The sequence below is a fragment of the Rhodococcus sp. 05-340-2 genome (assembly GCF_002258915.1).
Classification (GTDB): Bacteria; Actinomycetota; Actinomycetes; order Mycobacteriales; family Mycobacteriaceae; genus Rhodococcoides.
Map to the genome: position 1 here is coordinate 228100 of NZ_NOYU01000039.1, position 55109 is coordinate 283208.

Annotated in this window: 63 protein-coding genes (2 of these 63 only partly in view); 33 read left to right on the plus strand and 30 right to left on the minus strand. The window is 64.2% G+C overall.

Going from position 1 to position 55109, the window contains the following annotated elements; all coding sequences use genetic code 11:
* On the plus strand, positions 1-247 hold the end of the coding sequence (locus tag CH271_RS24725) for a LacI family DNA-binding transcriptional regulator (RefSeq protein WP_094635275.1). It extends 779 nt beyond the left edge of the window; only the last 247 of its 1026 coding nucleotides appear in the window; its start codon lies off the left edge, out of view; its stop codon occupies positions 245-247.
* Here CH271_RS24725 and CH271_RS24730 read toward each other — a convergent pair.
* From CH271_RS24730 to CH271_RS24745, 4 genes are read right to left on the minus strand one after another with little or no spacing between them, the layout of a single operon-like run.
* Positions 208-1275 (minus strand): M20 family metallopeptidase, encoded by a 1068-nt coding sequence (locus CH271_RS24730; RefSeq protein WP_252341939.1) that lies wholly within the window; start codon positions 1273-1275, stop codon positions 208-210. The genes CH271_RS24725 and CH271_RS24730 overlap by 40 nt on opposite strands.
* Before the next feature lie 19 nt (positions 1276-1294).
* On the minus strand, positions 1295-2137 hold the full coding sequence (locus tag CH271_RS24735; RefSeq protein ID WP_256986542.1) for an alpha/beta fold hydrolase: 843 nt from the start codon (positions 2135-2137) through the stop codon (positions 1295-1297).
* Positions 2138-2151: 14 nt separating this feature from the next.
* Positions 2152-3378, minus strand: a complete 1227-nt coding sequence (locus CH271_RS24740) for an alpha/beta hydrolase family protein (RefSeq protein WP_094635278.1) — start codon at positions 3376-3378, stop codon at positions 2152-2154.
* A 40-nt stretch (positions 3379-3418) separates the two neighbouring features.
* Positions 3419-4603, minus strand: coding sequence for an oxygenase MpaB family protein (locus CH271_RS24745; protein WP_094635279.1), 1185 nt, complete (start codon positions 4601-4603; stop codon positions 3419-3421).
* Between the two features lie 44 nt (positions 4604-4647).
* Between CH271_RS24745 and CH271_RS24750 the strand changes: the two genes are divergently transcribed.
* Together CH271_RS24750 and CH271_RS24755 are read left to right on the plus strand one after the other, a co-directional pair.
* Entirely contained in the window at positions 4648-5280 is a 633-nt protein-coding gene (locus CH271_RS24750; protein ID WP_306437418.1) for a TetR/AcrR family transcriptional regulator, read from the plus strand.
* A 51-nt stretch (positions 5281-5331) separates the two neighbouring features.
* Complete coding sequence (locus CH271_RS24755) at positions 5332-6087, plus strand: TspO/MBR family protein (protein WP_094635281.1); 756 nt, start codon at positions 5332-5334, stop codon at positions 6085-6087.
* Positions 6088-6100: 13 nt separating this feature from the next.
* On the opposite strand, the gene CH271_RS24760 is transcribed toward CH271_RS24755, so the two are convergent.
* Entirely contained in the window at positions 6101-6766 is a 666-nt protein-coding gene (locus CH271_RS24760) for a TetR/AcrR family transcriptional regulator (RefSeq protein ID WP_179274711.1), read from the minus strand.
* Positions 6767-6836: 70 nt separating this feature from the next.
* The gene (locus CH271_RS24765; RefSeq protein ID WP_094635283.1) at positions 6837-8039 is read right to left on the minus strand and encodes an oxidoreductase; all 1203 of its coding nucleotides are present in this window, start codon (positions 8037-8039) and stop codon (positions 6837-6839) included.
* 139 nt (positions 8040-8178) lie between these two features.
* On the opposite strand from CH271_RS24765, the gene CH271_RS24770 reads away from it, so the two are divergent.
* Complete coding sequence (locus tag CH271_RS24770) at positions 8179-8610, plus strand: type II toxin-antitoxin system Rv0910 family toxin (RefSeq protein ID WP_179274710.1); 432 nt, start codon at positions 8179-8181, stop codon at positions 8608-8610.
* 51 nt (positions 8611-8661) lie between these two features.
* Here the strand turns inward: CH271_RS24770 and CH271_RS24775 are convergent, their stop codons facing one another.
* The 3 genes from CH271_RS24775 to CH271_RS24785 form a co-directional block, all read right to left on the minus strand.
* The gene (locus CH271_RS24775) at positions 8662-9732 is read right to left on the minus strand and encodes a dihydrolipoamide acetyltransferase family protein (RefSeq protein WP_094635285.1); all 1071 of its coding nucleotides are present in this window, start codon (positions 9730-9732) and stop codon (positions 8662-8664) included.
* 28 nt (positions 9733-9760) lie between these two features.
* Complete coding sequence (locus CH271_RS24780) at positions 9761-12115, minus strand: transketolase-like TK C-terminal-containing protein (protein WP_094635286.1); 2355 nt, start codon at positions 12113-12115, stop codon at positions 9761-9763.
* A gap of 249 nt (positions 12116-12364) precedes the next feature.
* Entirely contained in the window at positions 12365-12994 is a 630-nt protein-coding gene (locus CH271_RS24785; RefSeq protein ID WP_094635287.1) for a TetR/AcrR family transcriptional regulator, read from the minus strand.
* A 118-nt stretch (positions 12995-13112) separates the two neighbouring features.
* On the opposite strand from CH271_RS24785, the gene CH271_RS24790 reads away from it, so the two are divergent.
* From CH271_RS24790 to CH271_RS24800, 3 genes are read left to right on the plus strand one after another with little or no spacing between them, the layout of a single operon-like run.
* Positions 13113-13748, plus strand: a complete 636-nt coding sequence (locus tag CH271_RS24790; RefSeq protein WP_094635288.1) for a VOC family protein — start codon at positions 13113-13115, stop codon at positions 13746-13748.
* Positions 13749-13788: 40 nt separating this feature from the next.
* On the plus strand, positions 13789-14715 hold the full coding sequence (locus CH271_RS24795; protein WP_094635289.1) for a fumarylacetoacetate hydrolase family protein: 927 nt from the start codon (positions 13789-13791) through the stop codon (positions 14713-14715).
* A complete protein-coding gene (locus CH271_RS24800) occupies positions 14712-16502 on the plus strand; it encodes an FAD-dependent monooxygenase (RefSeq protein ID WP_094635290.1) in 1791 nt (596 codons plus the stop codon). The genes CH271_RS24795 and CH271_RS24800 overlap by 4 nt, the downstream gene beginning before the upstream one ends.
* Positions 16503-16568: 66 nt before the next feature.
* Here the strand turns inward: CH271_RS24800 and CH271_RS24805 are convergent, their stop codons facing one another.
* Positions 16569-17483: an alpha/beta fold hydrolase gene (locus tag CH271_RS24805; protein WP_094635291.1), complete on the minus strand. Its 915-nt coding sequence runs from the start codon at positions 17481-17483 to the stop codon at positions 16569-16571.
* Positions 17484-17663: 180 nt separating this feature from the next.
* On the opposite strand from CH271_RS24805, the gene CH271_RS24810 reads away from it, so the two are divergent.
* The 4 genes from CH271_RS24810 (at position 17664) to CH271_RS24820 (ending at position 20295) form a co-directional block, all read left to right on the plus strand.
* Positions 17664-18644 carry an SDR family oxidoreductase gene (locus CH271_RS24810; protein WP_094635292.1) on the plus strand — a complete coding sequence of 327 codons (981 nt, stop codon included), beginning with the start codon at positions 17664-17666 and terminating at the stop codon, positions 18642-18644.
* Between the two features lie 9 nt (positions 18645-18653).
* Entirely contained in the window at positions 18654-19415 is a 762-nt protein-coding gene (locus CH271_RS24815; RefSeq protein ID WP_094635293.1) for a lysophospholipid acyltransferase family protein, read from the plus strand.
* Between the two features lie 519 nt (positions 19416-19934).
* The gene (locus CH271_RS29025; protein WP_170945782.1) at positions 19935-20078 is read left to right on the plus strand and encodes a hypothetical protein; all 144 of its coding nucleotides are present in this window, start codon (positions 19935-19937) and stop codon (positions 20076-20078) included.
* Between the two features lie 4 nt (positions 20079-20082).
* Positions 20083-20295, plus strand: a complete 213-nt coding sequence (locus CH271_RS24820; protein WP_094613040.1) for a hypothetical protein — start codon at positions 20083-20085, stop codon at positions 20293-20295.
* A gap of 10 nt (positions 20296-20305) precedes the next feature.
* On the opposite strand, the gene CH271_RS24825 is transcribed toward CH271_RS24820, so the two are convergent.
* Positions 20306-20974 (minus strand): TetR/AcrR family transcriptional regulator, encoded by a 669-nt coding sequence (locus CH271_RS24825; protein ID WP_256986543.1) that lies wholly within the window; start codon positions 20972-20974, stop codon positions 20306-20308.
* 154 nt (positions 20975-21128) lie between these two features.
* On the opposite strand from CH271_RS24825, the gene CH271_RS24830 reads away from it, so the two are divergent.
* The 5 genes from CH271_RS24830 to CH271_RS24850 all read left to right on the plus strand — a co-directional run bounded on the left by CH271_RS24830 (position 21129) and on the right by CH271_RS24850 (position 25436).
* Positions 21129-22331, plus strand: a complete 1203-nt coding sequence (locus CH271_RS24830; RefSeq protein WP_094635295.1) for a cytochrome P450 — start codon at positions 21129-21131, stop codon at positions 22329-22331.
* The gene (locus CH271_RS24835; RefSeq protein ID WP_094635296.1) at positions 22328-22525 is read left to right on the plus strand and encodes a ferredoxin; all 198 of its coding nucleotides are present in this window, start codon (positions 22328-22330) and stop codon (positions 22523-22525) included. The genes CH271_RS24830 and CH271_RS24835 overlap by 4 nt, the downstream gene beginning before the upstream one ends.
* The gene (locus CH271_RS24840; protein WP_094635297.1) at positions 22522-23664 is read left to right on the plus strand and encodes an NAD(P)/FAD-dependent oxidoreductase; all 1143 of its coding nucleotides are present in this window, start codon (positions 22522-22524) and stop codon (positions 23662-23664) included. Before CH271_RS24835 ends, CH271_RS24840 begins: the two co-directional genes overlap by 4 nt.
* Positions 23665-23675: 11 nt before the next feature.
* Positions 23676-24062 (plus strand): hypothetical protein, encoded by a 387-nt coding sequence (locus CH271_RS24845; protein ID WP_094635298.1) that lies wholly within the window; start codon positions 23676-23678, stop codon positions 24060-24062.
* Between the two features lie 69 nt (positions 24063-24131).
* Positions 24132-25436, plus strand: coding sequence for a cytochrome P450 (locus tag CH271_RS24850; protein ID WP_306437419.1), 1305 nt, complete (start codon positions 24132-24134; stop codon positions 25434-25436).
* Positions 25437-25478: 42 nt separating this feature from the next.
* On the opposite strand, the gene CH271_RS24855 is transcribed toward CH271_RS24850, so the two are convergent.
* Positions 25479-26783 carry a carboxylesterase family protein gene (locus CH271_RS24855; protein ID WP_256986544.1) on the minus strand — a complete coding sequence of 435 codons (1305 nt, stop codon included), beginning with the start codon at positions 26781-26783 and terminating at the stop codon, positions 25479-25481.
* A 77-nt stretch (positions 26784-26860) separates the two neighbouring features.
* Here CH271_RS24855 and CH271_RS24860 point away from each other — a divergent pair, with 77 nt between their 5' ends.
* The 5 genes from CH271_RS24860 to CH271_RS24880 all read left to right on the plus strand — a co-directional run bounded on the left by CH271_RS24860 (position 26861) and on the right by CH271_RS24880 (position 31425).
* Positions 26861-27412 carry a TetR/AcrR family transcriptional regulator gene (locus tag CH271_RS24860; protein WP_094635299.1) on the plus strand — a complete coding sequence of 184 codons (552 nt, stop codon included), beginning with the start codon at positions 26861-26863 and terminating at the stop codon, positions 27410-27412.
* A 102-nt stretch (positions 27413-27514) separates the two neighbouring features.
* On the plus strand, positions 27515-29104 hold the full coding sequence (locus tag CH271_RS24865) for a GMC oxidoreductase (protein WP_094635300.1): 1590 nt from the start codon (positions 27515-27517) through the stop codon (positions 29102-29104).
* A 38-nt stretch (positions 29105-29142) separates the two neighbouring features.
* Positions 29143-30420 (plus strand): lipase family protein, encoded by a 1278-nt coding sequence (locus CH271_RS24870; RefSeq protein WP_094635371.1) that lies wholly within the window; start codon positions 29143-29145, stop codon positions 30418-30420.
* A gap of 83 nt (positions 30421-30503) precedes the next feature.
* Positions 30504-30692, plus strand: a complete 189-nt coding sequence (locus CH271_RS24875) for a hypothetical protein (RefSeq protein WP_143546110.1) — start codon at positions 30504-30506, stop codon at positions 30690-30692.
* Positions 30679-31425: an EAL domain-containing protein gene (locus CH271_RS24880; protein ID WP_094635302.1), complete on the plus strand. Its 747-nt coding sequence runs from the start codon at positions 30679-30681 to the stop codon at positions 31423-31425. The genes CH271_RS24875 and CH271_RS24880 overlap by 14 nt, the downstream gene beginning before the upstream one ends.
* 23 nt (positions 31426-31448) lie before the next feature.
* Here CH271_RS24880 and CH271_RS24885 read toward each other — a convergent pair whose 3' ends face one another.
* Positions 31449-32138 (minus strand): winged helix-turn-helix transcriptional regulator, encoded by a 690-nt coding sequence (locus tag CH271_RS24885; RefSeq protein ID WP_094635303.1) that lies wholly within the window; start codon positions 32136-32138, stop codon positions 31449-31451.
* A 160-nt stretch (positions 32139-32298) separates the two neighbouring features.
* Between CH271_RS24885 and CH271_RS24890 the strand changes: the two genes are divergently transcribed.
* Positions 32299-32949 (plus strand): peroxiredoxin, encoded by a 651-nt coding sequence (locus CH271_RS24890; RefSeq protein ID WP_094635372.1) that lies wholly within the window; start codon positions 32299-32301, stop codon positions 32947-32949.
* 45 nt (positions 32950-32994) lie between these two features.
* Complete coding sequence (locus CH271_RS24895; RefSeq protein ID WP_094635304.1) at positions 32995-33810, plus strand: MBL fold metallo-hydrolase; 816 nt, start codon at positions 32995-32997, stop codon at positions 33808-33810.
* A gap of 133 nt (positions 33811-33943) precedes the next feature.
* Here the strand turns inward: CH271_RS24895 and CH271_RS24900 are convergent, their stop codons facing one another.
* The 5 genes from CH271_RS24900 to CH271_RS24920 form a co-directional block, all read right to left on the minus strand.
* The gene (locus CH271_RS24900) at positions 33944-34378 is read right to left on the minus strand and encodes a GNAT family N-acetyltransferase (protein ID WP_094635305.1); all 435 of its coding nucleotides are present in this window, start codon (positions 34376-34378) and stop codon (positions 33944-33946) included.
* A gap of 114 nt (positions 34379-34492) precedes the next feature.
* Complete coding sequence (locus CH271_RS24905) at positions 34493-35209, minus strand: TetR family transcriptional regulator (protein WP_094635306.1); 717 nt, start codon at positions 35207-35209, stop codon at positions 34493-34495.
* Positions 35210-35255: 46 nt separating this feature from the next.
* Positions 35256-36041 carry an SDR family NAD(P)-dependent oxidoreductase gene (locus CH271_RS24910; RefSeq protein WP_094635307.1) on the minus strand — a complete coding sequence of 262 codons (786 nt, stop codon included), beginning with the start codon at positions 36039-36041 and terminating at the stop codon, positions 35256-35258.
* Positions 36038-37018 carry an SDR family oxidoreductase gene (locus CH271_RS24915; RefSeq protein WP_094635308.1) on the minus strand — a complete coding sequence of 327 codons (981 nt, stop codon included), beginning with the start codon at positions 37016-37018 and terminating at the stop codon, positions 36038-36040. The genes CH271_RS24910 and CH271_RS24915 overlap by 4 nt, the downstream gene beginning before the upstream one ends.
* A gap of 169 nt (positions 37019-37187) precedes the next feature.
* The gene (locus CH271_RS24920; RefSeq protein ID WP_094635309.1) at positions 37188-38159 is read right to left on the minus strand and encodes a bile acid:sodium symporter family protein; all 972 of its coding nucleotides are present in this window, start codon (positions 38157-38159) and stop codon (positions 37188-37190) included.
* A 200-nt stretch (positions 38160-38359) separates the two neighbouring features.
* Between CH271_RS24920 and CH271_RS24925 the strand changes: the two genes are divergently transcribed.
* The gene (locus CH271_RS24925) at positions 38360-38767 is read left to right on the plus strand and encodes a hypothetical protein (protein ID WP_094635310.1); all 408 of its coding nucleotides are present in this window, start codon (positions 38360-38362) and stop codon (positions 38765-38767) included.
* 2 nt (positions 38768-38769) lie between these two features.
* Here the strand turns inward: CH271_RS24925 and CH271_RS24930 are convergent, their stop codons facing one another.
* Positions 38770-39567 carry a hypothetical protein gene (locus CH271_RS24930; RefSeq protein ID WP_143546111.1) on the minus strand — a complete coding sequence of 266 codons (798 nt, stop codon included), beginning with the start codon at positions 39565-39567 and terminating at the stop codon, positions 38770-38772.
* 74 nt (positions 39568-39641) lie between these two features.
* A complete protein-coding gene (locus CH271_RS24935; RefSeq protein ID WP_094635312.1) occupies positions 39642-39926 on the minus strand; it encodes a hypothetical protein in 285 nt (94 codons plus the stop codon).
* Positions 39927-40053: 127 nt separating this feature from the next.
* Between CH271_RS24935 and CH271_RS24940 the strand changes: the two genes are divergently transcribed.
* Both CH271_RS24940 and CH271_RS24945 read left to right on the plus strand, forming a co-directional pair.
* Entirely contained in the window at positions 40054-41070 is a 1017-nt protein-coding gene (locus CH271_RS24940; protein WP_094635313.1) for a redoxin family protein, read from the plus strand.
* The gene (locus CH271_RS24945) at positions 41067-41669 is read left to right on the plus strand and encodes a LysE family translocator (protein WP_094635314.1); all 603 of its coding nucleotides are present in this window, start codon (positions 41067-41069) and stop codon (positions 41667-41669) included. The genes CH271_RS24940 and CH271_RS24945 overlap by 4 nt, the downstream gene beginning before the upstream one ends.
* 34 nt (positions 41670-41703) lie before the next feature.
* Here the strand turns inward: CH271_RS24945 and CH271_RS24950 are convergent, their stop codons facing one another.
* On the minus strand, positions 41704-42456 hold the full coding sequence (locus CH271_RS24950) for a PaaX family transcriptional regulator C-terminal domain-containing protein (protein WP_094635315.1): 753 nt from the start codon (positions 42454-42456) through the stop codon (positions 41704-41706).
* A gap of 56 nt (positions 42457-42512) precedes the next feature.
* Between CH271_RS24950 and CH271_RS28545 the strand changes: the two genes are divergently transcribed.
* The 7 genes from CH271_RS28545 to CH271_RS29670 all read left to right on the plus strand — a co-directional run bounded on the left by CH271_RS28545 (position 42513) and on the right by CH271_RS29670 (position 46995).
* Positions 42513-42788: a hypothetical protein gene (locus CH271_RS28545; protein ID WP_143546112.1), complete on the plus strand. Its 276-nt coding sequence runs from the start codon at positions 42513-42515 to the stop codon at positions 42786-42788.
* Positions 42776-44113 (plus strand): hypothetical protein, encoded by a 1338-nt coding sequence (locus tag CH271_RS24955; protein ID WP_143546113.1) that lies wholly within the window; start codon positions 42776-42778, stop codon positions 44111-44113. The genes CH271_RS28545 and CH271_RS24955 overlap by 13 nt, the downstream gene beginning before the upstream one ends.
* Positions 44114-44421: 308 nt before the next feature.
* Complete coding sequence (locus CH271_RS24960; protein ID WP_094635317.1) at positions 44422-44634, plus strand: hypothetical protein; 213 nt, start codon at positions 44422-44424, stop codon at positions 44632-44634.
* A 171-nt stretch (positions 44635-44805) separates the two neighbouring features.
* Entirely contained in the window at positions 44806-45759 is a 954-nt protein-coding gene (locus tag CH271_RS24965; RefSeq protein WP_094635318.1) for an esterase/lipase family protein, read from the plus strand.
* A 143-nt stretch (positions 45760-45902) separates the two neighbouring features.
* Positions 45903-46229, plus strand: coding sequence for a hypothetical protein (locus tag CH271_RS24970; RefSeq protein WP_143546114.1), 327 nt, complete (start codon positions 45903-45905; stop codon positions 46227-46229).
* A gap of 144 nt (positions 46230-46373) precedes the next feature.
* A complete protein-coding gene (locus tag CH271_RS24975; protein WP_094635320.1) occupies positions 46374-46835 on the plus strand; it encodes a hypothetical protein in 462 nt (153 codons plus the stop codon).
* Between the two features lie 31 nt (positions 46836-46866).
* Positions 46867-46995 (plus strand): CGNR zinc finger domain-containing protein, encoded by a 129-nt coding sequence (locus CH271_RS29670; protein ID WP_179274709.1) that lies wholly within the window; start codon positions 46867-46869, stop codon positions 46993-46995.
* Here the strand turns inward: CH271_RS29670 and CH271_RS24980 are convergent, their stop codons facing one another.
* From CH271_RS24980 to CH271_RS25020, 9 genes are all read right to left on the minus strand, one after another.
* Positions 46996-48129: an FAD-dependent oxidoreductase gene (locus CH271_RS24980; RefSeq protein ID WP_094635321.1), complete on the minus strand. Its 1134-nt coding sequence runs from the start codon at positions 48127-48129 to the stop codon at positions 46996-46998.
* 103 nt (positions 48130-48232) lie between these two features.
* The gene (locus CH271_RS24985; protein ID WP_094635373.1) at positions 48233-48895 is read right to left on the minus strand and encodes a TetR/AcrR family transcriptional regulator; all 663 of its coding nucleotides are present in this window, start codon (positions 48893-48895) and stop codon (positions 48233-48235) included.
* Positions 48896-49027: 132 nt separating this feature from the next.
* Positions 49028-49759, minus strand: coding sequence for a hypothetical protein (locus tag CH271_RS24990; protein WP_256986546.1), 732 nt, complete (start codon positions 49757-49759; stop codon positions 49028-49030).
* A gap of 384 nt (positions 49760-50143) precedes the next feature.
* Positions 50144-51172: a hypothetical protein gene (locus CH271_RS24995; protein ID WP_094635374.1), complete on the minus strand. Its 1029-nt coding sequence runs from the start codon at positions 51170-51172 to the stop codon at positions 50144-50146.
* A 5-nt stretch (positions 51173-51177) separates the two neighbouring features.
* Positions 51178-52293: a glycosyltransferase gene (locus tag CH271_RS25000; RefSeq protein WP_094635323.1), complete on the minus strand. Its 1116-nt coding sequence runs from the start codon at positions 52291-52293 to the stop codon at positions 51178-51180.
* The gene (locus CH271_RS25005; protein WP_094635324.1) at positions 52290-53435 is read right to left on the minus strand and encodes a polysaccharide biosynthesis C-terminal domain-containing protein; all 1146 of its coding nucleotides are present in this window, start codon (positions 53433-53435) and stop codon (positions 52290-52292) included. Before CH271_RS25005 ends, CH271_RS25000 begins: the two co-directional genes overlap by 4 nt.
* Entirely contained in the window at positions 53432-54502 is a 1071-nt protein-coding gene (locus CH271_RS25010; RefSeq protein WP_256986547.1) for a glycosyltransferase, read from the minus strand. Before CH271_RS25010 ends, CH271_RS25005 begins: the two co-directional genes overlap by 4 nt.
* Positions 54502-55107 carry an acyltransferase gene (locus CH271_RS25015; RefSeq protein ID WP_094635325.1) on the minus strand — a complete coding sequence of 202 codons (606 nt, stop codon included), beginning with the start codon at positions 55105-55107 and terminating at the stop codon, positions 54502-54504. The genes CH271_RS25010 and CH271_RS25015 overlap by 1 nt, the downstream gene beginning before the upstream one ends.
* A protein-coding gene (locus CH271_RS25020) for a GDP-mannose 4,6-dehydratase (RefSeq protein ID WP_094635326.1) crosses the window boundary here: on the minus strand, positions 55104-55109 show its 3' portion. 969 nt of this gene lie beyond the right edge of the window; 6 of the gene's 975 nt are visible here — the last part of the coding sequence; the start codon falls outside the window, past its right edge — the gene reads right to left on this strand; it ends in the stop codon at positions 55104-55106. The genes CH271_RS25015 and CH271_RS25020 overlap by 4 nt, the downstream gene beginning before the upstream one ends.

The following is a 55109-nucleotide window of genomic DNA, read 5'->3' on the forward strand; positions in this document are numbered from 1 at the left end:
GGCTCTGGGGTTGTCGGTTCCGGCCGATGTCATGGTGACCGGGTTCGACGATATTCCGTTCTCCGCGTTGAGTAATCCGCCGCTGACGACCGTCCGCCAGCCGCAGGAACGCATCGCTGCGGAGGCCACTCGGTTGTTGGACCAGGCGATGAACAGCGACGAGACCGGAACCGCGCACATTGCGCTGCAGCCGGAGCTGGTGGTCCGTCAGTCGACGGTCGGCCAGGCTCGCGTTACGGCGGTGTAGGCGGCGATCGCCGCGTCGAGTTCGTCGAGCGCGACGGTCTCGTCGGCGGCATGCATCAGTGCAGGCGTGCCGGGTCCCCAGACGACGATCGGTGCGCCGGGAGCCGCAGCGGCGATGATCGAGGCGTCGGTGAAGTACGTGACCGGTTCTGCTGCAACGGAATGCGGGAGCGCATCGACCCAACTGTTGCCACCCGCTGTCCTGACGCCCGGCAGGTCGATGCGCGCGTCGACATGGTCGACCTCGGGTTGATCCCGCCACCACGACAGCAGCCTGGAGCCGTCGTCGACGGTTCGATGATCGACGACGACGCGTGCGGTATCGGGAACGATGTTGGGAGCCGATCCGCCGTCGATCAATCCGACGTTGAACGTCTCGGCACCAAGGAACGCATCGGTCGACAAAGGGAGTTCGTCGCGGGCCCTGGCCAGGACGTCGACGAGCTTCATGATGGCGCTCTCGCCCCGTTGCGGCGTGCTGCCATGTGCAGCAATGCCTTTGGTGGTGACGTCGACCCACAGAGCGCCTCGGTGTCCCAGATGCACCTGGTTCCCCGTTGCCTCTGGCACCACCACGGCACCGACCGGGCACTCGGCGACGGCGTGGCGGGCTGCGAGCGCACCGAGCGAGCCGATCTCCTCGTCGCTGGTGAGCAACAGTGCTGCGGGAACGCCGTTCTCGAAGGCGTCGAGCACGGCGGCCGTTGCGGCCACGAGTCCTGCTTTCATGTCCGACGTACCTCGGCCGCGCAACACGCCGTTCTCGATGTCGGCGGCGAATGGGTCGAACTGCCAGTTCGAAAGATCGCCCGCCGGAACGGTATCGACATGGCAGGCGAACATCAGCCGCGCCGCCGTCGGAGGTGCATCATTGGTGATCAACAGCCATGGGTGCGGACCATCGCGATCTCCTTCGACCGCGATGCCGTTCGTGCGTGCCGAGAGTTCGGATACCACTGCATCCATCGAGGAACGCTGGGGTGCCGGGTCGCCGGACACAGTGCGCTGGGTGACCAGCTCGGTAAGCATGCCTACGGCAGTAGTGTGGTCAAGCGCCATAGGAAGTACTCAATCGCATCACCGCTGCGGCAGCAGCGTCGGGGGCCTGCGTCGGAATCCAGTGCGAGACGCCGGGCAGCACCGTCAGGGAGAACGCAGCATCGACGTAGCGTTGCACACCTTCGACGGCGGATCGTCCGATGAAGGTGTCTCCGTCACTCCAGACCATCGACGTCGGCACGGTGATGCGCAGGCGGCCGATGCCCGGATTCGAGAACGGCAGTCCGCGGTACCAGGTGACGGCGAAGGGCAGTGCGCCGTAGTCGACGATCTCCGTCTTCGTCCGTTCGAGGTCGTCCTCGGTCATTCCGCTTTGCTCGTACCACTTCTCGGCCCGTGCGCCGGGCCGCATCATCCACTTCTCGGGCAGTATCGGCAGTTGGAAGAACGCGAAGTACCAGGAGTGCAGAATCTGTTTCGAGGTGAGCAAGCCGGTCATGAAAGCGCCGGGGTGCGGAACCGAGAACGCCGTCAGCGATGCAACGAGCCGAGGGTGTCGGCCTGCGGTGACCCAGGCGATGTTCGCTCCCCAGTCGTGTCCCACGAGATGAACCGGTCTTCCGATCACCTCCATCAAGGCGGCGACATCGCTGACCAACGCTCCGACGCGATAGTCGCGACGACGCGTCGGCCGGGCCCGCGGTGAGTACCCACGCTGATCCGGTGCAACAGTGCGGTATCCGTGCTCGTTCAGGATGGCCATCACCGCGGACCATGACGACGCCCGCTCGGGAAATCCGTGCAGCAGCAACACGATCGGGCCGTCGAGCGGACCTTGGTCGAGGACGTCGAACACAAGACCGTCGTGCGTGTACTCGGTGATTCTCTCCATCGAAGAGCCGGTCGTCAGCATGTGCTGGGCACCGATTGGCCTGCGAACTCGGCAGCCAGGAACTGCATGGCTGCTTCGTCGCTGACGTCGTGGCCCTGCTCGGGCTGTTCCTGCGCAACGATCGGATCACCCAGGGCGCAGGCCTTTCGGACTCCCTCGGCGGTCCACTGCGGCAGAACAACGTCGTCCTTCGCGCCGTAGGCCACGAACATCGGTACCTCGGTTCGTACCTGGGGGAGTGTGTAGCGATCGATCACGTCGAGCAGCTGTTGCTCGGATTGCGCTGAGTCGGCAGCGAACTCGTCCGGCGCCATCGCCGCGACTGCTCGCTCCTTGCCTTCGACATCTCCGCCCGAGCAGGTGAGCAGGAGCTCGTTGTTCTCTTCGGCGACGCTGCCCATGTAGTTCCTCGGATCGATGGCAGGGTCGACCTGTTGTGCACCGTAGAGCACCGAGGGCATCAGTTCTTTCTGCGGTGTGGTGAGGGTTCCGTCCGTTCCGGCCTGCACCAGGGGCTTCAGATCCGTCGGCGGCGACAGCGACACCGATGCCACCAGGTCGAGGCCTTGGCCGTAGCTGGCGGCGAGTTCGTTTGCCGCCCAGGCTGCTTGGCCGCCCTGTGACAACCCGACAGCGGCCCAGCGGGTGGACGTATCGGGCAGTGCGCTCGTGGCTGCGCGGGCCGCGTCGATCATGTTGTGTCCCGAGGTGCGCGGCTCCAGATACGGGTGGGTGCCGCCGCCGGTGCCCAGGCCCTGGTAATCGGGCAGCACGGTGACGTATCCGAGTTCGGTGAAGTCATGAATAGCGAATTGATAGCCGAGCAGATCGGGATACAGGGTGGGTCCGCAGTCGGCCTGCACTCCGGTGGTGCCGTGTCCGTAGACGACGATCGGCCAACCGCCCTCGGGCGGGGTGCCTGCCGGAACGGCTGCCACTCCCGAGACCGCCGTGGGGGAATTGTCGACACCCGACGTGGACTCGTAGACGAATCGGTACAGCGTGGCTCCGGTGGCGGAGAGCGCTGTCGACCGATCGCCGAAATCCTCGGAATCGAGAACGGTTCCCGGCACTCCCGTGAAGTCGTACTGCGGGGCCGGTGCTGTCGTCGTCTCGGCGGGCGTGGTCACGGGCGCGGGCTCGGGCTCGGGCGTGGAGCTGCACCCGACGAGCGCGCAGCTGGACACCGCGAGTGCGGCTCCGACGCGTCGAGCTCGGTTCGGTCGACTGATGGCATTCACTCCCGCGTGTCTACCAGACCGGGGTGGGAATCGGCAGGGCTCAACTGACCGAGTGGGTCCGGTGGACGTCGTCGACCAAGTCGTGAGTGACCCGGTAGCTCACGCGCATGCGCTGCATCTCCTTGTCGCGCACGAGGTAGGACCTCCGCGTCAGCTCGGCCGGTCCGCCGGCCCGGAGCGTGCGCGCTCGGTTCACCACAGGAAGCAGCGGCCCGACGAGCGACACGACGTGCGTGAGCGACGTTGCCGGGATGTGTAGATCGTCCGACGCCTCGTCGCCGATCAGGACGCGCTGCAGGGCAGACATCGTCGCCGACGCCACCGCGCGGGTCACCTTTCGGGGCCCGGGTAGCAGGTTGGCCAGTTCGGGCACCAGATAGTCGTCGGTGAGGGCCGCGACGAAGTCCCGATCGTCCTGGCTGGGGCCGGGGGAGGTGAGTCGGTACAGCTGCTCGATGCGGATGTGGTCCGATTCGTCGATCGGGTTGAGCTCGTGGTCGACGCCGACGACATGTCCGACGTAGCGCCACAGGTGGTAGATGTCCCCGAGTTCTCGGTCGGTGAAGCGCACGCCGACCCGATGCATGGCGTCGAGCGCGATGTGGCCGAACTCGGCGATCGTGAACGCCATGTACGGCTGCGGGATCGGCACGCCCCAGGCGTCGTCGTCCCACGTGCCGAGGTGTCGGATTCCTCGTCGCACGTGGGCGTGGATCATGCGTACCCGCACCGTGTAGGCGAATCCGTCTCCGTGCCTGGCCATTCCGCCCGGGGAGATGACTTTCTGCAGCCAGTTTCCTACTTCGATGGAGCGGATTGCCGGTTGCGAGACGTACCGTCCGGTGATGGCCAGCGGTTTGCCTGCAATGGAGTTCTCTGCGCCGCGAAGCAGCGACGCCGCTCCCAGCACGATCCCCATCACCGCGCTGTAGCGGACGAGGGCGTCGGCGGCGCGGTCGAGGCGTTCGTGATCGACCCAGTCCGGTTCGGAGTCGAGAAATGCGAACAGCTTTCGAAGCGCAGCCGGGGCGTCGGGATCGATGCCGTTCGTGAGCGCGGCAGAGACGGCGGCGGTCGACGACGAAGAACCGAAGTCCTCGTCCAGCACTCGATCGGCGAGTGGATCGGCTCGCCACATCGCGTCGAGCCACTCGCGGCCCGTCTGGCCGTGCATCGAGACGGCGTCGTCTGCGCGAACAAGCCCGGAGGGAGCGCGAGTATTCATACTTTCAGTGGAACACGAGAATTCCTCACTTACTATTCACTTTCATGCCAGCTCGACGCCCGTCGTCACCGCGACCGAGATCGACTCCGCGGCAGCAACGCGCCGTCGAGATGCGTGCTCGACTGTTGACCGGGACCATCGAGCTCTTGCAGAAGAAGCCCGGCTATCTCCCGACGACGTACCAGCTCGCACGGCACGTGCACGTCAGTATCGGCACCGTCTATCGCTACTTCACCGACATCGAGTCCGTGATGGACGAGCTGCGAACCGCAACGATCCACGACATCACCACGCGGCTGGCCACCGGAATCGGACGGGCGATGGACCAAGCGCCGGCCGACGCGATCGTCACCATCGTCGAGACCCTCACTTCTGCGTTCGAGGAACACGAGGCGGTCGTCCGGACGGCCTTCGCAGCAGGAGGCTCGGAACTGGGTGGCCAATGGAAGGACATCGAACGTCCACTGCTGCCCCTCGCGCGCATCATGCCCACCCGAATCCGACCCGATCTCGACGACGACGTCCTCGACGATCTCGTGTTCCTGACGATGGGTGCCACCGCGAGCCTGTGCATGAGGGTCGCGTTGTTCAGACCCGCGGGTTCGGACCGAACGAAGTTGGTGGCCACGACGGCTCGAATGTTGCTTGCCGCATTCGAGGGTGCCGATGCGGGTTAGCAACCCGGCAGGGGTGTTTGCGACCGCCGAATTCGGGGGATCAGTCCTGCTATGAAAATCGTGGTCGTCGTCAGTGCGGTCGTGGCAGTCGTGGTGTCGTTCCTCGGGTCGGGTGCGTGGATCGGGACGCCCATCGCCGAGGCAGCAGGTGGGGCGCTCAGTGCCACGTCCACGTTGGTGGCACCGGCCGGCCCTGCGTTCTCGATCTGGTCGGTGATCTACACCGGGCTCATCGCCTACGCCGTCTGGCAGTTCCTACCCGGCCGCACCGCCCGCCACGACGCGTTGCGTGCACCGATCGTCGCGTCGATGTTGCTCAATCCGGCGTGGATTCTCGTGATTCAGATCGGGCAGTTGTGGCTGAGCGTGATCGTCATCGTCGCGTTGCTGGCGGTGCTCGTTCGTGTCTTCGTACTGATGCAGCAGCATCGACCGGAGGGCGTCGTCGACGCGGTGATCACCGACGGCACGATGGGTGTGTACCTCGGGTGGGTGTGTGTGGCGACTATCGCGAACATCTCCGCGTGGCTGGTGAGTCTCGGATTCACCAGTGGCGCAACGGTATGGGCGGTCATCGTGCTCGTGGTTGCAGCCGGTGTCGGGGTGTTTCTGGCTCAGTACTCCGGTGGTGCGGTCGCACCGATGCTGGCGATCGTCTGGGGGCTGGGATGGTTGGCGCAGGGCCGCCTCTCCGGTGAGGTGGTCGACACGACCGTCGGCTGGACAGCGGTTCTCGCGGCCGTGGTGGTCGCACTCGGAACGGTAGGAACACGGATCCGTGAGCGAAGGTCGGTCTCGGTGGCGTGATCCCCCCCGCGACCTAGTCCGATCCTCGAAGCAATGCGACGGCTTTGTCGACCTGCAGCGTGGGATCGAGAACCGGCGCGGTGCTCAGGCACGCAACGATGAGGTGTACCAGCCACTCGACCATCTGCTCGACGTCGATGCGGACGTCCTCTTCGAGCCATCGGGCCGTTGCACCGTCGATTGCGGCGACGATGCTTCGACCGACCAGCCTGACACCGGTGTTCTCCGGGTCCAGTCCGAGCCGAGTGGCCGCCGCTTCCAGCACTGCGGTGCGGGCACCTTCGAATACTTCCCAGGCTTCTGGATCGGCACCTCTGCCGCCCAGCACCATTCGGAGCGCCAGGCCGCGGTGCACGCGCAGGTACTCGAGATGGCTGGTCAGAGCGGCCCGTATCTGAACGTCGGGTGTCGAATCGGGGATGTCCGCGAACGCCTGGGACATCGCGGAGGCCGTGGCCCGCATCGACTCGAGGTAGATGCCTCGCTTGTTGCCGAAGTAGTGGAACAGCAAGCCGTGCGCCACATCCGCCGATTCCACGATGTCGGCTACGCCCACCTTGTCGTAGTCGGATTCTGCGAACAGGGCGACTGCCGCATCGATCATTCGCTGACGGGTTTCTGCGGCTCGAGCCGTTGCCCGGGTGGCCCGGGCAACCGGCTCGGTGGATCGATTCGGCACCTCGAGCCCCCTCTGTCTCGGCGTCCCCGCTCGGCTGCTGCCTACGGTTCGACACAAGACTAGGTCCTCGTCAGATGATCGGCGTGATGTGGTCATGAAGGTCGAAGCCGAGGAGTGCCTTGCCATAGGTTTCGATCGACACTCGCGGGAGCATGACGGCGTGGCGGGCACCGACGTTGGAATCGCGCCAAATACGCTGCAGTGCATTGACATCGGCGAAGGCCCCGGCCCCGGTGGCGTCCATGAGGATGTTGAGCGCCTCATTGATGCTGCGCAGTGCAACGGCTGCGTCGCCGCGAACACGAGCGCGCGAGAGCAAGTCCGGGTACTCGCCGGCTTCGGCCCACCGCTTGACGTCCTCTGCCGCGCGGTACGCATGCAGGTGTGCAGTGTCGACCTTCAGTGCGGCTTCGGCGAGCATCATCTGGAAGGCCACCGAGTCGGCCTGCCGGTCGTACGTGGTGTAGGCCAGGGCCTTCTGTGACGCCTTCGTTCGAACGAGTTCGACTGCAGCACGGCCCATTCCGAGTTGCGGTCCGACGAGCACCATGACGAGCATGGGACCGAAGGCCGAGCGAGCGAACGCGGAATCGGTACGTTCTGCCACGTTGGCACCGCTGAACGCCGGAATCATCGAGAGCATGTGGTGTTCGGGGACGAACACGTCGTCCGCGATGACGGTGTTGCTGCCGGAGGCGCGCATGCCGGCCACGTACCAGGTGTCGTCGATGCGGTAGTCCGAGCGAGGCAGCAATGCCATGCCCTGGTCCAGCATGTCGCCGTCTTCGTCGTTGATGATGATTCCGCCTGTGAACCACTCCGAGTGCAGGCTGGCCGAGGCGTAGGGCCACGTGCCCGTGAGGCGGTAACCGCCCTCGACCTTGCGGGCGGTGCCGCCGGGAGTGACGACGCCGGCAATGACTGCATCCGGCCCGTTCGCGTAGATCTCGGCCTGAGCCTCGTCGCTGTAAAGCCCTGCGGCCCAGTTGTTCACGTTGGACAGGGTGGTGACCCAGGATGCGCCCGCGTCACCTTCGGCGATGATTGCCGAGACGTCGAGCATGGTGCGTAGATCGGTTTCGAGTCCGCCGAACTTCGCCGGTGCTGCGACTCGAAATGCGCCCGCGCGGCGGAGAGCGTCGACGGTGTCCTCGGACAGGCGTCGTGCCTGCTCGTTCTCGGCGGCTCCGGCCTTCAGGTCGGGTACGAGAGCCCGAAGGTTGGCAACTACATCGGCGGCGGTGTCAACGGACAGTGTTTCGGTCGTCGTCATGACTCTTCTTTCGGTTCGGCCCCAGCCTGTGAGGCGTGTCTCACGAAACTAGGCGCAACTTGACCTGAGGTCAATGTTGACTTCCGATCAGCGGTGTGGCGTAGTTGTGGGCACGCCGTTGTCGAGCGAAGGAACCCGGATGCTGAACATCACCATGACGCAGGAGCTACCCGCCTCTCAGGACGAGGTGTGGGCAACACTGTCCGACGTCAGCACCTTCGAGAAGTGGCATGCGCTACACGAGGAATGGGTGGAGACGCCTCCGAAGGACCTCGAGGTCGGGGCGACGATGGTCGAGAAGATCAAGATCGCCAGCATCATCGACACCATCGAGTTCCAGGTCGAAAGTCTGCGTGCACCTGAGGAATTGGTCCTGGTGGGTGCCGGATCCACCGGATCGAAGATTCGGCTGACTATGAACTGCGCCGCTCGCGGCAGCGGTACTGCCGTCACCCTCGAGCTGGGGGTGACCAGTCCGCTGTTGTTCGGAGTGGTGGGCAAGGCGCTGCAGGGCACCTTCAAGAAGAAGCTCACCGCCACCCTGAACGGACTCGCGGAGTACCTCGCGTGAAACGCCGATCGCCCCGCACTTGCGTGCGGGGCGATCGGAAAGTTCGACTCGTCAGTCGAGAAGATCAGCTGTGTAACCCTTTTCGAGCCGCTTCTTGACATCACCGAGGTAGCGGGCCGCATCGGCACCGTCGACGATGCGGTGGTCGTACGACAGCGAGAGGTACACGGTCGGAACCGCGGTGATGGTCAAGTTTCCCGCGGCATCTCGGACGGGCACCACACGCTCGACGACCGAGCCGAATCCCAGGATCGCCGATTGCGGCTGATTGATGATGGGCGTGTCGAACAGTGCGCCGCGGCTTCCGGTATTGGTGATGGTGAACGTGCCTCCGGAAAGATCGTCGGCGGTGACGGTGCCGCCGCGCACCTTCTCGGCAGCGCCCGCGATTTCGGACGCCAGCGCAGAGATGGAGAGTTGCTCTGCGTTTCGGATGACCGGGACCATGAGCCCCTTCGGGCTGTCGACGGCCATACCCAGATGGCAGGCACCGTGATAGGTCACGGTGGTGACGTCGGCGTCGAGCGAAGAATTGACGACGGGATTGTCCGCCAGTGCCTCCACTGCAGCTTTGACGAAGAACGGCAGATACGACAATTTGTTTCCGGTGCGGCGCTGGAACGAGTCCTTGTTCTCGCGCCGGACCCGCGCCACCGCGGACACCTCGGCTTCCACAACCGTCGTCAATTGAGCTGCGGTGTGCAGGGATTGGACCATCCGGGTTGCGATGGTCCGCCGGATACGCGGCAGCTTTTCGACGCGGTCGGCCGCAGTCTCGACGACCTCCGGCTCCACTGCGGCGGCAGTGACGTCCTCCGCCTGGGGTGTCGGAGGAGGTGTCTCGGGCGACGGGGGTTCGCTCGCAACATGATCCGGGGCGAGCGTTGCCAGTGGTGCACCGATGGCGACCACGTCGTCCTCGGAGGCGAGGATCTCGGTGAGGATCCCCGCCGCCGGTGACGGAATCTCCGTGTCCACCTTGTCGGTGGCCACTTCGAGCAGAGCCTCGTCGACTGCGACGGTATCGCCGGGCTGCTTGAGCCATCGAGTGACGGTTCCCTCGGTGATGTTCTCACCGAGGGACGGCATCGGAACGGTGGTGGTCGTGACGGTTGCGGTCATGGCTGCTTTCGCTGTCGGAGGGGCCTTGTCACTGACCGGTCACATCGAGAGCTGCGCCCACGATGGAATCGGTGTCGATCCGGTGGTGCTTGTACACCTCGTCGAGTGAGCCCACCTGTCCGAAGTTGCTCACGCCCAACGACGTCGACGCAACGCGGTTGACGGTGGCGAGGAACGCGAGGGTGTGCGGATGCCCATCGAGCACCGTGACCATCGGGGTCGCTCGTTCGGCGGGCAGCAGTTGATCGAGAATCCAGGATTCGCCCACGTGGTGTCCTTGCCTGGCCTGCAGCGCGCGGTAGAGCTCGCCCGGGCTGGTGATGCACAGAACGTCCGCGATGACGCCGATCTGCTCCAAACGCTCGGCGGCGTCCAGGGCTTCGGTCATCAACGCTCCCATGGCTGCGATGGTCACCGTCGCTCCGTCTCGGCGCACCAGCGGGTAACCGCCTGCGACGACCTGGCGACGCCTGCGTTCCCGGGCAGCCGGATCGCTGGGGACGTCCGCCTTCGACTGGTCGACGGGACGCGTCGACAGGCGCAGGTATGCCGAGGTGCCGTCGGGGCGTCCGAGTCGGCCGATGCTCGCGAGCAGTGTCCATTCGACGTCGATGGCGAATGCGGGCTCGTAGGTGATGCAGCCGGGCTGTTCAAGTCCGATCGACGGGGTCTTGATCGACTGGTGCGCACCACCTTCCGCGGCCAGGGTGACTCCCGACGGCGTGCCGACCAGAATAGACTGGCCACCCGCGTAGATGCCGTACGACCACGGCTCGAGTGCGCGCTCGACGAACGGGTCGTACATGACACCGATCGGGAACAGAGGCTCGCCCCAACGGCTCCACGTGGCACCGAGCTCGCCCATCAGTCCGACCAGGTTGGTCTCCGCGATTCCGAGTTCCATGTGCTGACCGGACGGCCCTTCGCGCCAGTGCATGATCGTCTCGGCGTCGTCGCCGAACCAGTCGTGCCGATCCGACGACGACCAGACGCCGACCTTGTTGACCCAACCACCGAGGTTGGTGGTCGAACTGACGTCGGGGCTGACCGTGACCACGCGTCGAGCAGCGTCGGGAGCTTCTCGAGTGAGGTCGATCAGGGTGCGGCCCAGTGCGGCCTGCGTGGTGGCCGTGCCCTTGGGGGTGCGTCCGATGTCGGTGGGAACGACGGGTGGCGTCGACGCCGGAATCGGTTCGCGGCGTAGCCGTTCCGCGGTGGCAGCGCACAGCCGGCCGGGTCCGCTGTCGGTGTCGAAGCGACCCCAGGGCTGCTCGGGATCGGTGCCGAGGGTGCGTGCGAGTTCTGCGTACTCATCGACGGTCAACAGTGACGAGTGGTTCTGCGGATGGCCCTGGGTGGGCAGGCCGAATCCCTTGACCGTGTACGCGACGATCACGGTGGGACGGGTGTCGTCGATATGAGAATAGGCCTCTCGCAATGCATCCAGATCGTGTCCGCCCAGGTTGCGAATCGACTCGGTCAGCAGTGTGTCGTCGAGATCGGCGATCAGGTCGGCAATGGCGGTGGCGTCGGGACCCGATCCCGGAAGTCTGGTGCGCACCTCGTCGGCCGTGCAGCGCAGCAGGCGCTGGTATTCCGGGTTCGGCATGTCCAGGATTCGCGTGCGCAATGCGTCGCCGCCCGGCTTGGCGAACAAGTCTTCGAGCAACCGGCCGAACTTGACGGTGATGACCTGCCAGCCGGCGGCGTCGAACATCTTCTCGAGGCGACGCGCAGCGATGTTGGGGACCACTCGGTCCAACGACTGGCGGTTGAGGTCGACGATCCAGACGATCTCGCCGAGCTCGGCGATGCCCGGATCGATGATCGCCTCCCAGACCGCACCTTCGTCGAGTTCCGCATCGCCGACCAACGAGTACTGCCGTCCGCTGAAGCCGGGCGTCTTCGGTGTGGATTCCTCCGTGCCGAACCGGTCCTCGACGAAGCGTCGGGACATCGCTCCCCAGATCGGGGCCGTGGCACCGATGCCGACGGATCCGGTGGAGTAGTCGACGGTGTCCGGGTCCTTGGCCCGCGAGGGGTAGGACTGCAGACCGCCGTAGGCGCGGAGTGTTGTCAGGTACTTCTGGTCCAGCTCGCCCAGCAGGTAGTTGATCGCGTGCAGCACCGGCGAGGCGTGGGGCTTGACCGACACGCGGTCGCCGGGCTGCAGCTGCTCGAACCACAGCGAGGTCATGATCGAGACCATCGACGCGCAGGAGGCTTGGTGGCCGCCGACCTTGAGTCCGGTCGGGTTGGGCCGAATTCGGTTGGCATGGTGGATCATCGACGTCGACAACCACAGCACCCGCTGGGCGAGCTCGTGCAGGTCGTGGTGATCACCGGTGGGCGAGCGGCGGTCGGCGGGACTGATGCTGGTCATGACAGGTGCTCCTGAATCGACGTCGAATGTGCCGGGGGCAAGAAAAAGCGGAGCGGACGAAGAGGGCCGAGTGTGGTCCTGCGGTCCGGACGGGCGTTCGGGTTTCGAATCGCCGAGGGGATGCAACTGAGCTGCGATGACGGACAGTGGACCAGCCGCATCCCGTGTTGCGCAAGTAGTGCTTCGCAGACTGTGCAGGTTGCACGGTTTCGGGCCGCTCGAGGGTACGAAACTTGGTCGTCCTGACCTCTAGGGCGTCGAGTCGGGTCGGGCCTGCGCTGCGATCACCACTGCCTCGAAAGTGTCCACCACGAGCGCGACCACTGCGTCGAGTTGCAGTTCAGGGGTGTCGAAGTACGCGTCGGCGGTCCGATCGAGAAAGCCGGTCCAGCCCGAAATGGCGGCACTCTGCAACGGAGACAAGGGTTCCGGAAGTTCCGCGAGTGATGCGACCTGCAGCGCACCCTCGGCCCGTGCTTCTCGGACGGCATGTTCGACGACGGAATCGCCCAATTCTCCCTCCCGAACCACTCGCACGTACAGGGCGCGATGCCGCTCGAGAAATTCGATGTGGCGTCGCACGAAACCCTCCATGCGTGCCCGTACGGACTCCTCGTCGGCCGCAGGCTCCTGGAAGTCCGACAATTTCGACAACACGTCGGCCAGTGCGGCCGCGACCAGGCCTTGTTTGTCGGTGAAGTAGTAGAACAACAGCCCGTGGGCCACGCCTGCTCGACGGCAGATCGCGGCGGCGCTGATGTCGGCGCCGTTGCCCTCGGCCAGAAGCTCGATCGCCGCGTCGATCAGCGCTTGTCGACGGTCCCGCCTGGGTCGGGAACGGCGGGAACGCTCGGCTCCGGGGGACGGGTTGGTCGACACCGATCCGACATTAGCTCACCGGAAGGAAACTCTCCTGACCTGCGATCAATTTCTTGACTACCAGTCAAAGTGGCCGTAGCGTAGGTCACAACAGGTGACCCGAAGAAAGGCTCGTTCGATGAGTACGACGCAGGATGCAGGGAGTCGGAAAGCGCCGAGGGTTGCGCCCGACCTCATCGCCCACTGGGTGGTCAAGTCAGCGCGCACCGAGGAGATGGTGCGGTGGTACGGAGCGGTGTTCGGCGCCGAGATCGTGTACCAGGACGAGGGAATCACGTTCCTGACCTGGGATGACGAGTCGCATCGACTGGCGATCATTGCCGTCCCGAAGCCCGTCAGGTTCCTTTTCCCGTTCGCCAAGTTCAGGCGCAAGGCGTACGGAATCGACCACATCGCATTGACGTTCATCTCGCTCGAGCGACTGCTGGAGAACTACGTGCGACTCAAGCGGCTCGGCATCGTGCCGGTGTGGTCGATCAATCACGGACCGACGATCTCGCTCTACTACGAGGATCCCGATGGGGTGCGCCTCGAATTCCAGGTCGAGAACTTCGATGCCGAGAACACCGCGGCGTTCTTCTTCACCGAGGAGTTCGCGAAGAACCCGATCGGCGTCAACATCGACCCCGATTACCTGCTCAGCCAGCTGCGCAACGGCGTGCCGCACGAGGAACTTCGCCGACGTGAGGCCGGAACTCGGCCCGGGCATCCGGTCGTCGCCAACAAGAAGACCATCACGCCGAAAACTTTGTGACCGAGCAGATTTCGATCGAAAAAGGGGGAGAAAGACTCACATGTCTGTCAACGTAGTCCGGACCATCGACGGATGGTGGCGCCTCGATGGCGACCGTGCAATCCGTATCGAGACGACGGCCGAGACCACCCGCGAACTTCTTGCCGATCGCGACGCCATCACCGGCGCGTCGGGTGCGGGGTCGAGTGTCGACGAGCTCGAGCTCGTATCTCCGGTCACCACACCGTGCCGGGTGGTGGCGCAACTGCTCAATTACCGATCCCACGCGATCGATGCCGGCTCCGATCCGAACACGTTGCAGCCGACCTTCTTTCGTAAGTCCTCGGCGTCGGTCAGTGGCCCGTTCGATCCCATCCGCCAGCCGCCCGAGGTGGCGCTGCTGGACTACGAGATCGAACTGGGAATCGTCGTCGGTGCCGAGATTCCCATCGGCACGACGGTCACCGACGAGAACCTCTCGGACTACGTGGCCGGGGTGATCGTGGCGAACGACGTGTCCGCGCGCGAGATCCAGCTGACGAAAGTCCAGGTGTACGAGAGCAAGTCGTATCCCACGTTCACCCCGTTGGGGCCTCGGCTGGTGCTGTTGGACAACGACGAGCTCCGTCGCATCCCCGAGCTGCACATGACGTTGGCTGTCAACGGTGAGACGCGCCAGGACCAGACGATCGGCAACGACCTGATCACTCCGCCGGCCGAGGCGCTCACCCGGTTGGCCCGCTTCCAGAACATGACCGCCGGCGACGTACTCCTCACCGGAACACCGATCGGCACCGCCATTTCCGCGCCGCCCAAGATCGTGCAGAAGATCGGCGAGTTGATTCCGCCGGCGCTGAAGTGGAAGTTCTTCTTCGCCCGGCAGGCGAAGAACCCCGATTACCTCTCGGTCGACGATGTGATCACCGCCGGTATCAAGACCGCCGACGGAGCCATCGATCTGGGGACGCAGGAGACGGTGGTCCGATGACCGTGCCGATCGTCGTGGTCGGGGCCGGCCCGGCTGGTTGTACCGCCGCGTTGCTGTTGGCGCGCAGAGGGATTCGTAGTGTCGTGCTCGAGCGGCGAGACGCGCCGCTGTTTCATCCCGCCGCGCACGTGATCAACGCCCGCACCCTCGAGATCTGGAACGAATACAGCCCCGAGCTGGCGCGCTCGATCGCCGCGATGTCGCCGCCGCACGAGACCGTCAACCTCATCAGCTGGTTCGGAGGCCTGTCGGACGAGGCCATCGGTTCCATCGACCTGCTCTCGGACCCCGCGCGCAAGGCGATCGTCGAGAGTCAGAGTCCCTTCCTGGTCTCGCACATCGGTCAGCATCTGTTGATGCCGGTACTGTGGGACGCGCTCGATGCCGAACCTCTGATCGAGTTTCGACGCGGATGCGCTGTCGAGTCCGTCGACACCGACGCGTCCGGTGCACGGGTGCGCGGGCGATGCGCGAACGGAGTAGCCGAGATCGAGGCCGAGTACGTGTTGGCGTGCGACGGTGCGAACAGCGCGACACGAGACGGTACCGGGGTTGGCTTGACCGGACCGGTCCTCGCGAACATGGGTAGTGCCTTCTTCACCTCGAAGACGCTCTTCCCCGATGATGCTCGGCCGCTGCTCAGTTGGATCTTCACACCGGAGCTGTGCGGTGTGATGATCGCGCACGCCGACCATCGATACATTCTGATGACGGCGTACCTGCACCCCGAACAGGAGATCGCCAAGGACAGTCGAGCCTACTGGTCACGCACGCTGCCGAAGGTGTTGGGAGACCACGAGTTCGATCTGGAGTCGACCGGGACGTGGGTGATGACCTCACAGACCGCCGACGCGTTCCGTCGTGGCCGTCTGCTTCTGCTCGGCGATGCGGCGCACCGGTTTCCGCACACCGGTGGTTTCGGGTTGAACTCGGGCGTTCAGGATGCTCACAATCTGGCCTGGAAGCTCGACGCCGTTCTGTCGGGCGACGCGTCTGCGTCCTTGTTGGACACCTACGAGACCGAGCGCCGTCCGGTGGTGGAGAAGTTCGCCGAGCAGAGTGTCGCGAACCATTTCCGGATGGACGACATCGGGAAGCGGGTGGGCATCACCAACAAGATGTTGGCGAAAGCCACTCAGGTGATGGGTCGTCCGCCGCTGAACAAGGTTCCGGGGAAGTTGATCGCGCCACTGGCTGCCGCTGCGACACGGCGGCAGATGGCGCGCGCGCAGAAAGTCGACCCCGACGCACCCGGGGCCGCCCAGCTTCGTCGCGAGATCGCCGACGCGATCCCGCTTCAGGTGGAGCACTTCGTGTCGATCGGCTTGCAGTTCGGCTACCTCTACGCCAGTCCGTTGATCGCACGGGATCCTTCGGTCAAGCCCGCCGAGGACGTGGTCGATTATCTGCCCACGACATACCCGGGGGCCAGACTCCCGCACGCGGTGGTCTCGGTAGGCGGTGCGCAGGTGCCGGTGCACGAGACGCTCGACCCGAACAAGTTGTCGCTGTTTACTTTTGCCGGCGACAGTTGGTCAGGCGTGGTGTCGGAACTGGAGAACGCCGGGCCTGGCGTCACCCTGATCTCTGCTGAAGTACCGGCAGGTGTCGATCGTGACGAGCTGATTCGCCTGTACGAGGTGGGTGAGACCGGCGCGGTGCTCGTTCGTCCCGACGGCCACACTGCCTGGCGCACAGCGGCATCGGGTGAGGACGCCACGCGCGACCTGAGCGAGTTCGTGAACCGGCAATGGGGGCGTTACTTCACGGTGTCCGCGGGCGTGTAAGCCTCCGACGACATGGCACATGGTGCCCCACCGATGGTGGGGCACCATGTGCCATGCTCGAAGAGATCAGGGCTGTTGTGTCGGAATGTCCAGGAACGCAGTCAGTTCGGCCAAGAACTCGGCCGGCTTCTCGATGTGCGGCCAATGTCCGGTGCCCTCGATGTCGACGGCGGTCGCGGCGGGAACGGCGTCGAGGAATCGTTGGACGTCGGCGGGTGGTGACAGGGGATCGCCCGGTCCGCGAATGATCCGCGTCGGGCAGGTGATGCGGTCCAGCCCGGCACTCGGGTCGGCGGATGCGGTGGACAGCAGCGCCGGGAAAGATCCCGGTGCGCCCAATGCGGACATCACCTGGTCCATGAGCTCGGGGTCGAGTCGGTCGGTCCGGTTCACGAACGGTCCGAGCGTGGCCTTGAGGAGCATGGGCGATCGTGCGGCTCTGTGCGCCAACCAGTTCGGCATGGGCAGGCTGATGGTGACCAACTCGGCCAACAGGGTTGCCACCGCGCGTGGTTGATCGCGGATGGTGCCGATCGGACGTCGTGTGAGGCGGGTGAGCGAGAGGATCGGTCCACCGGTGACGACGAGCCGCTCGACCAGCCCGGGGTGATCTGCCGCCAGTCGCGTCGCCACGATCGAACCCATGGAGTGTCCGACGAACGTCGCGTGTGTGATGCCGAGAGTCGAGCACGTCGCGGCGACGGAATCGGCGAGTGCGGCGAAGCTGCTGTGGCCCCGTGAGAATTGCGAGCCACCGAAACCGGGTAGGTCGATGCCGATGGCTCGACGCGACCGCGCAACCTCGGGCAAGATCTCGATGAACCAGCGCCAGCTGGCCGAAATGCCGTGCAGAAAGATCACCACCTCGTCTGCGGTCGGATTCAGGTCGACGAGGTGGATACGCGATCCGTCCACATCTACGTCACGAGTGTGGTTGTTCCACTGCATGTCTTGCCATCGTTGGATTTCGGAATCGGTCACTTCGCTACTTTCTCGTCGAGGGTGTCGTCGGATGCAGTGCTCGATCCAGTCGAGCCGAGCACTCGTTCGTCGTCGTGACCGGACAGGCCATTGACTGTCAGTCAGTTTTTTTGTAGCGTACTTTTTGACTTCAAGTCAATATGTGACTTGTTCTACTTCGGTTTCGAGAGAAGGGGCACGATGATTCTGGTCACCGGTGCCGGCGGCAGTGTCGGACACGCAGTACTCCGCGATCTGAACGGACGCGGAGAAAAGGTCCGAGCGTTCGTCAAGGACGAGAAGCAGGCCGAGGGTGCACGTGCCGACGGAGCGACCGATGTGGTGATCGGTGACATTCGATCGGCAGCGGATGTACTCGCAGCGACCGTCGGTGTTCGACGCCTGTTCCACGTCCATCCGACGTCGCTCGTGCACGAGGTCTCGATCGCCGAGGACATCGTCGCAGCATGTCTCGCGAACGGCGTCGAGCACATCGTGTATCACTCGGTGATTCATCCCGAGATCACCGAGATGTTCCACCATCAGGAGAAGGGCCGCGTCGAGGAGGTGTTTCGGCGTTCGGGTATCGCCTGCACAAATCTGCGGGCGTCCCACTTCATGCAGAACTACCTGGATTTCTGGGAGTTCATGCAAGGTGGAGTTCTGCCGTACCCGTCGTCGCCGAATTCGGTGATGGGCGTCGTCGATGCCGAGGACGTCAGCGAGGTCGCGGCCAACATCCTCGCCGCACCCGAGGGACACGAGAACCAGACGTACGACTTGTCGTCGGAGGAACTCGACCGACACGAGATGGCGCGGATCTGGTCCGACGTTCTCGGCCATCCCGTGTCCGCGGTGAGGCTCCCACCGGCGTCGCTGCAGAACCCGTTGCGGGGAGCCGGTGCACTGGTCACTGTCGTCGCCAAGTCGTTGTTGTCGACCAAGATCCATGCGCCGCAGCATGTGATCCGTGGACTCCAGCAGTCCTCGAACGCCCGCGGAATTCGCAACTGGTCGCAGGACTCGAGGGACTGCTACGAGCGCATGATGAACTACTACGACAAGAACGGACTGCCTGCAGGGGACATGACCGAGTTGCCGAAGCTTCTCGGACGACCTGCCACCACCTACCGTGAGTTCGCGGTCCGCGAAGCAGCACGCAGGGGCGTCCGGCCCCGCTAGAGTGCGCCCATGCACAAAGTACCTCGGGCGATTCGGGCCATGGGAATCAATGCTGTCCGTCTCTACAATCGCCTCGAAGTGTCGGTCGCACAACCGGTTCCCGACGAGCCCGTGTTGTTCGTGTGCAATCACGGGTTCGGCGGAGTGATCGATCTGAACGTGTTCGCGTTCTCGGCGGCGTACGACGATCTGAAGCTGTCCAGGGAAGTGATCGCGTTGACGCACCAGATCGCGTGGACGCTGCGTGCAGGGAAGTTGCTCGAGCCCTTCGGCGCGCGTCCGGCCGCTCGAGAGAATGCTCTCGACGCATTCGAAGAGGGGCACAATGTCCTGGTCTTTCCGGGCGGTGACCTCGATGCGCTGAAGTCGTGGCGGCACCGAAACGACATCGTCTTCGCCGGACGCAGTGGTTACGCGCGTCTCGCAATGGAAGCCGGGGTGCCGATAGTTCCGGTCGTGACCGCGGGCGCGGGTGAGTCGCTCCTCGTCCTCAGCAGTGGTCGTCGTATCGCCAAGGCGCTCCGATTGAACAAGACGGCATTTCGAGTCAAGACGCTGCCGCTGTCGGTATCCATTCCCTGGGGCGTGAATTTCGGGGTAGTCGGGTTGCTTCCGTATCTACCGTTGCCCACGAAGCTGGAGACGTCGGTGCTCGCGCCGATGCGTCCCGAACCCGACGAGACCGCAGAGGACTTCGCGCACCGAGTTCACTCGGCGATGCAAGCAGAGCTCGACGAATTGACGAAGGACCGCAAGCCGGTGATCGGCTGAGCCGTCAGCCAGGTCCTTCCCATCCGCACGCTTCACAGGAGGCATAGATGCGGCTGCTGGTCGGTCCGACGGCCGGCGAATCGATGACGTTCTCTCCCAACGTGATCTGTTCGCAGATGGGGCATACGCCTCGGTAGTCGAGGTTGAAGCTGTAGGTGAGCACTCTGACTCGATCCTGTACGTCGAATGCCGCTGCCGTGCGTGTCCCGGTCGAGCAGCAGGTGTCCTCGGCAGGAAGGTGTGCCGAGGTTCGAGTCGCCGTCAGCCTGCGCTGTGTGCATGGGCCCCGGCCATCGACTGCCGCTTGCGCGCGATCGAACGTGTCGACGTGAGCGACAGTAGACCCCGAGCCCCCAGCTCGTCGAGAGCAACGGAGTTCTGGTCGAGGATGTTCGGCGCAGCGTGGACCGCGTGGGAGGAAAGGCCGTAGGGTCGGTGTCACGCCGCTCGTTCAGCGCACACAATGGTTCAGCGAAACCGAACCGACCTGCGCATCGTAGGTCGAGAAGGTCGAGTCTCATGACCGACACACCTATTCACGACGAACTGCAGAACTTCATGAAGATGAGCACGCGCGGTAGTGATCGGAAGGTCGAACCCGTTGCCGTGTCGGTTCCCGTCGAGGCATCTGCGCACGCCCCCGCGCGACACCAGAGAGCCTGACGGCATGGCCACCGCACGAGAGAAGCAGGACGAGGCCCTTGCCGTCTATCGGCGAGCGAAAGATCGCGAGCAGGAACTCGCCGATGTGCGCGGACAGTCCGACACCGATTCTCCGTTGCTCGTCGACCTCGACGATGCCGAGATGCGCGGTGCGATCGAGGCGGACATATCGGCGCAAGAGGCCCTGAGCGTCGCGCTCAGGGCCGCGGACGACTGACTTCGGTCGGCTACGGGAGCGGCTGGGACGTGGGGTCGATCGCTGCCTGAACTCCGCCGCTGTAGGACGTCGGAAGCTCGCGGCCACACAGTTTTTCGGCCTCGTCGGCGGAGATCCCGAGCGCTCGCAGCACGCGTTGCGTCGTGTCGTCCACGGTCGCAGCTTCGTCGCGCTCGGGTTGGGCGAGCAGCAGTCGCCCCAAGGACAGTAGCGAACCGGCCACGATCGCGAGTGCGACATCTGCGTCGTCCACATCGAATCGCCCTTGGGCGGCGGCTGATTCGATATCTCGGCGTGAACGCGGTGCCAGGCCGCCGGCCGCGGCGAATGCGGCGGCCTCGGAGTTGAGCAGGACGAGACTCAGTTGCGGTTCGAGGCGGAAGAGTCGTCCGGACAGCCGGAAGGACTGGGTGAACTTCTCGACCGGGTCGTCCAATCCCACGGTGAGTGAGTCGAGGTAGTCGCCTGCGGATTCGAGGGCCGCGTCGATCGCTGCCTGCCACAGCTCTTCTTTGGTCTCGAAGTAGTTGTAGAACGATCCGTTGCTGACGTCGGCGGCCTGGGTTATCTCCAGAACGGGTGCGTTGGTGTTTCCGCTCGCCAGGAATCCTTGCGCGGCCCGAACGAGGGCGGCTCTGGTGCGAGCCTTCCGGCGCTCGACACGGTTGCCTTCGGTCACGGTGCGCTCCTGCTCTGGAATGTGGTGAGGGCAGCCTATCGCGAGAAATGTTGACGAATTCGTCAAAAATGCTTGACGCGGTGACGCGTGATGAGTGACGATATCGTCAATGTCTGGCGGATGTCGCCGGATCCGTGGCCCCATCGAGGACTTGATGACAACCGACGTGTCGATTCCCCAGTACCGCAGGAACATCTATTCCACCGACGCCATTCTCGATCCGTACCTGCACTACGCCAGGTTGAGGGAACTCGGTCCGGTGGTGTGGCTTCCGGGTCAGCAGGTGTTCGCCGTCTCGCGCTATGCCGACTGCAAGAAGGTCCTGCTCGACGACGAGACCTTCATCTCCGGGGACGGGGTAGGACTCAATCCGGTTGCCAACAGGCTCGGACGAGGCACGACGCTCAACAGCGACGGCGACGAGCACGCGACCAAGCGTGCGGTTCTCGCGCACCGTTTGACGCCGAAGGCCGTGCGAAAGATGACGGCGGCGGTGGAGGAAAAGGCGGAGGGCATCGTCGACGCCGCGTTGAGCAAACAGTTCGTCGACGGAGTCGACGATCTCGCCACCGCGTTGCCGATGTCCGTGGTGCCCGACCTCGTGGGGTGGCCCGAAGACGGACGGGAGGAGCTACTCCGCTGGGCCGGAGCAACATTCGACTCGCTCGGGCCGGTCAATCGTCACTCCGTAACGGCCGTGAAGGCCGCTACCGAGATGCTCGCGTTCTCCAAGAAGGTAGTGCGGCAGCGATCGGTGCTCACCGGGAGCATGGGCGACGACGTGCTGAAAGCCGCCGACGAGAACAGGATCGGCAAGTCCGCATGCCCGGCATTGATGATCGATTACCTCGGCCCATCGCTCGATACGACGATCGGAGCGATCTCCGGGGCACTCGATCTGTTCGCTCGACATCCCGAGCAATGGCAGGCGATACGGCAGAACCTGGACCTGATTCCCAACGCCGTCAACGAGGTCGTCCGGTACGAGTCACCCATCCGAGCATTTTCTCGACGGGCTGTGTGCGACGCCGATATCGGCGGATCGAGAATTCCGGCAGGGGCCCGTGTGCTGGTGATCTACGCGTCGGCGAACCGCGACGAGCGGGAATGGGACAACCCCGACGCGTTCGACGTCAACCGCGATGCGGCCCGCCAGCTCGGCTTCGGTTCGGGTGCGCACGGCTGCGCCGGTCAAGGATTGGCGCGTCTCGAAGCGCAGACCATGCTCCGGGTGCTGGCGCGCCGGGTCAAAAGAATCGTCCCCTCGGGAACACCGAAAAGGGCTGTCAACAACGTCATTCACCGATACGAACGCCTGCCGCTGAAACTGGTGGCTGCAGAAGGGACACCGCAATGAGAATCGACGTCGACTGGGATCGGTGCGAAGGGCATGGAATCTGTGCCGATCAAGCTCCCAAGGTCTTCAGCCTGGACGACGAGGGCGAGCTTCACTACGCCTTCGAGGGCGACGACATACCCGACGACCTTGCCGCCCCGGCACGTTCGGCGATCGGAGTGTGTCCGGTAGCGGCCCTCCGAGAGAGCAAGTGAGCACCACCGACCGTCGCATCGTCATCGTCGGAGACTCCATTGCCGGGTGCACCGCCGCCCGCGAGCTCCGCGCCCGCGGGCACCGAGGACCGATCGTCATGATCGGTGCCGACACCGACGGCTGCTACGCGAGACCACCGTTGTCGAAACATGTGCTCAAAGGTGAAGCAGCCGAAGCCGAGACGTGGGATCTCTCCGATCTCGACATCACGGCGATCGTCGATCCGGCGGTGTCGTTAGATACCGAGGCTCGGACCGTGACCACGGCCGATGGCACCGACGTGCCCTACGATGCCGTGATCGTGGCCACCGGTGCGGCCGCGCGCCGGATAGCCGCACCCGGACAGGCCGGCGAGATCGTGCTGCGGACCTTCGCCGACGCCAGCGCACTTCGGCCACGGTTGGACGAGGCGAACACCGCCGTCATCGTCGGTGCAGGTTTCCTGGGTATGGAGGTCGCGAGTGCCTGCGCTGCACGCGGGATCGACGCCACTGTCGTCGACGTCTATCGTCCGCTAGATCGTCTGCTCGGTTCCTTTCTATCCGAGGCGATTTCGTCCCGGGCGAAATCTTCATCGGTCGATTTTGTCCGGGTCGACAGCCCGGTGAGATTGATCGGCGATCCAGTGGTCGGCGTCGAGCTGGCGGACCGAACCCTGGAGGCCGACCTCGTTGTCACCTGTGCCGGAGACGTACCCGAGTCGGGGTGGTTGGCGGGAACCGGAATCGCGGACCATCGCGGGGTCGGTATCGATGACCGTTGCGCTACAGCGGTTTCCGACGTCTACGCGGCCGGTGATGTCACCTACTCACGCGCTGTGTCGGCCCGGTCGCCGTTCTGGTCGAATGCCGTCGCGCAGGGCAAAGTTGCCGCGGCCTCCGCTCTCGGCGTCGAACCGACCTGCGCACCCACCGACGACTACTTCTGGACCGAGATCCTGGGGTTGTCCATCAAAGTCGTCGGCCCCCTCCCTCTTGACGGAGAACCGACCGTTCTCGAAGGGTCCGTGGACGAGGGATCGGCTCTCCTGCGGTGGAGTCACAACGACGGCAGCACCACCATCGTCGCCTTCGGCATCAAGAAGCCCGTCGGTCTGCTCCGGCGGTTGGCTCGCGAGAACACTCTCTCCACTACCTGAGGAACGTATTCATGGCTACTGGATCCACACTTGTACGACGCCTTCCCGAGATTGTCGGGTTGGGCCGCGCCGCAATCGGCGTCGCGCACATGATCGCTCCCACGCGGGCCAACGAACTCCTGGCCGGTCCCGACGCGGCAGTGGCGACCACGCGAGCTGCCGCTCGCACCTTCGGGATTCGCGAAATCTATATCGGTGGTGGGCTGTATGCAGCCACCAGGTACGCACCGAAGTTGGTGCGTCCCTTGCTGCGCGCCGGCGTGGCCGTCGATGTCTGGGACACCGGTGCCTTCGCGCTGACCGCGTATCTGCCGCAGCGGACGCGGGTGGCAGGATGCGCCATCGCCGGTGGATTCGCCGTCGCGGGCGTCCTTGCCGAGACGCAGTTGGAACGATAGACGAGCTCGACCACTCCGTCGCATCGGGTTCGGCAACTACGGACCCACCGAACTCCGAAGGGCCTGTCGATGCCAGCCGATCGCAACCCCGACGTCCAGAAGTGCCCGGTCGCGTCCGGGACGGACCACCACCACCGTTCGTCGGATGGGCACAGGAGCCGATTCGGTCGTCAGCGAACGCCTACCGGAATCCCGGTCTATACCGAGGACTTGTACTCGGTCTCGGCGATCGAGGACCCCTATCCCCACTACCGGGCGATGCGCGAACTCGGTCCGGTGGTGTGGCTGGAGAAGCAGCGCGTGTACGCCCTGACGCGGTATGCCGAGGTCAAGCAGGTGCTCGCGGACGATGCAACATACCGCTCTTCGGGCAGCGTCGCGATGAACCCCGTCGCTCGCAGAATCGGCAACCGCAGTTTCCTGATGTCCGACGACGACGCGCACATCGCGCAGAGAAAAGTGGCTGCGCACCGTCTCACCCCGCGGGCGTTGCGTCCATTGCGCGCGGACGTGAATGCGTTGGCCGAGAGAGTTGTTCGAGATGCGGTGGCCAAGCAGTACGTCGACGGTGTCGAGGACATCGCGCTGAAGTTGCCGATGACGGTGGTGCCGGACCTGATCGGGTGGCCGCAGCGTGGCAGAAAAGATCTTGTGAAGTGGGCCGGGGCCATCTTCGACATGTTGGGGCCGCTCAACGGCGTCTCGATGAGATCGACGGCCGCCAGCCTGCGGATGCTGTATTTCGTGCACAGCCTCGCCCGTAGACGTGACGTCGTTGCGGGAAGCATTGCCGAGGAGATGATCGAGCACATCGATGCAGGTCGCCTCCGCGCGGCCGATCTGCCTGCCTTCCTGATGGACTATCTGGGGCCGTCGATCGACACCACCGCAAGCGGGATTGCCGCTGCATTGTGGCTGTTCGCCAAGCATCCGGATCAATGGGACCTGCTCCGGCAAGATCCGGATGCACTGCTGCCCAATGCGATCAACGAAGTGATCCGGATCGAGTCCCCGTTGCGGGCGTTCGCTCGGCGCGCCGAGATCGATTCGATCATCGGGGGTGTCCCGGTGCCCGCGGGTGCGCAACTACTGGTGATGTACGCATCTGCGAATCGGGACGAGCTCGCGTGGGAAGAACCCGATCGGTTCGACATCACCCGCGATGCTCTAGCGCACGTCGGCTTCGGGTACGGCGTTCACGGCTGCGCCGGGCAGGGACTGTCTCGTATGGAAACCGAAGCGGTGCTGCGTGCTCTGCTGCGACACGTCGGTCGAATCGAACAGGCGGGTACACCGGAGATCGCCGTCAACAACATCATTCATCGATTCTCGTTTCTGCCATTGCATCTCGTGCCCGACCCGAAGGGGAAGTAACCGAACCTGCACGTGTCTCGTGCTGCCGGTGCCCCCTCAGGATCAGAACACCAGCGAGCGGGCAGGCAGCCCGGCCACTCCTTCTCGGGCGAATGCTGCCCATGTCCGACGGACCCTGGTCGCCAACGCCGTCGGCGGTGTGTGGCCGGCCAACATGGGCGCGTCCGACCATGCGTCGCCGAACAGCAACGGCAATTCGATGCAGTGACATGCCCCCAACGGTGCTCCTTTCGGCGCCCAGTCGACTCGGTACGACGCGACCCGACCACCCGCGCCGTGCCACATCTTCACCATCGAATCCACGCCGAACAGCAAGTTGGTGACGAGACGCACCACCGGAGCGGTGAGCACCGAACTGACAACGCCGAACCTGTTCAGCCACAGCATGTTCGACACGATGTCTACGAAGGGCGCAGCATCGTCCCTGGTGTGACCGATCAGTAGTTCGACGCGAGTGGCAGTCCTGCGCAGGGCGGCGTCGGGGTCATCGGACAGTGGCTCGAGGTGAGCGACCGGCCCGAACGGCATTCCGCCTGCGGCACCGAACCTCCGCACAGCCTGCGTCACGGCCCGCTCTGCATCGAGCACCTCCGACGCAGGTGCGGTGGCCGGGTCCGTGGAGAACCGAGCTGCGAAAGCCTTTCGTGCGGTGTCGTACAGAGCCGAACGCCCTGATCGCAATCCGAGCGGTGCGCTCTGCACGATTGCTCTCGTGAACAACCCCGCGGCCGCGTCGCACGCCATCAGCGCGAGGATGGCATCGCCGCCCGCGGATTGACCGAACAGGGTCACAGTGGTCGGGTCACCGCCGAACCGAGCGATGTTGGTCGACACCCAGCGCAGAGCCTCGATCTGATCCTGAACGCCGATGTTGCTGTCCCCCGAGCCTTTCGGGGTCAGGTAACCGAAACCGCCGAGCCGGAAGGTGACACTGACGACCACGACACCCTCTCGGACGAGGTGGTCTGCATCGTACTTCTCGGCCTCCCCGCCGCCTGAGACGTAGCCGCCGCCGTGCAGCCACACCATGACCGGAAGTCCCTCGGCCGCAGCGGGAGCGGTCACCGACAGCACGAGACAGTCCTCGCTCTGGTCGAGCCGGTCGATCATCGGACCGGTGACATTGTCGAGCCGAGAGGGCAATTGAACGCATGCCGGACCGCGGCGGGTGGCGTCACGCGTCGTCCCCGGGGTGTCGACCGGTCGGGGATTCCGAAAGCGCGTGGCGGTGGCATAGGGGATACCCCGTGCGTGGATCAGCCCGTCGAATTCGACTGCTTCGAGATCTCCGCTGGTCGTGCCGGTGATCGTTCGCCGCGTCGCCCCGGCCGTCATCTCGTCGTTCAAGTGAAGAACCCCCCTGTATCGAACAGCGTGAGCATACCGTCCGACCGACGCGACAGACGTGGCGTCATAATCGGACCATGCGGTCCAAGCAGAAGATTCTCGATGCCACACTCGGGTTGATCGCCGAGTCCGGCTTCGAGGGCGTCACGATCGCCGCAGTGGCTCGTGCTGCTGGAGTCACCCGTCAGACGGTGTACTCGATCTTCACCACTCGCGAGGACATGATCTCCGAAGCCATGATCGGACTCGTCGTCGACGTCATGGGTGGGATACGGGAGAAGGCCGATCAGGCCGAGAGTCCGACGCAGTTCATCGTCGAGACGATCGTCGCCGCACGCCATCTCATTCGGCGGGAACCTGTTCTGAATTCGTTGCTGCGCTCGGGTAACTCGAACCCACTGTTCGACGCGGACATGATGGATCGTGCACTACCGGTGGTACGTCAATTCCTGGACGGATACGCCGACCGCAATCCAGGATTCGACTCCGCGCAGTTCGACGGTATCGACGGAGTCATCGTGCGGGTCGCGCTGTCGGTCATCCTGTTCGACGACCCTTCCATTCACGAGGACGACGGTCTGCGTCAGTACCTCGAGCGGTGGTTGATTCCCGTTCTGCCACTTGCTTAGCCCGTAAAACTTGACACCCGCGGGTGCTTCTGTCTAGTTTTGCACGGCGCGTACGTGTGGCCTCAGTCTCGGTGCGTGCGCATCCGCGACTGTGGGGGGAACGTGTCGAATCTGAACCGTCGGACATTTCTCGGTGCTGCAGCGGTTGCAGGCCTCGCCGCGGTGGCGGGTACGGGCGTTGCCGGCGCAGCCACCGGCACCAGAACTCAGGTTCCGCTCACTCGCGAGGACCATCGCGTGGTCGTGATCGGATCGGGGTTCGGCGGTGGCGTCGCAGCATTGCGCCTGGCCGAGGCAGGCATTCCCGTTCTGGTCCTTGAGCGCGGAAGGCGTTGGCCCACAGGGCCGAATGCAGACACCTTCCCCAACGCGACCGCCCCGGACAAGCGGATGCTCTGGTACGCGTCGAGCCCCAATCTGTTCGGCAGGCCCGTCCCGTTCGATCCGTATGTCGGACTGCTCGAGGCCGTCCCCGGTGACAACATGACCGCGCTGTGCGCCGCGGGTGTGGGCGGCGGATCCCTGATCTATCAGGGGATGACGCTGCAGCCGTCGCAGGCCGTGTTCGAGACGCACTTTCCGGTCGAGCTCGACTGGACGAGGTTGAACGCAGTGCACTATCCCCGCGTCGCGCGGATGTTGCAGCTCGCGCAGGCTCCCGACGAGTTGATCGACACTCCGAATTATCGCGCGGCGCGGGTGTTCGCAGACAGTGCGCGTCGGGCTGGACTGCCGGTGTCGAAGATTCCGATGCCGATCGACTGGAACTATGCCCTCGACGAGACCCGCGGGGTGATGACGCCGTCGTACACCAACGGTGCCGGTGCCTTCGGAGTGAACAACGGCGGCAAGCATTCTGTCGATGTCACCTACATCGCGGCCGCCGAGGCGACCGGCCTGGCCACCGTGGCGACGCAGCACAACGTCACGCATGTCGAGCGCGCCGCCGACGGTCGCTGGATCGTCCATGTCGACCGAATCGATTCCGATGGAACGGTGTTGGAGAACAAGATCCTCACCACCGGTGCACTGATCATGGCGGCGGGAAGCCTGAACACCACCAAGATGCTGGTTCGCGCGAGCGCCACCGGGGCCATTCCCGATCTGCCGGACGAACTCGGGCAGGGCTGGGGCACCAATGCCGATCGGATCTACGTGTGGTCCAGCATCGAGCAGCAATTCGGTGCGCCGCAGGGCGGTCCGGTGGTGTTCGGCAGCTTGAACTGGGACGACCCGCGCACTGCACACACCGTCATCCAGGCATCGATACCACCACTGTCCTTCGATGCCCGCAGCACGATGCTCGTCGGGTACGGGGTCAGCGACGGGCGCGGCCACTTCGGCTACGACTCGGCGCGAGACCAAGCTCTACTGCACTGGCCGGCCAACGGCGACTCCGTCATTCAGGACGGATCCATCGACCCGACGGTTCGTCGCATTGCCGGCACCGGCAGCATTCTCACCGACACCAATGCATTGTTCCCGTCCACCTGGCATCCGCTGGGCGGGGCCAACATGGGCCCGGTATGCGATCTCGACGGCCGCGTACACGGCCAACGCGGACTGTACGTGCTCGACGGTGCGTTGATGCCGGGCAACACCGCGGCCTGCAACCCGTCCATGACGATCGCTGCGCTCGCCGAACGAGCACTGGACAACATCGTGGCTCGCGACCTCGGCACCGTCATCTGACACCAGGAAGAAAGAGACCGATGCACCCGTATCGCACCATGATTCGTGTTCTCGTGGGCACCGCACTGCTGGCATCGTCGGTGGTCGCGGTCGGAACCTCGCCGGCACAAGCCGATCCCGTCGACGAGTTCTACGTGGCACCTGCGCAACTCGATGACATTCCGGGTTCCGTCGTTCGGACGCAACCGATGTCGTTGTTCGCTGCTCTGCCCGGGGCAGACGGCGCGTATCCGGCGCAGGCACAGCGGGTCATGTACACCTCCCGCACGCAGGACGGCGCGCCCGTCGGGGTGACGGGTACGTTCATCGACACCGATGTGCCGTGGCGGGGTGCAGGCCCGCGGCCGACGATCGTCGTGGCACCGGGCACGGTGGGGCAGGGCGACCAGTGTGCACCGTCGCGGGCCTTCCCGACCTCGATCAACGCTGTGGCGCAACCATTGTCGATCTCGTTCAACCAGGAGCTGTTGTCCTCGGCGCTGTGGGGGTCGATGGGCGCGAACGTGTTCGTCACCGACTACATCGGATTGGGAACGCCCGGTATCCACACCTACGTGAACAGGCCGGAGCAAGCGCACGCGGTTCTCGACGGTGCCCGCGCCGCGCTCGAACTCTCGGGGGATCCGGATGCGCCCATAGGCATCTGGGGTTATTCGCAGGGCGGTGGAGCTGCTGCGGCTGCCGCGGAACTCGCGTCGGAGTATGCACCGGAACTCGATCTGAAGGGAACGTGGGCAGGCGCGCCGACGGCCGACCTGCTGGATGTGTTGAAGACGGTCGACGGGACGTTAATCGGCGGTGTGATCGGGTACGCCCTCAACGGTTTCATCGAGCGGGACCCCACGTTGAAGCCGCTGGTGGACGATAGGCTCACCGATCACGGCAAGGCGGTTCTCAACGAACTCTCGACCGAATGCATCGGCGACACCATCCTCGAGCATCCCTTCTTGCGCACGGAGTCGTTGACGAAGGACGGCAAGTCGATGCTCGAGAACCTGCGCACCATTCCCCAGGCCGGTGCGATCTTCGACGAGCAACGCATCGGTCGGCGTACTCCCGATGCGCCGGTGTTGATCACCAGTGGAATCAACGACGACACAGTGCCTTACGGGCAGGCCCGGCAACTGGCGGAGGACTGGTGCGGTGGCGGTGCGTCGGTTCAGTTCCACAGCAACCCCCTGCCGCCGATTCTGCAAGGTGCGGTGTTGCCGAACCACTTCGGGCCACAGCTGATCGACGGCTACGGCGGAGAAGCTGCCCAGTTCTTGATGGACCGGTTCGCCGATCTCCCGGTGGCAGCATGCGCTTTCGACTGATCGTAGACCGCTGGCGATGGCGAGGGATGCGAGAGTTCTTTCGGCGCAACCGTCTTGTCGGTGCCCTGACAGTCGAGCAACGGGTGAACGATTATCTCGCCGTTGCCGACGCGTTCGGCCTCACCTGGCCACGAGACGAGACGCGTCTGCATGCACTCCTCCTCGGTTTCGGAGAGTCCGATCTCGCTGTGGTGAGCAGGTCGATTCGAGAGAATGCAGTGTCGATGACGCTCTGCCCGGTCATTCCGTTGCGGGCCAGTGCTACCGACTAGGGACGCCTCCCATCGGCGACGCGCGTCGCGCCGCATCCGGTCTGTCATCGACTCGGGTGGACCGACCATCGTCTTTCAGCCGATCGTTCGCGCCGTCGACGGCGCAATCGAGGGATACGAGGCTCTCTCACGCTTTCCGGACGGCGGAGGCACCACGGAGAGTTGGTTTGCCGACGCTGTGCACTGCGGACTCGGGGCAGCTCTCGACACGTCTGCTGTCATGAATGCTCTGAGGGAATCCGCTCAGCTTCCGTGCGGATCGTTCCTCGCCGTCAATCTCTGTGCCGCAACACTAGTGGCCGATTTCGCGTTGGTGGGCCACCTCGTGGAATTCGGTAAACGACGGCACCTGATCGTCGAGATCACCGAGCACGCCGCCATCGACGACGAGGTGGAGGTGCTGAGAGCGTTGGCCGAGCTCAGACGCGGCAGCGTCGACATCGCCGTCGACGATGTGGGCTCGGGCCACGCGGGACTGCGGCGCCTGGTGCTGCTCGAACCCGACGTCATCAAGCTCGACGCAACCGTTGTGCACGGCATGAGGGAGAACCGGACCAAGATGGTGGTGGCCGAACTCATCCTGGATTTTGCGCGAAAGACCGATGCGCGCTGCGTGTTCGAGGGCATCGAGACCGACGACGATCTGGAGGCAGCAACATCGATGGGGGCCGACCTGCTGCAGGGCTATCGAACCGGTCGCCCTGCAGCGGTGCATCGGTTCGCACAGAAGTGATGACCTCGTCCGCATCGGCCCACTTACGAGGCGCGGACTTCCTGGGTGACGTTGTGGCCCACTGCGTCCGTGATCTGTTGTGCGAACGGGCTCAGCTCGAACCAGGAGAAGAATGCGGATGTCAGAGGCGTCGCACCTGCGAGGTCGATCTCTCCCGACTGGCGAGCAGAGGCGAAGGTGCGGTGCCCGTACCAGATCTGGTTCCAGGTGTTGACGGTGCCGGACACCGCAACGTCGACAGGGAACCGCGGATCCTGGTAACACAGTGTGGCTTTGCCGTTGTCGACCACGATCCAGCCGTGCACCCGCTGTTCGGTGAAGGCGAAGTGCAGGGTGGTGCGACGATTGTTCGGCAACCGTGAGATGTCCAGTCCGGCCCGCATTCGCCACAGCAGTAAGTAGGGGTCTGCTTGTTCTTCGGTCGGGGCCGGGAACCGCCAGCGAGCCGTCCACGATCCCAGCGACATCAGGACGCCGAGAAGATCGGATCCGGCCGGGGTGGTGTGGTACTCGCGGTCGAGTTTGACCACGAGCTCTGCTCGCTCGAGGAAGCGGAGACGAGACGCGAGCAGAGTGCGGGAGATTCCGGGGAGGCCACGATGTATCGCGTTGAAATTGTGTGCTCCGGTGATGATTTCGCGAACGATCAGCAGGCTCCACTTGTCTCCGAGAAGGTTGACGCCCATGGAGACCGGGCAGTATTCGACGGTCATGTCTGCGACGGTATGAAGGTTCGAGGACTGGTACAACCTTTGTACTATGCGTGATTTCAATTGTTGAGTTCTATGCGTACATGGCTATTACATCGAACCCTCAGCAGTGTCTCTTCGGCCGAGCGCGGACGAACGGCTGTACGCGCACGGTGGTGCCGGCATGAGTTCTCTCCTCCTCGGCGACACCGCACCGGACTTTCGATCGAACACCCAGCACGGACCGTTCGCCTTTCATGACTGGCTCGACGGCAGCTGGGCAGTCCTGTTCTCGCATCCGAAGGACTTCACCCCGGTCTGTTCCACCGAGATCGCTCGAGCGGCTCGTCTGGCGGGTGAGTTTCGGAAGCGCCGAACGAAGATCGCCACGCTGTCGGCCGGCACTGCGGAGAGCCACCGCCAGTGGGCCGCTGAGCTGTCCGACGCGTTCGGCGTCGCGATCGACTTTCCGTTGATCGTGGACGACGATCGACTGACGATCGCTCGGCAGTACGGGATGGTTCATCCGAAGCTCAGCGACATCACCACGGTCCGTTCGGTGTTCGTCATCGATCCGAACAAGACGATCCGATTGATACTCACCTACCCGCACACGACAGGCCGGAACTTCGACGAGATTCTCCGCGTACTGGACTCGCTCCAAACGGCAGACCGGCACTCGATCGTCACTCCGGCGAATTGGTCACCGGGTGAACGAGTGCTCGTTCCGTTCGAGCTGTCCGACGACGACGCCGAACAGAAATTCGGCTCGGTCGAGAAGGTCCTTCCCTACCTTCGCACCGTAGTGCTGGAGGACTCCGCAGCACAGGCGTAGCCCATCCATACCGTTCCATACATGATCCCCCGAAAGTGAGCAGACATGACTGCAGCCACCACCACCCGACACGCCGTCTCCATCCTGCCGATCGGCGGCCCCACCGCTTTGGTCGACATCGGCGGTCTCCGCATCATCCTCGACCCCACATTCGATGCAGCCCAGGACTACACGGGTCATGACGGCACCGAGGGACTCAAAGGCGTCATTCGTACCGAGGGACCGGCGCTGCGTCGGGACGAGGTCGGGACAGTCGACGTCGCGCTGGTCTCGCACGATCATCACATCGACAATCTCGACACGTCCGGTCGCGAGTTCCTCGGCACGGTCGATCACGTCTACACCACCGATCTCGGTGCCGAACGTATCGCCAACGGTGCCGTCGGTCTCGAGGACTACAAGAGCGCCGAGATCGCACTCCCGGAGGGTGGAACGCTCACCATCACCGGCGTTCCGGCTCAACACGGTCCCGACGGGGTCTGGCAACAGATCGGCCCGGTCACCGGATTCGTTCTCAGTGGGGACGGTGTGCCCACCACGTATGTCAGCGGCGACAACTCCTCTGTCGAGGTCGTGCGTGGCATCGCAGAACGTTTCCCGGACATCGCAGTTGCAGTCCTGTTCGTCGGCGGCGCAGGCTTCGAGGAGCTCGCGGACGGCGTGTACATCACCTTGTCCAACGAACGCGCACTGCAGGCCGCCGAGATACTGGAGGGGGCGACCATCGTTCCTGTGCATGCCGATTCGTGGAAGCACTTCCGCGAGGACACCGACGATCTCCGTGCGATCTTCGAACGCGCCGGAGTCTCGGATCGACTACGCGTCATCGACCGCGGGGCACAGGTCACCGTCGCCGAGTAACAGCAGAGGCTGCGCAGTCCGAAGACGAAGGTGAGCCGGGTTGCGGGTCCTACAGATCAAAATCCGGTGCAGCTGACCGCGCTCAGCGCGGTCAGCTGCACCCGATCCTGTCCGAAATCCAGCCCCGATCGACCTAGTCGGTTGTCGTCGACATCTTCACGTGCGGGATTCCCGCTTCCAGGTAGTTCTCTCCCACTCGAACGAATCCGAAGCGCTCGTACCAGTTTTCGAGGTGTGCCTGTGCGGAGATTTCGACCACCCCGGGGTATGCAGTCAGCGCGGCCTCGACGAGTTTCCCGGCATAGCCGCGACCACGGCCCGCAGCCGCGGTCGCGACGCGGCCGATGTGGACCGTGTCGTCGACGAGGACGCGGAGGGTGGCCGACACCTCGCCGCTCTCGTCCTGGATCCAGAACAACTCCGTCGTCGGAAGTAGGTCCACGCCATCGAGTTCGGCCTCGTCGACGATCTTCTGTTCGTGTACGAAGACCGCGACCCGAAGCGCCATGATGCGGTACAGGGTGCTCGGGTCCACGCCTGCAAGCGGAGCATGGTGAAGATTCGACACGGAGGTCCATTTCGTGGAGGGGACATCGCCGAGCTCGCGTGCTCGGGGACAGGATGATCCTCGCATGTCAGAGGGTGAATGCACCGTTCTTGTCCGAGACGCGTTGTCTGTCGATCATCGGGGTGGGACCAAGAGGTGGACCCTCTCGACCAGGCTCAGCGCGAGGTCGGCATCGACGCCCTCGAATACTGCAGTGTGTATTCCCCGCATGGCACCGGTGAGCAAGCGGGCTGCAGCGAGTACATCTGTATCACTGCGGATCTGCCCTGCTTCTGAGGCGGAACGAAGCAGTTGGGCGATCGCGTCGACGAAACTGTCGTGCCAGCGTTCTGCCGAGCCCTCGGATCTCGGTACTCCGAGATTGCGGAACAGCACGTGGGTACGCGGGGTGTCGTAGATGCTCGCTGCTGCGATGTGAAGAAATGTCTGCAGTTGCTCGAGTGGGGTGTGCGGCCAGCTGGTTGCTGCCGATCTCTCGTGAATGCGGTCTATCAGCACGGTAGCTGCGTCGTCGACTGCGGCTTGGAAGAGCTCGCGCTTGGTGGGGAAGTGGTGATATGCGGTTCTCAGTGCGAGACCGCATCGGGCAGCGACGGTTTCGATCGTGATGTCTGCGTAGTCGTCGTGGCGCAGCAGCTCCTGGGTGGCCTCGACCAGCCTGGCCGGTGCGGGCCCTGGATCGTCGGTGGGCGACGACCCGGCCCAGCGATAGAGCGTCGTGGTGTGAATTCCCAGTGAGGTCGCCACGGCCGCCGGGCTCTCGGAACCGCCGAAAGCGCGGGCGACCGCTTCCTGCCGGTCGGCGAGTGTGAATCTGGAGACCCTGGCCATGTTCGTGACACTACATTCCTCGTCAGGTGCTGAGTTCGGCCCGAACCTAGTGGAGCATCCGGGCTAGGGTGGGTAGTAGAACCTGCGCGGGGACGAGACCGGCCGCTATTGCCTGAACGGTGTTCATCCGACCCGAAATCACCTGCGGGCGAGACCGTCTGGAATCGAGCGTGCGCATGGCAGTAGCGATCACTTCGGTCGGTGTCTGGTAGCTGCCGGTTGCAGCGGCGGTGTCTCCGATGACGTCGAAGAACTCGGTACGGGTGGGGCCCGGGTTGAGTGCGAATACTCTGACTCCGTGCTGGGCCGACTCGTACCACAGCGACTGACTGAAACTCAGCACGAATGCCTTGGCGGCCGCATACACCGCCAGTGACGGGACGGGTTGGAACGCAGTCGTGCTGGCGACGTTGACGATGGTGCCGCTCGAGCGGGCGATCATGTCCGGCAGAAACGCAGAGCAGATGTCCACGACAGCGCGGATGTCGACGGCGATGAGGCGCTCGAAGTCGTCGGCATCGCTGTCCACGAACGGTCCCTGTACGGCGAAACCTGCGTTGTTGACGACGAGATCGATCTGCTCGGGCACCACCTCACGGAGTCGGCGTCCGCTCGCTTCCTCGGACAGATCCCAGGCCACTGTGCGGCAATGGATTCCGTGGTTCTGTTCGAGTTCCTTCGCCAGCGTGGTCAGCCGGTCTTCTCGTCGTGCAACGAGTACCAGATCGGAGCCGCGGGCGGCGAGTGCTCGGGCGAACTCGGCACCGATTCCCGAGCTTGCGCCGGTCACCAACGAGCGGCCGGGACGGTAGTGCGAACCTCGGCGGATCATCGAGCCGACCTTCCGAGCTCAGCGGCCGAGCGCCGCGCGAACTGTTCGTACGACGTGGGAGCATGGCCGAGCAGCGTCGGGAGAACTTTCAGGTCGCCTGCCGGTAGGCCGTGGCCGTCGTAGTGGGTCATCATCGTGCGGTACGCCTCGCGTGCGTCGGCCGGCCAGTTCTTCATGTCACGAGGGTTGGACGCAGCCTTGGCACCGCGAACGAGGTGGCCGATGGAGTTCAGTTTCGTCGAGAGCAACGCATGCCCGACGACCGAGGCCAGTGCGGGCAGCACGTTCAGCGAGTTCGTCAACGACGAGGGCGGGATCCGAATGGCAGTGACGCGGTGGCCGAGCACGTCGGACCAGATTGCTGCCATCTGATGTCGGGTGAGTTCCACCGTGGACAGGTCGTAGACGCGATCGGTGTGCGGCTTGGGGTCGATCAGGATGTTCGCGGCTGCTTCGGCGACGTCGGCAACATCGACGACACCCATGACGCTGTCCGGTGAAACCGGGTACGGCATCACTCCGGCCTGCAGAAATTCCCACACCTCCAGGTAGTTCTGCATGTAGTGGGACGGCCTGAGCACCGTGGTGGGGATTCCACTGCTACGCAGGATTCCTTCGGCGATGTCCTTCTGGTGGTGGTGCGTCAGTTGATGCAGGTTCGGATGAATCACGGAATGAAAAACTATGTGCTGCAACCCATTTGCTGGTCCGATTGCGATCAGATGATCGATGATGGGCTTCTCGTCGATGATCTGCGTCGGTGCCGCGTGGTATAGGACGTCCGCCCCGGTGAGGGCGTTACGGAGCGTTTCTTCGGACCTGAGATCGCCTACGACAACTTCGACGGCTCCGTCGTGGCGGGTGGTCGCAGCTTGCGCCGCGTTCTTGACGACTGCTCGAACCGGCACGTTCTGCGTGGCGAGCTGTCGAACGAGCAAGCGGCCGACACCACCCGCGGCACTGGTCACTGTGATCATGGGGCCTCCTCGATGGTGGGCTCGGCGGACGCTGAGCGTGATTGCAAATATTGCATAGTGAATGCACATAACGCAAGGATTCATCCGACCAGAAACGAAAATCCGGTGCAGCTGACGCTCAGCGCGGTCAGCTGCACCGGATTCTGATCCGAATCCAGCTGGAATCGGCCTAGTCGATGGTGGTCGACTCCTGCGTGCGTTCGGCCGCCTTCGGTTCGATCGATCGCCGAGACCAGTAGCTGGCGAGAAGTGAACCCGAGACGTTGTGCCACACCGAGAAGATGGCGGCGGGCAGAGCTGCCGCGGGGCTGAAGTGCACCGATGCCAGTGCTGCGGCCAAGCCGGAGTTCTGCATCCCGACCTCGATGCTGATCGCGCGTCGGCTGGCGACATCGAGTCCGCACGCCTTGCCGATGCCGTATCCCACGGCGAGTCCCAGCGAATTGTGCAGCACGACGGCCAGGACGATGAGGGCTCCGATGGACAGCAATGTCGGTGCGCTGGCGGCAACCACGAACAGCACCACCGCGGTTATACCCGCCACCGAGATCAACGGCAGCGCGTCGAGCATGCGGTCGATGGCTGCGGGAAACAGCAGGCGCAGAACAACTCCCAGTACGACGGGAATCAGCACGATCTGCAGGATCGAGACGAACAGCCCGCCCGCATCGACCGGCAGGAATTCGCCGGCGAGCCACAGCACGAGCAGCGGCGTGAGAATCGGAGCGAGCAACGTGGACACCGACGTCATGGCCACCGACAACGCGGTATCACCCTTGGCGAGGTAGACCATCACGTTGGACGCAGTGCCGCCCGGAGCCGAACCGACCAGCACCATGCCTGCGGTCAGCGCAGCAGAGAGGCCGAGCACGTTGGCGATGCCCAGACCGAGCAGCGGCATCGCGACGAATTGTGCGGCCACGCCGAGCAACAGTGCCCACGGTCGTCGGGCGACCACCGCGAAGTCGGAGAGCCGCAACGTCATTCCCATGCCGAGCATGATGATCGACAACAGCCACGGAACGGCCGGAGTGCCGCCGCTGAACGTGTCGGGAGTGATCAGGGCCAGCGCGCCCGCCGCTACGACGATCAGGGCAAACCACTTGCCGGTGAACTCGCTGACGGATTTCAGCTTGGGCACGCGGAGTCTCCTGTGCGGTCGGGGCACTCCCCAGGGCGGGCGCGCAACCCACCGAGCGTAACCGCAGCCTCGACAGACAGGTCTCCACGTTGCAGGACTCTCGAATAGAACAAGACCGAGCGGCCTTGTTCTGGCAGTATCAACCTTTACGTGAACCGCTGCCGGCCACAACCGAAGGACGACGAACGCATGACGCCACCGTGAACAAGCTCTCGACGGTGGCATTGCTGATTCTGCTGGGCGCAGCCGGGACGTTCAACGGGATGTCGTTGACCTCCGACCCCAGTGGGCGGTCGTTGGGCTTGACCGTCGGAATGCTGCCTGCTTGGCACACCTGGGACTACCGCATCTCCGGGTTGTTCGTGCTGTTCTTTCTCGGAATCGGGCCGTTGATCTGCGTGGCTGCCGTGCTCGTCGACGCGTCCGAAGCTGCGGTGTACGTGGCGTTGGTGGGGCTGGTGACCGTCGGGTGGGTGGTGTGGCAGCTCGTCGTACTCGATATCTACGCTCCCCTCGCCCATATTCCCCTCACTCTGTTGGGGGTCGCGTTGATCGTCCTCGCAATCGGTCAATTCCGTGCGCGAGCCCGCGAACGCAGCCGGCAATAGAATTACAGGCCGATTGCGCCGAGTAGGTCTTCTCCCGGATCACCGACCGCAACAACGGCTGCGATCAACAGCAACGTCATCACGATGGTCATCACCGTGCCGAGCGATCCGAGGACGACGAACATTCGGCGGTGAGCACCGTCCATTGATCTGTAGCGTCGGAACGCGATCACCGTTCCGGTAGCGACTACCGCGATCACCACGGCGGTGGCGACTATCACCGCCCAGTTGTAGTGCTCGACCTGTGTCAGCAGCTCTAGCAGAGGAGGCCTGGTGTCTTCGCTCTGCACACCGTTCTCGATCAGCGACTGCGCCGCTCGCCCGTCGGCGTTGTCATCCGAGAGCATCGGAAGCAGCGCGACCACGGGTGCAACCGTGGACTGAATGTTGAGCACAGCCAGGAATACCGAAAACATCGAGAGCACAGTCGCACTGGCGGCAGCGATCGTGTATCCCACGCCGGCTGCGAGAGATCGCCGCCACAGAGTCGCCGCGAGCAGACCGAGAACGACGGTCAGCAGAACCGAGATGACGATCTTGATTGCGTGCCACTCGAACCAGTAGTTCACCATCTCCGCCAAGCCTGGAGGATAGGTGCGAACACCGCTACCCCAGTATTCGACCAAGCCGCGGCCGAGCAGCTCACTCATCACGGATTGATCCTGGAACTGGGGATAGCGTCCGCGTAGCAACGCGGCCGGGCCGAGTGCGAACGCGGCCACCAACGCTGCTCCGGCGCATGTCAACACAACGATCGTGCTGCGGCTTCGGTTGACGGACACATTCATCGGACGAATCACGGGTGAGAGTCAATCACCGGATACCCCCGAGCGCATCCATCTGCAGTACTACATCTGACCAACGAGGTACAAGCTCAGGAGTCGACGTCCGGTTGCCGGCTACGCCGGACTCTGGCAACAGTCACCCCGGCCAGGATCACCCCAGCGAGCGTGAGGAAGTCGGATTCGGTCAACCCTCTGTCGGCGTCGACCACGTACAACACTGCACCTTCGATGGGGGCGTTGAAGAACAGCCACAACACCGAGACAACGCTCAGCGATATCGCTGCGGACCACGAGGGCTTGGCCAGACACCATGCGGCTGAGGCGAACACTGCGTTCATCAGAACGAGTGAGTGGAACGGATCGGTAGTCGGCACCGGTACATCATGACCGAATGTGGACGGCCGGGTCCTGGCCTGGTCCCGTGCACGACGAGGATCATCGCGAAGCCAACCGGGGATCTCATTTGACCTGTCCCCTGGGGGCCGGGTTTACGGTACGGGGATGGAAGAGCTGCTACGAGCAGGAGAAGTCACCGCCGAGACCGGTGCCTCGTCGAAGGCGTTGCGCGGTTACGAGGCATTGGAACTCGTCGTCCCACTGCGCGCCGCCAACGGCTACCGCATGTACGACCGGCACCAGGTTCAGGTCGTCGCGCAGATCCACCGTCTCAATGCACTCGGAATTCCACTGGCAGAGATGGCGCCGTTCATCGACTGCCTCAACGCCGGAGGCCCACACGCAGACGACTGCCCCGCTTCACTCTCCGGGTATCGCCGGGCGATCGAACGCCTCGACCAGGCCATCGGTCACCTGGACCGCCAACGTGCTGCATTGGTCGCAAACCTCGCCGAGGCCAGCACGCGGATGGCCGGCGAGTGGGCTTCCGCGGACGCGGACAACCCCGATCTCGCACCGCTGCCGGCCGACCTCACCGCCCCGAGCGACGATGGAGCGACCGATCACCTGCCCGGGATGGCTATGCCCGTCACTCGGTTGCCGTCCACCGACGGCAACTTCGTCGATCTCGCCGCGATCGGTCCCGGTCGTGCCCTGGTCTACGTGTTCCCGATGACCGGCGCACCAGGACAGGACATGCCCGACGGCTGGGACGCCATCCCCGGTGCTCGCGGTTGCAGTCCGCACAACTGCGAAATGCGCGACCATTACGCAGAGCTGGTGCAGGCGGGTATCGACGCAGTCTTCGGACTGTCGAGCCAACCGGTCGAGTATCAGACGAAGTTGGCTCGAGCACTGCGACTGCCCTATCCGCTGCTCACCGACACCCAGCTGATCTTGCGCGCCGCGATCGGTCTACCGACGTTCGGCACCGAAGATCTCACGGTCTACCGCCGGCTTGCTCTCGTCATCACCGGGGGAGTCATCGAGCACGTGTTCTATCCCGTGTTCCCGCCGGACCGCCATGCCCACACAGTGCTCGAATGGCTCCGGGATCACCCTCTGCCGGTGACGTCGACTCCGCGGCGCACGCCGACCGAAGCGAGCAGTGACAAGCGGTGATCGGCGTCGTCGATGTGGCCCTGTTCGCCGCGGCGTTCGCGGCGTCTGCTGCCACTCCGGGCCCAGAGGTCGTCGCGGTCATGGCTCGATCTCTCGACGCCGGGCCTCGGGGTGTGTCCGGACTGGCCGCCGGGATCATTGTTGGAAAGTTGGCTCTCCTCGGTATGTCAATTGCAGGCCTCGCGGCCGCGACGACGGCCTACGAACCGCTGCTTCGCGTCATCACCTGGGCCGGTGCGCTCTACCTCTGCTATCTCGCTGCGAAGAAGTGGAGGACTGCCGGGGCACCGACGCACCCGGGGGCCGCCCGCCGAGCACACAGTTTCGCCCTCGGAATCGTGCTCACCATGTCCAATCCTGTCGCAATCGGCTTCTACGTCGCGCTTCTGCCCGGCGTCGTCGACCTCACGCACGTGCAACTGCAGGACTACCTGGTTCTCGGTCTCACACTCGTCGTAGTCATGGCAGTGATCATTACGCTCTATGGTGTTGCCGCTCTGCGCCTTCGGCGCTTTCTCGACCGTGGCGGTAGGCGCACAGTCGACCGCATCACCGCCACGGTGTTTCTCCTGTGCGCTGTCTTCATCGCACTTCGATAGGTGCGACGGGAATCGATCGACGAAGTATGCGGCATCAGCAACGCCGATTGTCCACTGCTCGTTTCTTCTCGGCATCTGCTCTGAGTTCGGCTCGAAATTGCTCGTAGCGTTGCCGAAGAGCGTCGCCGGGCCAGTGCGCCGGCAACACCTCCACAGGCAACAGTGGGTCGTCGACGATGTGCCGAACAATGGACGCCGAGATCTGAAAGCGTTCGGTTCTGTCGGTCGCGTCGTTCATGGAGGTGATCAGCTGCTCGGCCGTCGAGGCCCAGTCTCCGAGCTCGAATATTCCTTCGGCGAGTTGCGCTGGGTCCTCGTCGGGGATCGCGGTGAACCAGCTCAGTCGATCGATCGGCTCGGACTGGATCGCGGGGGAAAGGTTGTTCGGTCGTCCCCACACCCCTTCACGGAGCTCGCCCAATTTGGCCGCGCGCAACGTCGAACGTAACCCTGCACGGTCGGTGGAGTTTTCGGCACCGGTGGTCACCAGCGCCAGTCGCCAACTGCCGTCCCAAGCAGTCGTGGCCGGTCGTAATGCGTAGTCCTGACGGCGTTGTCGTTCGATCAGCCGGGCGGAAAGGCGGTATACGCCGCCGCTTCGGTCGAGATCTCCGGACGACGCCAGCCGCGAGAGTGCGGCGCGCGCTGTCGACGGGGCGACGCCCAAGTGCGAAGTCATCTCGATGATCAGCGCCGCAGACCCCTGCCCCGGATGGATGCCGAGCAGGACGCTCAAGATGGCAGAACGCGCCGTCAATCGACGGATCGGCTCTGCCTTGTCCTTCATCTGATGATGGTAACGAGGCAGCCCGCGTCGGCGAGCACAACGAAGCGCGCACACGGGTGAACGATGTACGTCGCCCGATGGCGATGCATGCTTATTTTCAGTGGTCAGGAAACGGTGTTGGACGCTGCGCGGAGGCGCTGCAGTTTCTCAGCGCATGGAATGCCAAGTGTAACGAGTGTGCTGTAATTGTCTCGACCTTCTCTGCCGGAACGGTCACCGGCGCGTTGTGGGTCGCAGTGGCCTCGACGGTCGTCGGGTGTTCGGAACTGGTTCTTTGCGAGGCGCGATGGAAGACGTTGATGGACTGGCGGATCGGGAAATGCCCGATCTGACCGGCCACTTGAACTCGGCGCGCGAGGCTATCGGCTCGCCGAGTCTGCGGGCGATCGCCGCAGTGACCGACTACAGCCACACCACGGTGGCCAAAGCGTTCACCGTCCAGTCGGCGGGTCTGTCGTGGGCGGTGATCGAGCAGGTCTGCGCATCGGTGAACGCCGATCGCGCTGTGGCGCAGCAACTGTGGTGCGCCGCCAATCCGGGCGCAGAGGCAGTGCTACCGGACGCGGTAGATGCCTCTGATGCTGACAGCTCCGCGCAGAGCGAGGACTGCGCAGTGTCTCGGTCCGAGCTGCCGTCGACCGTCCCCGACACGAGCGGAACTACCGGCTCGTCGATACCTCTGATACTGCGCATGAGGTTGGTGGTGTGGGCAGGTCTGCTGTTCTGCGGCGGCGTCGGTTTGGTGGTGGTGCAAGCCGTGAACGGTGACGGCGGGCGCATGTCGATGCTGACCGAACTTGTGCAACCGGTGTTCATCGCGGTCGCGGCAGCGGTGTTCGGTCGGCGCGCCCTCGACTCCACGCGCAAGGGCGACCGCCTCGATGTTGTGTTCTTTTCGTTGCTGATGGCGGGGTCGCTGGCATGGATGCTCGGCAGTGTGAGCTGGCTGGTCGAGCGGTATCCGATGCACCGTTCGATCCCGGCTGGGCCGCTGTTCGATCTGTTCTTCGTCGTGTCCTATCTGTGTGCCGGGGCGGCTCTGTGGATTCGAGCCGAGCGATACGGCCTGGCCCGATGGCGGAGACGATGGCACAACGCAGTCACCGGGGTCGTGCTGGTTGCTGCTCCCTACGCGCTGTCGATCTTGCTGTTGTCGATTCTGAATCTGCGCAGCGACGCCATGGTGTTGCTGTACGCACTTCATCCCGCGGCCGATATCGCGCTGGCGATCGCTGCGTTGTCGCCGATGATTCACGGTCACCGGATACTCGGATCGGCGGTGTTGGCGACGGCGTTCGCGGCAGCAGCACTGTCGGATATCGGCGCGCTCGTTCTGCGAGCCGACCCCGACACGACCACCGTGCCGTCCGCAGCCGCCCTCGGGTATGTCGCCTTCGCCATCATCTTGTCGGTGTACGCGGTGATTGCACGACCGTTGCCGCCCACTGTGGTCGATCGCGTTCCCGTTCGCCGGGAGTGGCTCGACCCGCGCGATACCGTCGCGGTCGTGACCGCGGTGGCGGCTGTGGTGGCTCTGGTCGCGGCTGCTCTGGTGCTGAGCAGAACCTCGGCCACCGAGATCGCAGTGGTCATGATTGCGCTCACTGCCGTCACAGCCTCGGCGATAGCGACGCTGACGGCCGTTGATTCCCATTAGAGCCAGTCACCTGCGGGTTTACGCGTGAAGCCGCCCGCTCCTATCGATTGTGATGTGCGCCACATTGGATGATCATTCCGTGTGTAAACCGGTTGGAAAGCTCTGTTCACCAGCGTAAACGGAATTTCCGTGCTTGCGTGACAGAGCCCGCCAGGGGTTCGCTCTAGTTGTTCGCCGAGATGCGAACGGGACACCCGACATGACGAGTCCTCATCACGACGGGACCGCATCTGACCATGAGTACCGCTGATTCGGCCGGTTCCCTCGGACCGAGGCAGTGCACTTCCTGAACGAAGGCCGGTTCTACGATGCCGCGACAAACCGAAGAGCAGAACGTGCTGGAGTTCGCCCGTAAGTGGGAGCCCTACGGCGGCGCGGACGCCTCCGAAATCCTGTTGTGCTTCGGGCTCGACGTCGGCAGTTTCAAGGCCCGACTGCACCACACCCTGACGCGGCAGGCAGTGCCCGACCTCGATCCCGACCTCCGCTGGCGGCTCCTGCGCTACGCAGCCACCCGATGAACACTCTGCACCGACAGTTCGCCGCCGACCGGCCTGCCCCGGGCCGCGGATCGATCGTCTGCACACGTGCAGCAGCCGGTGCGTCACAGCTGTGACCGCGGCACGCTCCGAAGCCACATCTTGCTTTACCTACAGTTTCAACCCCGTCGCCACCTGAAAGCGAGCTCTGCCATGCCGAAGACGTTCACCCGAGCAGTCGTGGTCATCGGAGCTGCGGTCGCCGCGCTCATCGCCGCCGCGGACATCGCAGACGCGGAACCGGTAGACGGCCCGCTACCTGTCCCGTTCGACCTCGATGCCGTTCCAGCAGCACTGTTTCCCACCATTGCGCCACCCGGTGCCAACAATCCACAGTGCCGACCCAGTCCTGCGCACCCCAACCCTGTGGTCCTGATCAACCCGACCGCCACCACACAAGCACTGGCCTGGCAGACCGGTGCTCCGTTCCTTGCCAACAACGGCTACTGCGTGTTCACGTTCAACTACGGAAACCCTGCCTGGGCCTCTACGTCACCGATCCAAGCAACCGACGACATCCGCAGGTCCGGACGCACCTTGGCAACGACCGTGGATCGGGTGCTCGCCGACACCGGCGCGAGCCGGGTGGACCTGGTCGGCCATTCACAAGGCGGCGGAATCCTGCCTGCCTATTACATCAACGTTCTCGACGGGGCAGGCAAGGTGGACAAGTTCGTCGGCATCTCACCGAGTAACCACGGCACCACACTAAGTGAAGTCGTATACGGGCGCAGCCTGATTCCGCCCGTCGGGCGAGCCATTTACGATACCCTCGAAGCCTTGGCACCGGCATTCACCCAGCAAGCCATCGGATCGGACGTCGTGCAGGAGACCTACGCCCACGGCGACACCCGACCCGGACCCGAATACACCACCCTCATCACGAAATACGACGAGATCGTCACCCCGTTCACCCAGCAATCCCTCGACGGACCCAACGTGAACAACATTCTCCTGCAGGACGATTGCGAAATCGATCGATCCGAACACATCTCCACGCTGTACAGCCGCCGCGTCTGGCATCACGTTCTCAACGCGCTCGACCCCCTCCACGCCACACCTGTTCCGTGCATCCCCGTCGACCCCTTCTTTCCTAACGTGAAGTAGATGTTCGTGCCTTCCTGTGTAGGAAGTGAGCCGAAAGACCCTACCCGGGTGAATCTTTCGGGTGGCGAGGCTTCAGCACCCGCTCCCGTCCTGCGCTGTGCTACCCCTGTAGAAAACCGGCGGCCGTGATCGATTCATCGGTAATGTCCGGAACAGCAAGTGCGTTATTGATGACCGGCGCGTACGTCACAGGAGACTTGTATGCCCGTCGTCCTGAGCGGCAACGCGTGCACTCCGTCGCCGTCGCGCTGGCGGGAGCTTCGGCGGCAGCCGCCGTGGTGTTCGCCGTCACGGTCGACGACATCCTGGTCATCGCTGGAACGCTGGCCTTCGTCACGCTGGCTGTTCGCACCCTCAACCGTTCTCTTCTCGAGGTCGATGCCGGTCTGTCACCGGGTTCCAGTGTGGACGACAGTGAAACGCGTACGGGGTCGGCAACTCGGGAGGCGACGAAGCGTGACGATCCATGAACCTGCGTCATCTCGTCGTGGAGTGAGTCAGGCGCGTTCGCAGCGGCAAAAGCGTTGCTTCGGAAAAGGTTCGAATTCATGTGACATACGCACCGATGTTCGTTGTCGTTGTGGCTTAGCGAATCTTGGTGTGTAGTAGGTGCGATGAAGAGTCGGTGGTCGGTAGTGTCCAACCTCGGTGCCGTGCTGGTGCTCGTGGTGTCGGTGCTCGCAGGGTGCACGCACAGCGGCTCCGTTGGCGAGTCGTCGGAAACGGTCGATCGGCAGGACCCGGCAGCGGTGGTCCGAGCTTGGGTCGATGCGGTCGACGCCGGCGATTCGTCGACGGGTGAGTCCTTGGTCGCGGACGAGGGGTGGCAGGGAATGCAGGGTTGGTTCGACGCACCCCGTGCACACTTGGACAACCTCGAGATCGTCAGAGTTACCGAGGAAGACCCGACCCCGGGTACAGCCGCCGAAGGATATCGATTCGAGGCCTGGGTGTCGGTGCGCTTCGATCTCACCGGCGGCGACGGGTCCATGCACGAAGGGGCAACAACTTGGGGATACATCCTCGCACGGCAGGAGTCGTCGGATCCGTGGTCGATCGTGAGCAACGGCATGTAGCACCCCACTGCACCCCCAGTCGGGTAACGCTGTGTCCCAGGGAGGTTCATCATCCACGCGGACCGCCCCGCGCCTCGGACTCTGCTCGACGGATCTGTGCGGCAACCGAATCAATGTCGCCAATCATCGTCAACGCAGAAATGCACTCGGCGACAAGTGATTACACCCTGTTGGTGACGCCGGAGATCAGGTCGATCAGTCCATAGGGGGATTGTTCCCCCAGGCACAGGTCGAGCGTCTCATGTGCCTCGATTGCCACCGCTGCACTTCGGGTGAACATGGCCTCCTCGAAGTCGGGCAGGGCTGCGTCGAAGTTGTTGCGGTGAGCGGCGATCGCGCGACCGAGTTCGGCACCGTCGAACATTGCCAGATTCGCGCCGTCTCCGGATGGAGGCATCAGGTGCGCGGCGTCGCCCAGAAGTGTTACTCCCGGGGTGTGTTCCCAGCGGTGGTCATTGGGCAGCGTGAAGATCCTCCGGGGAACCAGCGCGGTCTCCCCGTCGGTGATCAACGCCGTCAATTCCGGTGCCCACCCATCGAACTCGGCTGCGACCGTTGCTTTGGCGGAAGCCGCATCGGTGAAGTCGATCGCGTCGATCCAATCGGCGCTGCGGTTGAGCTGAACGTACGTGTGCAGAATGCCGCCGACCTCACGGTGCACGGTGAGCCCCTTGCCCGGGCTGAGGGCGAACAGTGCACCACCACCGACTGCGCGGGCGGTGGCGGGGTGACGTGCGTCGACGTCGTGCAGGTAGGTCTCGATGAAGACGGTGCCCACGTACTCGGGCACAGCGGCGGAGAGCAGGGATCGGACTCGTGACCACGCGCCGTCTGCACCGACGAGCAGATCACTGACGGTGGTGCTTCCGTTCTCGAACTCGATTTCGTGTTGCCCGTTGCCCACTGGGCGCACGGAGGTGAGTTTGTGCCCCCACTGGACGGTGTCGGCCGGCAGTGAGTCGAGCAGAATGCGTCGCAGGTCCCCGCGCAGCACCTCCGGTCGACCTCCTGTGCCGTCATCGGGTTCGTCGAACAGGGCCTCGCCGTTCGGGTTCAGTACGCGAGTCGCTTCGCCTCCCTCGTGAATGATGGCGCGGAACTGCGCGGTGAGCCCGGCCGCGGCAAGCGCGATCTGCCCGTCGTGCTCGTGGATGTCGAGCTGCCCGCCCTGTGTGCGGGCGTCGGCCGTGGCGTCGGCCTCGTACACCGTGGCGGCGATTCCGTGAACGTGCAGTACCCGTGCCAGAACCAGGCCGCCGAGTCCTGCACCGATGATCGTGATGGATGTACTCATGGATGTCTCCGCCCGTTGTTGGAACACTGTTCCAAGCAAGAATGGAACAGTGTTCCAAGGATGTCAACTGGGGCAGAAATGGGCGTGGTGGACTTCGGCCGGTTCAGCCGCGGTCGATGCCCGCCAGGATGATGTCGAGACCGGCCTGAAACTGCTCTCGGTCGTCGTGGCCGGCGAATTGCGACGCGATCCGGGTGAGGAACGGATAGTCGCCCGTGTCCGTCACCGCGACGCGTGTGGAGTCGAGAAATGCCGAGCGGTCCGTCACCGTGGCGGCCAGTTGCATGCCGGCATCGCGCTGACTTGCAACCCCGATCGCGTGGAACAGCAGCACGGAAGCGGCGTCGAACTGCGCACTGTGCGGAACTCCGTGTGCGTCGAGTTCGGTGCCGATGCGGTCGAAGAGATGCAAAACGGCAGGCTGCCACTGAGCGGCGGAGAGTTGCGTGGCCACCCATGGTCGCGTGGTGATCAAGTCGAACACTCTCATCATCAGTCCGTGAACACCGGGTTCTGCCGCACCGTTCTCGGGCGATGAATCGAACACCGATGCCATGACGGTTTCGGCCGATGCCGCGAGCAGATCATCCCTGTTGCCGACGTGGTGATACAGCGCGCCGGGGCCTGTCGACAGACGTGCGGCAAGGGTGCGAAACGTCAAAGCGTCGGTGCCACCCTCATCGAGCGTCTCGATCGCTGCCTGCACGATGCGTTGTTTCGACAGAGCATCGGAACGTCGAGCGGATGCCGGCTTCCTGTTCGTCATGCGCAGATCCTGCCACAACTGGAACGTTGTTCCATGCCTGGATGCGATGCGATTCCAGGTGGGCCGAGTCGTGCTCGTCCCGTAGGGCAGCACACGCCAGGTCGATGGGATTCCGCGACACAGCCGCAGGGCTCATCTGATGTATGTCAGCGTGGCCATGACGTCCGCAGGGATTGTCCGGTAGTACCCGAATCCCGCTGCCCGTCGGCAGCCGTCGAGCTCGAAGGATACGAGGGAGCGGCCCGAGCCGTCCGGCCTGCGCAATTCGGTCGACGCGACGCGGGTACTGCTCTGATTGCACGCCGGCGCGAAAGGCGCGTCCACAAGGGATCGGATGACCGATGCGCTCTGCGCTCTGCTCAGCGTCGTCAGCGACCCGGCCACGGAGATGCCGGCGTCCGGTGGCGATTCGACCGTCGAAGCCGGGACCGTGCACAACTGCAGTTTGTCGACATCGTCTATCGGAGTCACCAATGATGGAGGAACCGGACCATCGGACGACTGTTCGCGTTCCACAGCGGCAGCCACGTCCTCGGGTGTCGTGTTCTCGAATCCGCCTACGTATGGACTGGATTGGCACATTGTGGTGTAGCGATCGTCGTAACCTGTCGCGTGAGACGACCGGGAGACCTCGGTGAGATCGGCGAGTGCTTCGATCGGCGTGTTCTGCAAACCACACGGGCTCGCGGGCCATGCGGGACGGAACGCCTCGCCGGAGTCGTTCACGAACCACAGACCGACTGGCGGATCCATCGCGTACATGCACGACGCCATGACGCCGTCGGGAAAACGCTCGGAATCCGCGGAGAATGCAGAGTCCACGGCATCGATGTTGCCCTCAAGTCGTACCGAATCCACTGTCATCGAACCGGATTCGTCGGTACCTCGCTCGCATCGCACAACCGCGACCGGCTGGAATGTCGCCGGCGGGTACCCCGGCTCCGGGGCATCGGATGTCAACGCTGGATCCCACGGCCCCAATCCGGTCAAAGCCGTGTAGATGTTCAGGGCCAGACAATCGGGGGATGAGACAACCTTCGCTGTCGGGGGCCGATAGGAGACGCTGCCGGTAAACGGGTTCAGATTGCTACACGCCCATGTGGTCGCGACAACGAGCCCCACCAGGAGTAGGCACGATCCGACGCGACTCATGTCGAAAGAGTAGTCGCACAGAACGCTCCACCCGAGGCCTCGGGCGTGGGGATTCCTCCACGGAGAACGCCGGAGTGGAGCAAAAACTGCCCAGCCCTACGAACCCCGAACCACGTCGTATGCCGGCTTGGCGCTGAAGTCCGAGCGCAGTAGTCCGTAGTTCTGCTCGGAGTCGCCGGGGTTGGTGCCCGAGTCACGCAAGGAGTGCACGAAGACCGGGCCGACGTAGGGCAGCGACGAAGCCTTGGCCAGGCTGGAGCCGATGATCGCGGCCTGTGCATCCTCGGTGACGGCCATGGGGCCGTTTCCGGTGGGTGCGCCGAGTTCGGTGATCCAGATCTTCTTGCCGCCGTCGCCGTTGGCTGCCATCGTGCCGTAGGCCTGATCCACCTGTGCCCATTGACCATTGGGGTCGTTCTCGACGGTGAAGGGGAAGGTGTAGGGGTGCATGGCGACTGCGTCCATGAATCCGCCCGCTCCGGCGGCGTACATCTGCTGCAGGAAGGTCACCGGCGCGACGGTCCAGGCTCCGGCGTTGATGGTGGTCGCCAGTCCGGCGCTCAGCACGGTCGCTCCGGCGTCGGCGTTGTGGATCGCGGGGTAGGCCGCGCGCAGCATGTTCGTGTACCGCACGGCGTCGACGGGCGCGAAGAAGGTGGGAATGTTGGGCTCGTTCCACACCTCGTAGTGGTCGACGCGCTCACCGAGGTGCGCCGCGGCAGCGCCGGCGAATGCACCGAAGGCATTGGGATCCAACGGAACTGCACCGGGTAGTGGTGAAGCGATGCCGCCCTGCGCCCATCCGGGCGTTCCACCCAGCACGGCCAGTACCGAGTAGCCCTGCGCCGTCGCAGCGTTGATCACGCGATCGGTGTTGCCCCAGTCGAATACGCCCGGTGCTGTCTCGATTGCTGCCCAGTTCACCACCACCCGGACCCACGATGCACCGATGTCGCGTCCGGCACCGAGTTCGTTGTTCAGCGTGGCGTCGTCGAGCGTCAGAAACGGTGCGCCACCGGTGAAGCCCAGGCCGGCAGGCGGTGCTGCATGTGCGACGGGCGTCGAGAGGCCGACGGCGATCGCGGCGGCTGCGGCAACGGTGAGCAGACGGGAGCGGAGGGTCATGGCGATCATCCTAAGGTGCTCGTCAGCGGTGCGCTGATCAGTGCTTCGACGGTGGAATGGGGTACACGGTCGTTCCAGCGGGCGGTGTTCAGCTCGTAGATCCGCTCACCTGCCTTGACGGCGGCGGTGCGGTCGAGCAGGTAGCGGCGGCATTCGGCGACGAACTGCTCTGTGTCGTCGAAGGTGGGCAACTCGAAGATGGAGTCGAGCGATCCGACGGCAGCCGAGGTCCCGACGACGGGTAGTCCCTTGCTGGCCGCGTCGAGGATCTTGACGCGCACGCCGCCGCCGGTGGCGACCGGGGCGATCAGCGCTCGGCACGTACCGAGGAATTCCTGCAGATCGTCGACGAAGCCGAGATCGCGAACTCCGGCAGGGTAGACGGGATCCTTGGCACCCGGGGCCTTCGCACCGATGATGCACAGTTCGGCACCGTCGATGCCCGCAGAGATCGCCGGCCAGTATTCGAGCGCGATCTTGAAGGCCTCCTGGTTCGGCGGCCAATCACGAGTCCCCATGAACACCAGGCGCTTCGCGGTCTCGGACAGGTCCAGTTGCGGCGCGGGTTCGAGAGTGAGGTCGATCCACCGGGCGTCGCGCACACCCTTGTTCCGGTACATCTGCGCCTCGTCGGCATCGTAGGTCCCGACGGCGTCTGCCGCACGGGCGACGCGAATCTCGTCACGCAGGATGCGAGGTGCCTCGATACGGCCGATCACGCCGCGCGTCACCTTCCACACCTGCGACTCGGTGTTGACGGTGTTGATCGCGAACGGCGACCCGAACTTCGACGAGCGGAGGAACGATTCGGCCATGTAACTGTGTTCGGCCACATACACATCCGATTCGGACGCGTCGATGGCGTCGCGGAAGGCGTCGACGTCGTAGCGTCCGTGCACCACCGAGCGCGTCGGCCGCATCGACTTCATCAGCAACCTCGCGTCGACCTTCGGCTTGGGGACGCGCACCACGTCGGGGGCCACGTCGGTCTCCTTGGACAGGCAGATCGAACGAACCTCGAATGCCTCGCGGGCGAGCTGCATCATCAAGCGAGACAGTGCGATATCGCCGCCGTGCTCGGTGACGGGGTCTTTGGACAGCAGGAAGGTCGCGCGTCTCATTGCGTCACTTCTTCTTTCACCGCATCGCGGTACAGGGCGCGCATGAACCAGACGAGCAGTACGGCGTCGGTGACCACCGAGGCCACGGCCGCGCCGACGGCACCGAAAGGGAACAGGCACAGGACGAGAACCATCTTCAGCGGTGCCAGCGTCGCTGCTGCCAGCACTCGGGTGCGGTCGCGGTGCTGCAGGTAGAGCACTGTGGTGAACACGTGGTTCATCACTCGCATCACCACGAACAACGACATCACCACCAGTGCACCCGCGATCTGCGGGGACGCCGGCGTCAGGAATAGCAGGAGACCGGCCACCAACAGCAATGAGCCGGCGGCGCAGCCGAGAACCGCGGTGTGCTTCAAGGCCGGTCCGGCGCTGACGAGTCCGTCTGCTGCGCGCAGCTTCTCGTGGAAGGTGTTGCCGAATGCCTGGCCGATGAAGGCCACCGCCCAGGCCGTCACTGCAGCGACGGAGTAGTAGCCGGCAATGGTGGAATCGGTGAGGAAGCCCAGGAGCAACACGTCGCCTTGGATGTAGACCGCGTTGGCGAGGTTCTCCGAGAACAGCATCGACATCTCGCGCCAGGATCCGGGGACGCTCGGCGCTGCACCGCGCGTCCGTACCGCGGCCATCACCGCGATGACGAAATACGGTGCGGCATAGAGCAGGCTGGCGACGGTCAGCGTGGCATCGGGAACGGCGAACAGGTACGCCGTCGCGAGCGCGATGGACGTGGCCTGGCGTGTTGTGTCCAATCGCTGGGTGAGGTCGGGGCGGCCGTCGCGCAGCGCCCTGCTCTTGTAGGCATTGAACACCAGCTCGCCGCCGCCGATCACGAGGGCGAACCAGGCGATGTAGTTGACCTGTACCAGGCACAGGCCGCCGACGATGAGAACTGCTCCGGCGAGCACGCGAGTAGTGCGCTCACCCAGAAACTCTCGTTCGCTCACGCGAATCGAGCGCACGGTGAAGGGGTGATCCAGCGGTGCTGCGATGATCGCGGCGAGGGCGAAGGCCATCGCGTACTGGCCGTAGTCGGAGATCCCCAACTTGGCGATCAGCGCGATGGTCCACAGCAGACCGATGCCGCGGCCGCCGTAGGTCCACAGAGCAGCAATTCCGGCCTTGAGCAGATTGGCGTTCATTGAGCCGCCCACACGGAGACGAAGTCCTCGACGACGAAGTCTGCGGTGTGGGAGATGCGAAGCGCCTCGACCTCGCGTCGAAGTTTGCCCAGCGCAATCGGATCGGTGATGAGGTCGGCTGTGGCGTCGGCAAGTTCGGCGACACCTCCGTCGACCACCAGGGCTCCGCTGTCGGACTCGGCGAGAGCGCCGACCTTCAGGCAGGTCACCGGAGTCTGATACGCGATTGCTCGCGTCACGACCGAGGATGCGGGGAATGCATCTCCGTACACACTCCGTTTGCCGTAGGGCAGGACCAGTGCGCGGATGGAGGCGAAGAAGGCGTCCTCGTCCGGTCCGTTCACCTCGCCGAGGATGTCCACGCCGTCGACGGGATCGAGCAGTTCCGTTCCTCGTCCGGCGATGCGGATCGCGATGTCGCGGGGGAGGCTGTCGCGGAGCTGTTGGATCTGGTCGAAACCTTTGCCGCGATAGACCAATCCGAAGAGTCCGACCGCAAGGGGTCGCTCCTCGGCTGGGGTGATGTCGGGGCGCGCGGGAACGAAGAGGGCACTGGCCTTGGCGGTGGCGTCGGGATATTCGCGCGCGAGTGAGTCGGCACCGGAGCGGGTCAGAGCGAACAGCGTTCGGCTACCGGCCACCCGGCGTTCGAGGGCCCGCCATCCCGACCGAAGCGGGTAGTGCAGGCCATGATTGAGCACTTTCTTGCCCGCGAGGAATTTGGTTCGAGCGGGCCACCAGACCAGTCCGGGCGGGTCGTGCACCGTCGCGGTCACAACCGGGTCGCCGGTGAGTCGGGCGGTTGCCCAGAACGGCATCACCGAGCCGCCACTGAGTTCGCAGTGCACGATGACACGGCCCGGGTCGGCGTCGACGAATTCCTGAATTGCTCTGCGGTGACGCAGAATATCGCGCACCGAGTGCGATCCGGGTCCCTCGTGGCGATACTCGATCACCTCGGCGAAGTGTGGCCGAACGGCGTCGGCGAAATCGTCGGCATAGTCGCCCACGCCGCCCACCCCGGATCGGGGGGCGACGTAGACGAGTCGGCAGTCACGCAGGATCATCAGTAGAACAGCGGCCGATACTTGGGGCGGTAGGCGAGCGCCTTGGGATCACGCATCGCTCGCACCTTTGCGGGCACACCGGCGACCACCTCGAGTTCGCCGACATCTGCGCGCACCATCGAGCAACCACCGACGACGGCACCGCGGCCGAGGGTCACACCGCTGAGAAGGGTGCTGCGACTGGCGATCCACACGTAATCGCCGATGACACAGGGCTCGAGAATCGGTGTGAATTCGGGGGAGTTGTGATCGTGGTATCCGCCGATGATGTGGGTGTCGCTGGCGATGACGACGTTGCTGCCGATGGTGATTCCGCCGCGGGCGTCGAGCATGCACCGGAACCCGATGGCGCAGGCGTCACCGATGGTGAGGCCCTCGGGATCGAGGATGGTGGTGCCGCGGAAGATCGAGGTGTCCTTGCCGATCGTCGCACCGAAGGCGCGCAGGAAGTTCTGCCGAATCCAGTGTGACGGAATGTAGGTCACGATCATGTTGAAGCCGAGGGTGCCGATGCGATTGCGCAGCTTCCGCTTGAACGTGATGTCCTGCATCTTGTAGTTGGACACGTCGTAGAGCTCGTTCTCGGGCTTTTCCACCGCTGTCATGC

What these genes read in the sequence shown, in the direction of transcription:
- CH271_RS24800 (WP_094635290.1), top strand. Translation starts at nt 14,712, where the DNA reads ATGACCGTGCCGATCGTCGTGGTCGGGGCCGGCCCGGCTGGTTGTACC.
- CH271_RS24975 (WP_094635320.1), top strand. Translation starts at nt 46,374, where the DNA reads ATGAAGAGTCGGTGGTCGGTAGTGTCCAACCTCGGTGCCGTGCTGGTG.
- CH271_RS24845 (WP_094635298.1), top strand. Translation starts at nt 23,676, where the DNA reads ATGGCTACTGGATCCACACTTGTACGACGCCTTCCCGAGATTGTCGGG.
- CH271_RS24765 (WP_094635283.1), bottom strand. Translation starts at nt 8,039, where the DNA reads ATGACGACGACCGAAACACTGTCCGTTGACACCGCCGCCGATGTAGTT.
- CH271_RS24775 (WP_094635285.1), bottom strand. Translation starts at nt 9,732, where the DNA reads ATGACCGCAACCGTCACGACCACCACCGTTCCGATGCCGTCCCTCGGT.
- CH271_RS25005 (WP_094635324.1), bottom strand. Translation starts at nt 53,435, where the DNA reads ATGAACGCCAATCTGCTCAAGGCCGGAATTGCTGCTCTGTGGACCTAC.
- CH271_RS24770 (WP_179274710.1), top strand. Translation starts at nt 8,179, where the DNA reads ATGCTGAACATCACCATGACGCAGGAGCTACCCGCCTCTCAGGACGAG.
- CH271_RS24870 (WP_094635371.1), top strand. Translation starts at nt 29,143, where the DNA reads ATGATTCGTGTTCTCGTGGGCACCGCACTGCTGGCATCGTCGGTGGTC.
- CH271_RS24795 (WP_094635289.1), top strand. Translation starts at nt 13,789, where the DNA reads ATGTCTGTCAACGTAGTCCGGACCATCGACGGATGGTGGCGCCTCGAT.
- CH271_RS24990 (WP_256986546.1), bottom strand. Translation starts at nt 49,759, where the DNA reads ATGACAGTGGATTCGGTACGACTTGAGGGCAACATCGATGCCGTGGAC.
- CH271_RS24750 (WP_306437418.1), top strand. Translation starts at nt 4,648, where the DNA reads ATGCCAGCTCGACGCCCGTCGTCACCGCGACCGAGATCGACTCCGCGG.
- CH271_RS24995 (WP_094635374.1), bottom strand. Translation starts at nt 51,172, where the DNA reads ATGACCCTCCGCTCCCGTCTGCTCACCGTTGCCGCAGCCGCCGCGATC.
- CH271_RS24745 (WP_094635279.1), bottom strand. Translation starts at nt 4,603, where the DNA reads ATGAATACTCGCGCTCCCTCCGGGCTTGTTCGCGCAGACGACGCCGTC.
- CH271_RS24730 (WP_252341939.1), bottom strand. Translation starts at nt 1,275, where the DNA reads ATGCTTACCGAGCTGGTCACCCAGCGCACTGTGTCCGGCGACCCGGCA.
- CH271_RS24885 (WP_094635303.1), bottom strand. Translation starts at nt 32,138, where the DNA reads ATGACCGTCGAATACTGCCCGGTCTCCATGGGCGTCAACCTTCTCGGA.
- CH271_RS24915 (WP_094635308.1), bottom strand. Translation starts at nt 37,018, where the DNA reads ATGATCACAGTGACCAGTGCCGCGGGTGGTGTCGGCCGCTTGCTCGTT.
- CH271_RS25015 (WP_094635325.1), bottom strand. Translation starts at nt 55,107, where the DNA reads ATGACAGCGGTGGAAAAGCCCGAGAACGAGCTCTACGACGTGTCCAAC.
- CH271_RS24790 (WP_094635288.1), top strand. Translation starts at nt 13,113, where the DNA reads ATGAGTACGACGCAGGATGCAGGGAGTCGGAAAGCGCCGAGGGTTGCG.
- CH271_RS24965 (WP_094635318.1), top strand. Translation starts at nt 44,806, where the DNA reads ATGCCGAAGACGTTCACCCGAGCAGTCGTGGTCATCGGAGCTGCGGTC.
- CH271_RS24835 (WP_094635296.1), top strand. Translation starts at nt 22,328, where the DNA reads ATGAGAATCGACGTCGACTGGGATCGGTGCGAAGGGCATGGAATCTGT.
- CH271_RS24810 (WP_094635292.1), top strand. Translation starts at nt 17,664, where the DNA reads ATGATTCTGGTCACCGGTGCCGGCGGCAGTGTCGGACACGCAGTACTC.
- CH271_RS24780 (WP_094635286.1), bottom strand. Translation starts at nt 12,115, where the DNA reads ATGACCAGCATCAGTCCCGCCGACCGCCGCTCGCCCACCGGTGATCAC.
- CH271_RS24850 (WP_306437419.1), top strand. Translation starts at nt 24,132, where the DNA reads ATGCCAGCCGATCGCAACCCCGACGTCCAGAAGTGCCCGGTCGCGTCC.
- CH271_RS24830 (WP_094635295.1), top strand. Translation starts at nt 21,129, where the DNA reads ATGACAACCGACGTGTCGATTCCCCAGTACCGCAGGAACATCTATTCC.
- CH271_RS24970 (WP_143546114.1), top strand. Translation starts at nt 45,903, where the DNA reads ATGTCCGGAACAGCAAGTGCGTTATTGATGACCGGCGCGTACGTCACA.
- CH271_RS25000 (WP_094635323.1), bottom strand. Translation starts at nt 52,293, where the DNA reads ATGAGACGCGCGACCTTCCTGCTGTCCAAAGACCCCGTCACCGAGCAC.
- CH271_RS24735 (WP_256986542.1), bottom strand. Translation starts at nt 2,137, where the DNA reads ATGGAGAGAATCACCGAGTACACGCACGACGGTCTTGTGTTCGACGTC.
- CH271_RS24815 (WP_094635293.1), top strand. Translation starts at nt 18,654, where the DNA reads ATGCACAAAGTACCTCGGGCGATTCGGGCCATGGGAATCAATGCTGTC.
- CH271_RS24955 (WP_143546113.1), top strand. Translation starts at nt 42,776, where the DNA reads ATGCCCGATCTGACCGGCCACTTGAACTCGGCGCGCGAGGCTATCGGC.
- CH271_RS24910 (WP_094635307.1), bottom strand. Translation starts at nt 36,041, where the DNA reads ATGATCCGCCGAGGTTCGCACTACCGTCCCGGCCGCTCGTTGGTGACC.
- CH271_RS24985 (WP_094635373.1), bottom strand. Translation starts at nt 48,895, where the DNA reads ATGACGAACAGGAAGCCGGCATCCGCTCGACGTTCCGATGCTCTGTCG.
- CH271_RS24860 (WP_094635299.1), top strand. Translation starts at nt 26,861, where the DNA reads ATGCGGTCCAAGCAGAAGATTCTCGATGCCACACTCGGGTTGATCGCC.
- CH271_RS24895 (WP_094635304.1), top strand. Translation starts at nt 32,995, where the DNA reads ATGACTGCAGCCACCACCACCCGACACGCCGTCTCCATCCTGCCGATC.
- CH271_RS24820 (WP_094613040.1), top strand. Translation starts at nt 20,083, where the DNA reads ATGGCCACCGCACGAGAGAAGCAGGACGAGGCCCTTGCCGTCTATCGG.
- CH271_RS24950 (WP_094635315.1), bottom strand. Translation starts at nt 42,456, where the DNA reads ATGAAGGACAAGGCAGAGCCGATCCGTCGATTGACGGCGCGTTCTGCC.
- CH271_RS24940 (WP_094635313.1), top strand. Translation starts at nt 40,054, where the DNA reads ATGGAAGAGCTGCTACGAGCAGGAGAAGTCACCGCCGAGACCGGTGCC.
- CH271_RS24960 (WP_094635317.1), top strand. Translation starts at nt 44,422, where the DNA reads ATGCCGCGACAAACCGAAGAGCAGAACGTGCTGGAGTTCGCCCGTAAG.
- CH271_RS24890 (WP_094635372.1), top strand. Translation starts at nt 32,299, where the DNA reads ATGAGTTCTCTCCTCCTCGGCGACACCGCACCGGACTTTCGATCGAAC.
- CH271_RS29025 (WP_170945782.1), top strand. Translation starts at nt 19,935, where the DNA reads ATGACCGACACACCTATTCACGACGAACTGCAGAACTTCATGAAGATG.
- CH271_RS24905 (WP_094635306.1), bottom strand. Translation starts at nt 35,209, where the DNA reads ATGGCCAGGGTCTCCAGATTCACACTCGCCGACCGGCAGGAAGCGGTC.
- CH271_RS24980 (WP_094635321.1), bottom strand. Translation starts at nt 48,129, where the DNA reads ATGAGTACATCCATCACGATCATCGGTGCAGGACTCGGCGGCCTGGTT.
- CH271_RS24755 (WP_094635281.1), top strand. Translation starts at nt 5,332, where the DNA reads ATGAAAATCGTGGTCGTCGTCAGTGCGGTCGTGGCAGTCGTGGTGTCG.
- CH271_RS25010 (WP_256986547.1), bottom strand. Translation starts at nt 54,502, where the DNA reads ATGATCCTGCGTGACTGCCGACTCGTCTACGTCGCCCCCCGATCCGGG.